Below are 52052 nucleotides of genomic sequence, written 5' to 3'. Positions count from 1 at the left end.
TTAATTTTTAAACAGGATCTTAAATCAAAACAAAAAAGCAAAAAAAGTCTTCGAAGACAAAACACCTGGCTACCGAAAAGAATATATCACTTGGATTACTGAAGCCAAAACAGAAGCAACACGCGATAAAAGAATTGCGCAAGCGGTAGAATGGATAGAAGAAGGTAAGACCCGAAATTGGAAGTATGAGCGGAAGTAGATCAATTCTTATGAAAAAAACTTTACTTTTAAAATCACTTCTCTTTTTCACAATCCTTAATGCTTTGACAATTTCTTGCGGCAAACCCAAATACCATTGGGAAGCGGGTATATCGGCACCTAAATATTATCCTGTTGCTGGGGTCAAGGTAGATTTTGGCAATGCAGGTAATGGCTGCATTACAAATTTTGATAACGGATGGGGAGATACTTACGGTGCTGTTGTGTCTGCTAATATTTTCAAAAAAATACCTGATTCTGTTTATATTGAATATTATAGTGCAGTAGAGGTGCTACAGTTTAATGGCAAAATTCCTTTACCTCAAGAACAATTAAAATCCTTGTTTAAGAAATATAATAAAAATAAAGACTCGTCTAGTGACTTGGTTGTTGGGATGGCTCCAGGAGGATGGGTTCGGGTTTGGTTTCAATCCTATGATAAAGAAGCAGATGACTATATAAATGTCGAAGTTGCAAAAAATCGGTTAAAAGGAATTAATGACGAAACGGTTAGTGAGGGTTTTAGAGACAAAAAATCTGACTTTTGGAAAAATTATAAAACGTATTGGCAACTTCATGGAGTGCCCTACGAAGCTTGGGCAGAAAATGAGAAAGAATATGATATTATGTTTGATTTTGAAAGACTCAATCCTCAAAACAAAATTATTGATGAAGCATATACTTCTTTGGACGGAACATTCTATTATGGAACAGCTTTTGGACATCTTATGAAAAGAAAAATTCCTGCAGATCTTATCTCAGTATGGAAATCGAAAAATGGTGACGGTTATTATCGTACCCACGTAACTTTCCCAAAAAATTTCTCCAAAATTATCGAAGAGCGATATCCTAAAAAATTAGTAATAACATTAGAGATCGAAGACGATGATCAACATGGTATCATTTATATTACCACCGATGGAAAACAAGAAAAGCTATTGAGATTTAAGAATTATCCAACAACGGATTCGACAGTATTTACAAAAGAAATAGAGTACTTTATTCCATAAAAAAAGAGGAAAAAATTTCCTCCTTTATATTTCGTCAACTAAAATTTTAGTTTTGCCTCCACTCTACTACTGCGCGGATAAATGCTTCCGCATTTTCAACAGGAATATTAGGCAAAATTCCGTGTCCTAGATTAGCAATATATCGATCTTTCCCAAAACGATTTATCATCTCATGGACCATCTTTCTAATCGTCTCCGGCGTCGAATGAAGTCGAGCGGGATCAAAATTTCCCTGTAACGTTACATTATGATTGGTTAACGTTCTAGCGAATTCTGGTGTAATGGTCCAATCTACTCCCAAAGCAGAAACGGGACTCATTGTCATTTCTTCCAACGCAAACCAACATCCCTTTCCAAAAACAACAACATGGGTTACTTTTGAAAGTTCATCAACAATTTGTTTAATATATTTCCATGAGAACTCGTTATAATCTTCTGGCGAAAGCATTCCGCCCCATGAATCAAAAATCTGAACGGCAGAAACTCCTTTCTCTACTTTTCTCTTAAGGTAAGCAATGGTAGTATCAGTAATTTTTTGCAATAGAAGATGCGCTGCTTCCGGCTGTTGGAAACAGAATCCTTTAGCGATATCGAATGATTTAGAACCTTTCCCTTCTACACAATAACACAAAAGTGTCCATGGAGAACCTGCGAAACCTATCAATGGAATCTCATTATCCAATTTCAGCAAAGTTAATTCGATGGCATCAAAGACATAACCCAAAGTATCATTAACATCAGGAACCACAATCTCGTTAACTTGTTCTGCTGTTCTAATAGGATTATCCAACCAAGGACCAACACTTTCCTTCATTTTGAAATCAATTCCCATAGCTTGTGGAACCACCAAAATATCGGAAAACAAAATTGCTGCATCAAGTGGAAATCTTCTGATGGGTTGTACTGTGATTTCAGCAGCTAATTCTGGCGTTTGACAACGAGTGAAGAAATCGTATTGGTCTCTAAGAGCAATGAACTCAGGCAAATATCTTCCCGCCTGTCTCATCATCCAAACCGGAGGTCTTTCAACAGTCTCACCTCGCAAAGCCTTTAGGTATAAGTCGTTCTTTATCATGCAGTAATTTACAGTTTCTTATTAATTAATTCTATCAAGTCTTCCAAATTGCTTTCTTCGGAAGTATAAATTTTCTGATTGGTGAGTTTTTTCAAAGCTTTGGTTGTTGTATTTCCGATTGAGAAAATCTTCTTTCCTTCCAAGCTGTTATGTTTTGTAAAACTCTTGGTTCCACTAGGACTGAAAAACACAACCGCATCATACTGATGCGAATATTGAGGATAAACCAAAAGTGTCTCGTAGACTTCCACCTTCTTGTAATCGACATCTTGCAAAGGAAGTTGGGTATCCAATACATCTAATGTTAGATTTCCACAAAAATGAATAAATCGTTCATCGGCAGCTTTATCAACAATAAAATCAGCTAAATCTTGAGCGTGCTTCTTCATTTTGAAAGTCCCAAAACCGTAACTTCTGATTTTCTTTTTGGTTTTTTTTCCAACACAATACACCTTATTAAAGTGCTTTCCGAGAAAATCTTCATTAGGCTGGAAACCATTGGAGAAAAACCCATCTACCGCATTAACACTCGTGAAAATTAAAGATTTCCCCTTCAAATCAAAAGGTTTTACTTCTTTAAATTTATAGTTTAAAACCTCAACGAAATCATAATCTAATTTCTTATTGAGTTTCTCTGAAATGAGTTTTTTTTCTAAATTTTTCTTGGTAAAAAGTATCTTCATTGGAATCCTACTACAATTGACCTTTTATCACTTCCATCATTTCCTTTCCCCCTTGATTCAGTACATTGTGAGCAATCATTTCTCCGAAATTATCATTTGGGTTCCATTGGAAAACCTCTTCCACCTCAATCATTTCTTTTCCATCCAATGAACACAGACGCCCTTTGAATCTAACTTCTCCATTAATCAACTCCGCAAAAGCACCTATTGGAGCCGTACAACCACCTTCCAAAGTCTTTAGGAAGTTACGTTCAACATCAATACATATCTGCGTACGATGATCGTTCATGGTTTCAACGACCTTTTTAGTTTTAGCATCATCAATTCGAGAAGCTACTGCAATAACCCCTTGTGATGGAGCAGGAAGCATCATCGGAAGATATTCATAATCGATATGCATATCCATTCTTTTGATTCCCGCCAAAGAAAAAATAGTTGCATCCGCTAAACCTTCTTCTAACTTAGCTAATCTAGTTTGCACATTCCCTCGAATATCACAAAATTCAGCTTGAGGAAACTCTCTTTTCCAAAAAGCTCGTCTTCTCAAACTACTGGTAGCAATCTTTAACTCGTGTAACTCTTTTCCAACAGCTTTAGAATTCCTTACTAAAACATCTTGCGGAAAATCTCGCTCTAACACTGCGGAAATTTCAATATTATTAGGAAGTTGAGTCGGAACATCCTTCAAAGAATGTACAGCAATATCAATTTCATCATTCAACAAGGCGACATCTAAATCTTTAGTGAAAACACCAGTAATACCCAATGAATAAAGGGGTTGATTAAGATTCTTATCCCCAGAAGAAACAATGGGAATAATATCTGTTGTATAATTTTGATTTTGTAGATTTCTGGCAACTTCACGAGCTTGCCAAAGCGCAAGAGGAGAATTACGAGTTCCTATTCTAATTGCTTTCATCATTTTTGGGATTGAGTTGTTCCACCATTATTTCATTCATCAACTTACTGACCTCATCAGCTTTGTGCGGATTCTCGATTATATATTTTGCAAACCTTCCAATAATTTTATCAATTACTCTGTCGGAGAGTTCCATATCTTCTATGGAAGCGTAACGATATTTCTTATGAATACTATGTAATTCATTATTTTCGATATTTTTAAGCACAGCCTTGAAATGGTGAATCTTCGGAGCCATCTTTCTCTTCTTTTCCCATTCCAAAAATTCTTTCAGCATTTCTTTAATAATATTTTCTGCTTTCGGAACTTCTTTTCTCCTTTGTTCAATCGTTTCGCGAACACTTAATGACAATCCGTCAACATCTATCAAACTTACATTTTGGTTCTCTGTGATGTCTTTCTCCACGTTGTTTGGAATCGAAAGGTCTATTACCAAAGTCTCTTTCCCATTCGGGAAGTGAGATTTATTAATAATTGGATGCTGCGCTCCCGTTGCTACAATAAGGATATCCGTATTCTTAAGCTCTTCGTTGAAGTCCTTAAAGTCAATATGCGGAATATTATATTTTTCAGCAATTTTTTCAGCTTTCTCAGCGGTTCTGTTGGCAATCTTGATTTTGGGTTGACGAATATGCTTCACCAAGTTCTCCACGGTATTTTGTCCAATCTCACCGGTTCCCAATAACAGTATGTTTTTTTGCGAAACAGATTGCTTTTGACTAAGAATATAGTGTACTGCTGCATAAGAAACCGAAGCGGCACCATTAGAAATACCGGTTTCATTTTTGATTTTCTTAGAAATCTGAATGGCAGAATTAATCGCTCGCTCCAAATAAGGATTGGAGTTAGCCCTTTCTTTTTTGAAACGATTGTAGGCATTTTTGATCTGTCCAATCACTTCAAAATCGCCAAGAATTTGACTTTCTAGACCTGCAGAAACTCTAAATAGATGTTGTAGTGCCTCTTCCCTATTGTAAATTTTTGCATACTGCATAAACTCCGAAAGGGGTACATCAATGGTCTGACAATAGCGCTCTGCAATAAGCAAATAGTTAGCAGTTGTGGTATATATTTCCGTCCTGTTACAAGTCGAAACCACAAAAGCATCTCCTAATTGCTCCTCATGAATTCCGTTGACAAATTCCTTAATGTGATCATCAAAAAAAGCAAATTTTCCTCTAACCGAGGCGTCAGCTTTTTCATAGCTGATGCTTAGTACAGAGAAATTGGCAGTACGATGAAAGGCGGAAATGGAATTCATAAAACAGCTGCAAATTTACTGAATTAAAAATAAATTAAAAGAAATCTCAAAGATTTCAGAAGCTACATTTCAATAAAATCCAAATTTTCTGACCAACACATCAAAAAGGCGACCTCAAATTCACTTAGTAAAAATTAATCTTTCGAAAATCACTCAATTTAAAACATAAAGTTCAGCATGTCTCTAAAACAATATTGTATTTTTTTGATTTACAGCACAATAAATATAAAAATTTAAAGTTATAAATAATATGCATTTTAATAAAATTTTAACCAAATATTTTCAAAAGCCATTATAATAATGCGTATAAAATTTATATCTTTGTGGACTAAAATTTAGAAGAAAGAAATGGGATTATTTGACATGTTTACGCAAGAGATTGCGATAGACTTAGGAACAGCTAATACACTTATCATACACAATAATAAAATCGTTATTGACCAGCCTTCTATTGTTGCAATAGAACGTTCAACTGGGAAACCAATTGCAGTTGGAGAAGAGGCAAAACACATGCAAGGAAAAACTCACGAAGATATCAAGACTATCCGCCCACTTAAAGATGGAGTTATTGCGGATTTCCACGCTTCTGAACATATGATTAAGGAATTCATCAAAAAAATTCCGAACATCAAAGGAAAATTAATTCAACCCGCTTTAAGAATCGTTATCTGTATTCCTTCTGGAATTACTGAGGTAGAAAAGCGTGCTGTAAGAGACTCTGCGCAAAAAGTGAATGCGAAAGAAGTTAGATTGATTTATGAACCAATGGCTGCGGCAATAGGAGTTGGAATCGATGTACAGAAACCAGAAGGTAACATGATTATTGACATAGGTGGTGGTACCACTGAAATCGCTGTAGTTGCTTTAGGAGGTATTGTTTGTGACAAATCTGTAAAAATCGCTGGTGACGTGTTTACCAATGATATCGCTTATTACTTAAGAACACACCATAATTTATATATTGGAGAAAGAACCGCTGAAAGAGTAAAAATTGAGGTTGGTTCTGCAGTTGAAGAACTAGATGTTGACATCGAAGACATCCCTGTGCAAGGACGTGACCTTATTACAGGAAAACCAAAAGAAATTATGGTTGGTTACAAAGAAATTGCAAAAGCATTAGACAAATCTATCATCCGAATCGAAGATGCAGTAATGGAAACCCTTTCCCTTACTCCACCAGAATTGGCAGCAGATATTTATAAAACAGGAATTTACCTTGCAGGGGGAGGAGCTCTTTTAAGAGGTCTTTCTGATCGTATTCACAAGAAAACAGGACTACCTGTTTTTGTAGCAGAAGATCCTTTGAGAGCAGTAGTTAGAGGAACTGGTATTGCCTTGAAAAATATGGACAAATTCAAATTCTTGATTAAATAAAAAATAAATTTCGTTACTTTTTGGGATGGGTTTTTTGCTGAGATTATTTTCGAAGAACGGATTACTCCTGCTCTTTTTGTTGTTGCAAGTGATTGCAATAGGTTTGATTTTTAGCAGAAACTCTATGCAGCAATCTTGGATCGCGGCACAATCAGCAGCACTTAATTCGAGAGTCTCCGGATATATTGACGAAACCACATCTTACTTACAGCTTAAGGAAACCAACGAACAGTTGGTTGCTCAAAACAAACGGCTGATGACTCAGCTTTACGGAAAAGAAGCTGCAAAAAGTCCGTCTTTCAGAAAAGTTCATGACACTATTGGAGGTGGACAAATCTATACTTTTGTTGATGGCGAAATTGTTTTTAACAGTATTAACAGAAAAGACAACTACTTTACCATCAATCGAGGAAACAGAGACGGAGTTTATCCAAAGATGGGAGTTATCGCACCAAACGGAATTGCTGGAATCGTTATCAATACCACCAAAAATTACGCCTTGGTTCAATCTGTATTGAGTGTTAATAAAATCAAAATCAATGCTGCATTGAAAAATTCAGGATATTTTGGTACACTAACATGGAATGGGGAAAACTCAAGAATAATGCACCTTGCAGATATTCCAAAATATGTTCCTATCAAAGTTGGTGACACGATAGAGACTGATGGTAAATCCTCAATTTTCCCGAAGGGAATTATGATTGGAAAGATCTCTGGATATGAAGTCGATCCCAAAACAGGATATTTTGACATATCCGTAGAACTAAGCGAAAAGATGGGAAAACTGAGCAAAATTTACGTTATCAAAAATCTTAAAAAAGCTGAAGTACAAAAAATTCAGGATACATTACAAGCGACTATAGATAGAGAAGATGATTAGCAGAACCATTTTTACCGATATTTTGTTAATTGCTTTGCTCATCGCATTGCAAGTATTTGTACTTAACCGAATCAACCTTTTCGGTGAGTATACTCCTGTTATCTATCCTGTATTTGTGATGTTCTACCCCTTCTTCAGAAACAAATATCAGTTTCTTATTTTGAGCTTTTTACTAGGTTTAGGAGTGGACTCTTTCATGGGAACTTGGGGAATCAATGCATTTGCAACAGTTACAATCGCATATTTCAGAACTATCATTTTCCGAACCTCAACAGAAACTTCAACGGATTTCTTTTCGTTCAGTTCGTTACAGTGGGGACAATTTTTGCTATTTATATTTTCTAGTATATTTTTTCACCAGTTAATGGTTCAGTATATTGAATTCTTTAAGCTGTCACGATTTTTTGATATTTTCTTGAACGTATTGATTTCGAGCATAATTTCATTTATATTTATCATCGTTTACGCCATGATATTTAAAATCAAGCAAAGAATTTGAAACCACAATATTTAAAAATCACCGCTACTCTTTCCATCATTGCTATTATCTTCATAGCAAGGCTGGCGTGTTTGCAACTTTTCACAGATCGATACGCACTCAACGCGGCCAATACCTCTATCAAGAAGGAATATGACATCCCACAAAGAGGAATTATCTTCGACAGAAATGGAAAAATCTTGGTTGGAAACCAACCTTCTTATGAGATTCTCTTTACACCAATTCTTTTAAAAAAAGATTTCGACAGTCTAGAAATTTGTCATCTATTTAAGATTAGTCCACAAGAATACCATTCTAGAATGAATCAAATCCGAAAAGGATTGAAAGAAAAAAAATTCTTTAAGCTTAATGCTATCCCTTTTATGAAGGAATTGACCAGAGAAGATGTTGCAAGAATCCAAGAAGTTATTTTCAAATATCCAGCTTTCAGTATCGTTTCTCGACCAGTGAGGAGATATGAAGTTGCTACATCGGGAAATCTTTTGGGTTACACTAATGAGATCAACACTGCCGAAATCAAAAAAGATTCTACATATTACATCCCAGGTGATATGATCGGAAAAAACGGTGTTGAAAAAGCATATGAAAAAGTTCTTCGTGGAGAAAAGGGAATAAAATATATCCAGAAAGATATTAAACTTCGTGATGTTGGCCCTTACAAAAACGGAACTCTTGATATCGAGAAAGTAACTGGGAAAGATGTTACCCTCACCATCGATTACGACCTGCAAAGAATGGCTGAGGAAATGCTAGTCAACAAGCATGGGGCTATTGTAGCACTTGATCCAAGTAACGGAGAAATTTTGGTCATGGCAACTGGACCAGATGTAGATCCTAATCTATTTACTAGTGCTGATAAATCAAAAAATCTTTCGAGATTGGTTAATGACACTATCTACGAAAACAAGCCAATGTTTGATCGTTCTATCCAGGCGGCTTATCCACCAGGATCGACATTTAAACTTTTAACAGCTCTTTCCGCCATGCAAATGGGAGTTATGAACGAGAAAACAGTTTTCCCTTGTGGAGGAGGATTCTATTATCGAGGCCTTAGAATTAAAGGTCACGGAGGTGCAGATCCACTTGTGCCTGCAATACAAGTTTCTAGTAACTGCTACTTTTCTCACGCATATCTATCCATAGTTAACAAATACCCTAACAATCCTTCTAAAGGTGTTGATGAATGGAGAGCTATCATGAAGAGCTTCGGACTTGGAGATTACATGAATAATGATTTGGCTGTGGGAGCTCCTGGAAAAATTCCTTCTGGTGCATATTATGAAAAAGTCCAAGCAAGAATAAACAAAGCTTCTGGTTCCACCAAAGACGGAAAAAATTGGGATCCTTTACCTACTGGTGCTGTCTTCAATGGAATGGGACAAGGAGATATTATGCTTACACCTCTGCAAATGGCCAACTTTACAGCTGCAATTGCCAATAAAGGTTGGTACTACACTCCTCATATCGTAAAATCTATTGATGGAAAACCTAATCCTGACCCACGTTTTAAGGTTAAACATAAAACTTTGGTAGACGAAAAGTATTTTGAACCCGTACTCAAAGGAATGGAAGCCGTAGTACTTAGAGGAACAGCCGCTAGACTAAAAACCAAAGACTTTACTCAACTTGCAAAAACAGGTACCGCTCAGGTTCCACAAGGGAAAGATAATTCAATTTTTGTTTTGATTGCCCCTGCAGATAATCCAAAAATCGTGGTGGCTGCAGTAATGGAACACGCAGGCTTTGGGGCAACTTATGCGGGTCCAGCATGTACGTTGATAGCTGAAAAATTTTTGACAGGCGAAGTTAAAAGAACAGGAATGCTCAACAACTTAGTGCGAGCTAATTTTATGCCTGAATACAAACGACAATGGATAAAACATCTTAAGAAAATAGGAAAATACGTACCACCTAATCAAGATTCAATTCGATTGTTAAAGATCGAAGACAGCTTGAAAAATGTAACCAACGCAGCACTCAAAGCTGAACTTCTTTTGAAAAAAGATTCTATTTCTAAAAAATTGCAAAAAACGAAATAATGAGGTGGTGGGAAGGAATAGATAGACTTGGACTAGGGCTTTACTTATTGCTCTGTATCTTTGCAGTGCTCAACATCTACAGTGTGGATGTAGATTTAGGAAAGAAACAACTTATTTTTCTCTGCATCTCCATTGTTGTTGGATTGGTGATTTTTGCTTTAAGAGCAAAATTCTTTGAAAACATGGCAGGTATCTTCTATATAGGAGGTGTTCTTCTATTGGTCGGACTGCACTTTTTCGGGACCGAAATTCTTGGTCAGAAAAACTGGTACAAGTTCGGCTCTTTTACAATGCAACCCGTTGAATTTGCCAAAATAGGAACCGCCTTAATGTTGGCCAACTATGTGTCAGGACCAGACTTTAATCCTAATTACAGAAAATCTATTTGGACCGCACTGGCTATCATTGGTGTTCCCGCTTTTGTGGTGTTGACAATCCCCGATGTAGGTTCCCTTCTTGTTTTTGGTGCTTTTGCTATTGCTTTGTATAGAGAAGGACTAAGTGGATGGTTATTTGGTGTTGTAGGTATTCTAGGACTCGTTTTCTGTCTCTCATTAGCTATCAATCCTATATATATATTTGCAGGAATCACCCTCATCTATGTAGGTTACATCTTCTTCAACTACTATAAAATGTCATGGAATATAATTTCCATAGCCTCGATTGTTGGAACTTATTTGCTACTTGTTGGCTTGGCTTTTGGCTCCAAATTTATTTTAGAAAAAATGCCAACGCACCAAAGAGAGCGTATTGCAGTATTGTATGAGGGAGAAAAAAAATTCCGTGATACTTCTGGTTATAATCTTTTATATTCCAAAACAGCAATTGGTTCTGGAGGTTTCTTTGGAAAGGGATACAAACAAGGTTCTGTAACAAGGGGTAAATTCGTCCCAGAACAAGAAACCGACTATATTTTTTGTACAGTTGGTGAAGAATGGGGCTTCTTTGGAAGTTCACTATTGGTATTGTTGTATGCTGTCTATATCGGTAGAATTTATTACCTATCCGAACAACAAAAATCAATATTTAACAGAGTTTTTGGATATAGCTTTGCATCGATATTACTCATGCACTTTTCGATTAATTTAGGAATGGTTATGGGGCTCTTTCCAACTGTCGGAATCCCACTTCCCTACTTTAGTTATGGAGGAAGTTCGCTTTTGGCGTTTTCAATCATGACCTTTATTTTCTTTAAACTCAATTACAACGACAAAAATTCTTTGGTTTAAATATCCAATCTTACTTCGAATTTAATTGAAGGAGATTTCGTTTTTCTATTCTTAAATACAGCTAAAATTTGAGTAATAAAAGATTATTACGCTTTTAATATCCGCTAATGTCAACATTGGAAAATTCTACAACACTGTAGAATTTTAAATAATCTTAGTTACACTCAATAAGACTCTTTTGATTCGAGATACTAATAAGCCTAAAAGGTGTAGTGCTTTATGAAAAGAGCCAGACTTCAAGCGTTGTAAATAAATGAGACTAAATTCTCCATTCAAGTTGACTGAAATATGACTCAACTATAGTCAATTCTATTTAAAATGTCATGCTGACGAAGGAAGCATCTATATAGATTCTTCGACTCCACTTCAGAACTTCGTTCGCAGACCTTCAGTCTGTGCTCAGAATGACAAACAAATATATCATGACAAATTATTAAGATTTAACTATATCTTAAAAAAATGGAGATTAAAACTCTATTTATGATAGAAAATATTCCATAAGCCTTAATCCAATAAAAGTGTCTTTATCAAAAAAGCCTTCCAAAAATGGAAGGCTTTCATATTTATATTAGTAAAAACTAAGTTCTAATTATTTGCTAAATTAGATGGAGCTGTCATATTTTCTCCGATTACCCTTTTAGCAAATCTAAATCTCGGTCCCCAATAACTATCATTTAGCGACGAAATCATCACTCCACTTGAAGTTGCTGCATGGATAAATTTAATTTCTCCTTCTTCAGTAACATCTTCCACGATTCCAACATGAGCAATACCTCTACCATGTGAGAAAAATAACAAATCTCCTTTCTCAATTTGATCTCTCTCCACTTTTTCTCCTTCTTGTGCTTGAGACTTAGCTACTCTAGGAAGTTGCATATTTGCCGCTGCTCCAAAAACTGCTAAGACAAATGCCGAACAATCAATCCCGTTTCTTGTTGTCCCACCATAACGATAAGGAGTCCCAAGATAAGTCTGAGCTTCTACTAAAATATTATCAATTAAAGTAGCATGCTTAATTGCATTAGTAATATTGTTATTCTTGATGGAATTGTTAGCGTTCTCGATTCTTGCCACCTTATCAGAAGCAAAACTATTAACTAAGATTTTTTTGTTGTGCTCTAATCTTTTAGCATCTAATTCAGAAATTTTGGCATCTGATTTGTAATCCTTGTTGTAGATTGCTGGCTCAGCAACAACGTAGTTGGTAACACAAGACTGAAGAGAAAATACAGAAATAATTAATGTTAAGTAAAAAAAGATTCTTTTTGTCATATTAATCTGTTTCTTTCGATTAGATTTTTTATTTAAAGCTGAGCAAAAGTAAATATTACTTAAAAGATAGAACTCCTTTGAAAATTCAAAAGAGTTCTTTTTAACATAATTTAACAAATACGCCCTGATATTCCCCAAATTTTAACCTCCTTTATAACTTTTAGGGTGTTTTTCCTGTAGTTTTTTTAAGATTTATTAACACGAAAAATAGCATCTATTTTTTCTTAAAAAAACCAAAAAATGAGACAAAAAAAATCCTGCAAAATGCAGGACTTTTTTACTATCTAGTGAACAATAATTCACGGTATTTGGTCATTGGCCAAAGCTCATCATCAACCATCATTTCTAGGTTATCACTTGCCTCTCTGATACCATCAAACAAAGGCTTCACTTTGTTACAATAAGCTTCTGCTTGCTTTTGACCTCCAGATACATTTTTAGCTTTATCTTTCTCAATCAAAAGGTTATCAACACCTACCTTGATTGCTGAAACATTTTCAGAAATTTGGGTAATTAGACTCAATTGCTCTTTTGCCAAACCTTTGAATTCTTTTTCGCCAAAAATTTCTTTCAATCCTTTAACATTATCAATCAATCTATTTTGATAATTAAGTGCTGCAGGAATAATGTGGTTTCTTGCAATATCAGCTAAAACTCTCGCTTCGATATCGATTACTGTAGAATATTTTTCTAACTTGATTTCGTTTCTTGCTTCATACTCACGGTGAGAATAGATTCCCAACTCTTCGTATAATTCAACGAATTTCTTGTCCATTTCTTGTTTCAAAGCTTCTGGGGTAGTCTTCAAGTTATTAAGACCTCTCTTTTTAGCTTCTTTAGCCCAATCGTCAGAATATCCATCACCTTCGAACATGATATTCTTAGACTTCTTGATATACTCTCTTAAAACGTTAAAAATTGCCTCGTCTTTCTTCAATCCTTTTTTCTCGATTAAAGCATCCACTTCAGCTTTGAAAGTCTTCAATTGTTTCGCAACAATAACATTCATTACAGTCATTGGTTCTGCACAGTTTGCAGAAGAACCTACTGCTCTAATTTCGAACTTGTTACCCGTGAACGCAAATGGAGAAGTCCTGTTTCTGTCAGTGTTATCTAAAAGAATTTCTGGAATTTTACCAACAACATTTAATTTCAATTCGGTTTTTTCTTCTGGAGAAAGTTTTCCGTCAGTTACTTTTTCAAGTTCAGACAAAACGCTGAAAAGTTGAGTTCCGATAAATGCAGAAATAATCGCAGGAGGAGCTTCGTTAGCACCTAATCTGTGGTCATTACTTGCAGAAGCAATACTTGCTCTTAACAAATCTGCATAATCATGTACCGCCTTCAAAGTATTCACAAAGAAAGTCAAGAACTGAAGGTTCTTTTTAGGATTTTTTCCAGGACTTAAAAGGTTTTCACCTGTATCTGTACTCAAAGACCAGTTATTGTGCTTTCCACTTCCGTTAACACCAGCAAATGGCTTTTCGTGGAACAAAATATGGAAATGATGTTTGTGAGCTACTCTCGCCATCACATCCATCAATAATGAATTATGGTCTACAGCAACGTTAGCTTCTTCAAACATTGGAGCCAACTCAAACTGATTAGGAGCTACCTCGTTGTGTCTTGTCGTTACAGGAATTCCCAATTTCATACATTCGATTTCCAATTCCTTCATGAAGTTCATGACTCTTGTTGGAATAGAACCGAAATAATGGTCATCCAATTGTTGTCCTTTTGCCGGAGAATGTCCTAATAAAGTTTTACCTGTTAATACTAAGTCTGGTCTTGAGGTGTACAAAGCAGAATCAACCAAGAAATACTCTTGCTCCCAACCCAAAGTCGGAACTACCTTTGTTACGTTCTTATCAAAATAAGCTTTACAAACGTCAGTTGCTGCTTCATCAACAGCGTGAAGAGCTCTTAACAAAGGTGTTTTGTAATCTAAAGTCTCTCCTGTATATGAAATAAATATTGATGGAATACATAAAGTGGTCCCCATAATGAAAGCTGGCGAAGTTGGATCCCAAGCGGTATAACCTCTTGCTTCAAAAGTATTACGGATTCCTCCATTAGGAAAAGATGAAGCATCTGGCTCCTGTTGGATTAACATACCACCATTGAATCTTTCGATTGCTCTTCCTCCTTCAATCGGAGTAAAGAATGAATCGTGCTTTTCAGCTGTAGCACCCGTCAAAGGCTGAAACCAGTGCGTGTAATGCGTAGCTCCTTTCGACAAAGCCCAATCTTTCATCGCTACTGCAACCTGATCTGCAATATGTCGCTGTATTTTAGTACCTTTCTTAATAGCATCCATGATTGAACCGAATGCTTCTTTGGTCAAATACTCTCTCATTGTCTGCTCCGAAAATACATTTTCACAAAATAACTCGGACAGTTTTTTAGGAACTTCAACGAAATTATCCTTTCTAAAGTTCTTAAAAGGCAACTCAGCAAGTGCTTTAAATCTCAATGTTGACATTTTATATATTTTTTGATGGGCAAATTTACGAAAAATATTAAAATGAAAATATTTAACCCCAAATTTTAAAGACCATTTTTAAAAATTTAAATAAATTTTAACACACACCCCTACATTTTCTTATCGAATACTTGAATTTTGCCAACGAATAAAAAAACGTTGTTTCAAAAACCGTCATAACTTTTAAATATATTTAGCTTTGCAAATAAAAACACTTCAATGATTAATAAATTCTTGACTCTAACAGCTTTCTTGTGCTTCCATGTCTTGTTTTCGCAAAAATCAGAACCTATCTATTTTGATAAAGACTGGAAGGTTACCACCAAAGACAATGCTTCGTTTTATAGATTAACTCCGATTAAGGAATTGGGAGAACTACAACTTCTTCAGGACTATTACCTCAACGGAACACAGCAATTTGAAGGATATACCAAAAAGAACAACGAAGAAAAATATGTGGGTGACATTGTTTGGTATGACGAAAACGGTAACGATGACACTTTTAGACAATATCGTAATGATACCAAAAATTCAGTATTGACTTATTATCATTCTAACGGAAAAATCAGAAAAAAAGTTTGGTACAAAGATGGGGTAAAAGATGGAGAAACTATTATTTACGCAAAGGACGGAAGCACCTTAATGAAGGGAATCTATTCCAAAGGAAAACCTGTAAGCGGAGATTTTGAAAATGTAAGAAATAGTGAGGATTATGATAATTATGTAGAGCCCGTTGAAATCAATGAAGTAGCACCTTCAACATTTTATCCACCACCGCCACCACCTGCACCTGCAAAATCAATAACCGTCGAAGTAAAACCTCCAACGGAACCCTCTGATACAGCTGAAAATCCAAAACCGGAAAAAAAAGTTAAAGCTGAAAAAAGAAAAACAATCACAGAAAAAATTTTTTGGGCAGATTCAAAACAATTGGCGCAAGAAACCATATACGAACTGGGATTTTACAGATCCCAACCTATTCAACAAAAAAATTATGACCAATCAGGAAAGCTCGTTCAATCCTTAAATGAGGAAAATTTTTCAGAATACGGATATGATATAAAGAATGGAAACCTATACACCTATTACCTTCACAACAATTTTGCAACAGGAATCCGATCCATTACCAAATATGTAGAAGAAAATAAATCGGGAAAATCGACATCTTACTTTCCCAACGGAAAAATCGCCGCTGAAACCAATTTTGTTAAAGACTATAAAGAAGGAGAAGAAATTATATTCTCGGAAAATGGAACTGTTAAAAGCAAGAGGATTTACAAAGAAAACGAGCCGGTAGAAGGTAATTTCGACGAACGCAAAGGCGAATTCACCATTAATGTCAATTATGTTAAAGCTAAAAAGGAAGGAGAAGCCATTGCAAAAAATGAAGAAGGAGAAATTATAGCTCGCGGAATTTACAAAGATGGAAAACCTTTCAACGGTACTTTTATCGAGGACAGTCAAGAAGACTCCAACGATTATGAATTCAACAATATCGAAAACTTCAAAAAGGTTGGATTGCAGAAAATTTTCAGTTATCGTTTGGACTATCTTGAAAAAACCTACACTGTTAAAGATGAAAAACTCAATGGCCCTGTAACTTTCTACGAAAACGAAAAGCCAACTGCAACAATTGACTATAAAAATGACGAACCCTACAATGGGACATTGATAGACGGAGATAAGTCCGCTACTTACAAAAATGGAAAAATTGCTGTAGAAACATTTTACAAAGACGACTACGGAGACAAAAACGAAGACAACATCAAGAAACAAGAGTTCTTTGACAATGGAGTTATATCTAAAGTGAGTAATCGTTCTTTCTTCATCACAGATGATCCCAAAAAGTCATACGAAGGCATTTACAAAAACGGAAAGCCTTTTTCTGGGTACTTTGTAACCGACTACAGCCATGAATTCGAGCAAGTTGATTTTTACGAAAATGGCGAAAAGAAATTTCAGTACTCCAATAATTATCTTCAAAATATGGATAATTACAGATTTCAGGAATACAATATTAAGGCGACCTACAAAAATGGAAAAATCTATGATGGTCCCGAATACACTTTACAAGATAGACAGTTCATTACCAAAAATTATAAAAATGGCGTGCTACAAAGCTTTGACTGGGACTTATTCGCCATGCATTACTTCAACAGAATCCATTTTGAATTGAAAGGAAACACGATTGAAATCAGCGATATGAATTCCCAAAAAACAGCTTCCATGAAAATCGAACCTAATTCAAAGGAACTTAATATCGACGGAAAAACCTTTTTCTCTTCCAAATCTACTCCTCCAACTACAGAAAATCAGGGTACAAGACTAGTGCTTTATTATCTTGAAAACGGAAAAGTAACCTCCAAAACCATTGATTCTAATGAGGAACAAATCCAAAACGAAGAATACAACCATGGAATGGACATGTTATACAAAATATTTTACGCCATCAGATCAGGCACAAAAAATGCTCAACAAGTTTTCAATGAACTTGGAGAGGATATAGGAACAGAAAATTGGTTGAAAAGTCTTGAAAACGATGACATTCTTACAGGAATTAGGTACAACGACTCTGGCAAACCATATGAGGGAGTCTTAGTAGAACCCAACAAAGACAATACTTACTCCATCAAACTGTACCTTGAAGGACAACTGAAAAAACAAAAAGAAAAAGTTAGTATCCAAAACCTTCCTCAAGAAATCGAGAAACTATCCAAATTGGATTAATAATCTTCTGATTAAAGAAAATAGGGTGAAATGAATTGAAATCAAAATAATTTCACCCTACAAAATCAGGTGTTTTACCTTTTGGTGAGTCTTAGACCTCATCTAATTTTGAAAAAAATTAAAACTAAGACTATGAACATCATGATTGCAACCCCAAAAAGGTACAGAATTACTCGCTCAATCAAAAGAAGAGAAAGTGAAGCAGACCTTTTCAATACCCCAAGATTATACATTTCAAGAAAAGCTATCGAAAAGCAATATCGAATGCTTCAAAAGTACCTTCCCAACTGCAAACATCATTTTGCAGTAAAATCTTGTCCCTTACCAGAAGTCATAAGCGTACTTCGAGACATCAATGCGAATTTCGAAATTGCTTCAACTGGTGAAATCGATTTGCTAAAAAAGCAAGGTGTTAATATTTCGGATTGCATCCACACCCATCCTATCAAATCTTCCCACGAAATTGAAAAATCCATCAAAGCAGGTATCCGAACTTTTGTCGTTGACAATGAATCCGAATTAGAAAAATTCGAAAACTATAAAAATCAAGTTCAGTTATTGGTGAGAATCGCCTTCTCTAACACCGAAGCAATAATCGATTTGTCTTCCAAATTTGGACTTTTACCAGAATTGGCGGTTGATTTTATCCAACGAGCAACATCGAAAAATTACAAAATCGAAGGATTAAGTTTTCATGTGGGAAGCCAAATGCTCAATAATAAAATCTATGTAAGCGCCATCGAAATCTGCAAAATAATTTTCGATGAGTTAGAAAAATGCCAAATTATTTTAAAAACCATTGACATCGGCGGCGGATTTCCTTACACCAACAATATGTCAGAAATCGAAATCAAAAATTATTTCACACCTATATATAAGAGTCTTAAAAAACATTTTCCTAAAAAAAATTGCATCTCAGAACCCGGCCGTTTTATCAGCACCCCCATTGCTAATCTCCACACCAAAATTATCGGAAAATCCGAGAGAAATGGTCAAACTTTCTATTACATCAACGATGGCGTTTATGGTACTTTAAGCTGTTTGAAATATGACTTTTATGATTTATCACAAATTCAGTTTCCTAAAAACGAGAATCAAAAGGAACTTTGTATTATTTTTGGTCCAACTTGTGACAGTATTGACAAAATCGAAAACATCATGCTTCCCAACTTGGAGATTGGCGACGAAATTATTTTCCCAAAAATAGGAGCTTACAGCAATACCTCCTCTTCTAACTTCAACAGTCTCCCGAAAGCAAAAGTTTTCTTAACCAACTAATTCTCCAACAATGAAAGGACATCTATTTCTCATAGCAACCGTAATTGCAGAATCTCTTGCAATTATCTTCATGAAATACTCTAACCAAACTCAGCAGAAAATCTATCTGGGAGCTGGGATTTTGTTTTACATCTCAAGCTTCTTCTTACTCAACAATGCGGTTAAATATCTACCCATCGGTTACACCAACGCCATTTGGGCCGGGTCCAGTACAATTCTCGTTTGCATTGCTGGATATTTTTTATTTAATGAGAATATCAAACCCATTCATTTGGTCTTTTTGGCCTTCATCATCATAGGATTAGTTGGATTAAATTACACTGGAGCAGGAAAGTAACAGAATTTTTTCGTACCTTTGCCAACTTTTCTAAATTCAAAATATATGATAAATTCCAGAGCAAGAGAGACGACAGAAGCGATTGAGAGACTATATGTTTCTATGAGACATTTATTTTATAGAGGATTTTTCAAACCAGCAGGTGTTTCCGGGGAAACTTTAAGAAAACTTTTAAAGACCATTGCACCAGAAATTTACGGTTCTATGGGAATTCCCAACAAAATTGAATTAGATGGATTGCTTTACGTTTTGGACAGGCTTCCAGAAGGAATAGAAGAAACCCCTTTTGTACATTTGACTTCAGATGAGGGTTTCAGCAAAGGAAGCTTTGAAGTAATTGTTCCGAAAAAACGTAGAAGAAATTGCTACAGAATCGACGAATACCAAATGAACATCGAAGTTCTACTTGGTCGCTCCGAAATCTATGATATCCTAACTCACCTTACCTTCTTATATATTGAAGCTGACAAAATTAGAGAATTGGGTTACATTTCAGAAAAAGATTATGCACCAACACGAGCTTGGACTACCATCGAAGAAGTAGCTACCAAATCCAAAACTTTGACAGACAAAGACAAAGAAGTAGCGCTCATTCAGTTATCTTCTTTATTGGGTAGAACTTTTGCAGAAACTTTGGAAGCATACAAAAACTTTGGAGACAAAAAGAATCCAGATAGATTGTTCCAGATTGTTTATCACCTTGGTAAAGCCAGCTTAGAAGATTTAAGAGGCGGTAGAGAAAGAGAAATCTTCTTCAGTGCCATTTTGAGAGAAAGAGTTGGTCACCACTTTTTTGGTGAAAAATGGGCAAATAATGTGAAAGAAGTTTTATTCACTAATAATCTTCACAAGAGACCTTTGCACATTATTTCCGCTAACATGCACTCTGTGAAAAACATGTTATTCGCACACCAAGCTCTTAACAAAAAAGACACCAAAGGAACTTATTCCCTTTACGAAGAAATCAGCAACGAAAAAGACTTACAAGACAAAATTCTGAAGTACGCTTCAGAAAAAGGAATGATATACATCGATGACAACAGTGGAAGTAATATTGATGTTCAGATTATTGACCTTAGCAAAATAGACTTAAAAAACACTCCTTTCGAAAAATTAAATTATTCGGGAGACGATGTAATTTTGGTTTTCGATTATGCATTTGGAGAACAAGCTTATGAAATCATGGATGAGCTTCTTAGACCTTATGAATATCAAAATGAACAGCACAAAATGATGGTAAAATCAATTTCCATCATGGGTAAAGCTGGAATCTTAACAGGAGGAAAAGGAGACATTATGATTCCTACTTCCCATATTTTTGAAGGAACTGCGGACAACTATCCTTTTGAAAACGCTTTGAGTATGGATGATTTCCAAGATGATGAAATCAAATCCTTTGAAGGGTCGATGATTACTGTTTTGGGAACTTCGTTACAGAACAAGGATATCCTTTCTTATTTTATGAATACTTCTTGGAAGGCCATTGGCCTCGAAATGGAAGGAGCTCATTATCAAAAAGCGATACAAGTTGCTTCCAAAATTAGACATCACATCTCAGAAGATATGTTCCTTTGCTACGCTTATTACGCATCGGATAATCCATTAGAAACAGGAAGTACCCTTTCTTCTGGAGGATTAGGACTAACAGGAGTAAAACCAACATATATGATTACTTTAAGAATCTTGGAGAAAATTCTTAAATCAAAATAATTTCAAAAAAAATTATTCGGCGATACAACTTTTGTAGATTATTTGAATCAAAGAACGAAAACAGGTGAAAATGACGCAAGTTATTTTTACCTGTTTAAATTTGAACCCTTACGAAAAGCTGTTTTAAAATTTTTACGTCATTAGCATAATTTTTGATAGCTGATTGCGTTTTCCAATTGAACAAATGAAAATGAAAGATAAAAAAACACAGTACCTACTTTTCCTCGTCTTGTTTTTCTCTACCTTTTGCTTGGCACAAAATGAAAAAGTAAAAAAAATTGATGATATCGTCATCAAGAAAGGAAAGCCTGAGTTCAAAAACAAAAAGGAAAACCCTGCATATGCTATTATGAAGGAGGTATGGAAAAGCAAGCGCAACAATGGTTTGGACAAATTTAAAACTTATAAGTTCAAGGAATACGAAAAAATTGAATTCGACGCTGCTAATCTAGATAGTACTTTCACCAAGAAAAAGATTTTCAAAAAGCTAGATTTTATCTTTGATTATGCGGATTCTACAAGGACTGGACAGTTGGTTTTACCCGTCTATCTCAATGAAGCAGTTTATCAAAACTACGGTCAAAACGAACCCACCAAAAAATCAAAACGCCTGATGACCGCCGAAAAATCTTCGGGATTCGAGGACAATCAGATTGTTTCTCTTACGGCAAAAAACCTCTATCGAGACATTAATATTTACGACAATACACTTAATTATTTTGATATCGGCTTCACAAGTCCCGTTTCAAGAGAAGGATTTAGTGTGTATTATTACGAGCTTACCGATACCATCTCTATCAACGGACAAGAAACCTTTCAGATTCGTTACGAACCGAAGAGAAAAGACGTACTTGCATTTCAAGGATATTTATTTATCTCAACTGACCATTACGCTGTAGTGAAAGCCACTTTGCGCTCTACAAAAAAGATGAATGTTAACTTCGTTAACGGAATTTTCACAGAATTAGAGTATGACAATCCCGACGAAAACACCTTTTTACCAAAGAGATTTCAGACTTCTATCGAGTTGTCACCCCTTTCGAAAAGCAAAAAAGCAAAAAGCCTTGTTGCAACTCGAACGGTGAGTTACTCCGACTACGAATTTGACCCCGTTCTCACAGAACACGATTTCCAAAGAAGAGAGTCCGAGCTGACCGCAGAATTTGTTAAAAAAAACGATCTCTATTGGGAAACAGCAAGAACCGACTCTTTGAGCAAAACCGAAAAAGGGATCTACGAAATGTTGGATAGATTGGAAGAAACACCAAAATTCAACCGCATTGTAAAGACCTATGAAACGGTTGCTTCTGGCTATTACAATGTAGGGAAATCGGTCGATTTAGGAAGCATCTATTCCATCTATGGTTATAACGAAGTCGAGGGACATCGTATTCGTCTTGGAGCTAGAACCTATTTCACCCGAAACGACGATTGGAGATTACAAGGATACGCAGCTTATGGTTTCAGAGACCAAAAAGTAAAATATGGCGCCGAATTCAAGTATATGTTCAATAAAATCAACAGATTCACGATGGGTGTTGGCTCCCGAATTGACGTACTCCAATTAGGAGTTCAGTTGACCAATGACGACGGAATTATGTCACGAACTTTTGCGTCTTCTGCTCTTATCGGACGTGGTGAAAATGCTTCGTTAAGTCACGTTAATCAAAATAATATTTTTGCTTCTATAGAACCCTTTAAGAACGTACAATTTCGTCTTGATGGAACTTTACAAAGCATCAGATCTGCAAATCAAGACCTCTTCAACCTGGATTATTATAGAAATGGTGAGTTAAGAAGAACCGTTAATGATTCGCATGTTACCTTTAGTGTTATTGCGAGACCGGGCGCGAGATTTTCAACCAATGGAGTGGATCGATATGAACACTTTTCTTTAGCTCCAACGATTGTCTTCAAATATTCTAGAGGAATTGACGGACTATTTAATGCCGATTTTAATTATAACAAAGTTCAGTTCTTGTTTTATAAACCAGTCCTGATTGGAAATTGGGGTAAAGAAATGATTATCTTCGAAGCAGGAAAAAACTTTGATGTCGTTCCTTTGGCTTTGCAAAATGTAATTCCAGGAAACCAGTCTTATGGATTAGCAACCAACACTTTTGCGCAGCTTAACTATTATGAATTTGTGGCAGATACTTACGCCACACTACACTTGGAACACCACTTCAATGGAAAAATACTATCTTATATTCCACTAATCAAAAAATTAAAACTTCGTGAAGTTGCTTTTATTAGAGGAGCTTACGGAACGTTAAGCGACGAATCAAAAGCCATTAACGTCGAAGGTTACAAATACAGCGCACCAAGCGAAAAAATCTACTACGAGTACGGTTTTGGTATCGAGAACATCGGTTTAGGAAACTTAAGAATCTTCCGAGTTGATTTAACCTGGAGAGGTAATTACCTAGACAGACCTGATGTTTCGAGATTCGGTATCAAAGCAGGATTCCAGTTTGATTTTTAATAAAATCAATCCTAAATGTATATTTAGGATTGATTTTATTAGTAATTTGTTTAGAAAATGTATGGGCCAGCCCAGTCGCTACTAGAGCCATCAGAACAATTAGATTTCACATAAAAACATTTCCAAAGACAATACATACCACTTAATGCAATACTTGTGTTTGACGTGGTAAAAGTATTTCCCGAGTTATTAGGATTACCATTAATATCTTGCAAAATACAAATTGTATAGCTTACAGGAGATCCATAAGAACTCCATGAAAAGCCTCTCGTCGCACCAAGTCCCACATTACAACTGCCCGAAATAACATAGCTATTAAGATTAAATGGTTTTGGACATGAAGGAGTTGCGGTATAGGTAACTTTTTTAAAGGCATTAGGATCTCCATCATCACAAAAAGTTCGATAATAGACATCATAGGTCTGACCTGTTTGTAAACCACTTAAAGTTAAAGATGATGACGTAGAATTTCCATTAATTCTTGTTCCGGCACCCAGAGTAAAACCAACAGAACCATATTCTATTTGATGATAGCTAAAACTACTGCCACTATATGTAAAGAAAATATCAGCTGAAGTAGGATCATACTGGTAAAACTGTATCGAAGTTGTCCCAGTACATTGGCTCTGTGCCGTAGTAACGCTACTCAATTTATAGGGAGCGCTATATTCTGTACTACTACAAATTCCAGTGATGTAAATATCATAAGTTGTTGAAGACTGTAGATCTGAAATCTCTACATAATGACTTGAGGTAACAAAGGATTTCCCTGTTCCTTGCGTAAAACCTGTGAGACCATACTCAATCTTGAAAGAATTTGCATTATTGCCAGATAAATAGTTCAATTGTATTGAAGAAGGATAAGCTTGAAAACTGACATAACTTACTTTTCCGCAATTGTTATTTGAGTTATCGTTATCGTTACCACTGTCTCTAGAACAGCCAGCAATAAGGAAAATAAATAATAAAAAGTAAAATAAATTGATAGTTTTTAATTTCATTGGGATGTTTTTTTAATCCCCAAATATATAATAAAAAAAACAATTATATATTTTTACGATGCCTTTTGATTCGATAAATTTTGATTCGTCTAATAACTTTCTTATTGATTAAATCGTGTAAATCTTTGTCTTTAACTGTTTTTGCATTAAACAACAGCAACGGAAATATGATTCCGAAAGCCAAAGCCAACACGATAAAACCAGCCTTCATGCCATAATTAAAGACGGTTAGAAAATAATCGAAATCCACTTTGCTCTCTTTTCCAAAAGAGACAATCTTGATGATTCCGATTATAAACTCGTATCCATATTTCCCAGGAACCATATTAATAACTGCCGGAATGGTAAAAACAATCGGTGGAGTATGAACTCTATGCGCAAAATAACCTCCCAATAAACCAACTGCAGTTGCTCCAAAAAGGGATGCAAAAATCACTTGTTCCGGAATGAAATAATGAAGCAAAATGGTCTTGATTCCAAATCCTACTGCTCCTAATAATCCAACCACCCAAAGCGCTCGCCTTGGTGTATTAAAAAGAGCTGCAAATCCAATCGATACAACTATCGACCACAATATTTTTTCTATGATCTCAAAGGGTAAATCCATAGCCAAATAAAAATAATGATAAATAAAATCCAACGCCAATCATAAACACCAACATAAAGCCCATGGCGACTTTTGCCCAACCAGAAACAATATGCCCTCTCAAAATATCCAAAAATCCATTTATTAAAGGAACTCCCGGAATGAGCCAAAGTACACATGCTGTCAATGCTCCATGGAAATCTTCTAATCCAAACTTGCGACAGACGTTAACAACTGTAGTGCTAATGAATGAAGCGACTAACCAACCAATGTAAACATTATATCCTCGATGTAATAATAGCTTGCGGCCATAGATTCCGATAAGCGCAGCAAGAAATGCTACTCCAAATTCTATGTATGTTCCGTCAAAAATTTTGGCTAAAGCAGCGGTCGCAAATCCAATTAAAATAAACTTAAGCCATTCTGGATAAGAGTCCATTTGTTGGATGTCATCCAGTTCTGCTTCGATTTGATTAAAGGGTACTTTGTGCGACGCAATCTCCCAACTCAAGATGCTAATTTCTGAAACAATAGAAAAATTAACATGATAGTGCGGAATGGTCTTCACAATGGTCTTCTTCTGCTGCGACTCGAGCTCCTCAACGGTTAAAGCGATTGCGGAATGTGAGAAAAATTGTTCTACTTTATAATTGAAAGCTTTAGCAATACGATTAAGATTACGAACAGTCCTTGTGGTATTGGCTCCGTTAGAAATGAGCATAACACCAACTTCTGTTAACAAATCGGTCATCTTATCCAAACTAATATCTTCTAGATGTGCCATATCTTGTTTTTGGGTGCAAATTTACATTTTCTCGAGGTTTGATAACCCTGCCATTTGTCATGTCTTGCATAGTGATAAACGTGCATTCGAAATATTTTAAACGTGTTAAATTTTTCATTTTAAACTAATTAGCATGAAATGAACATCACTTTGCATTGTCAATTTTCAACACTCAATTTTTTACGGTCATTCCCGCGTGAGGGATGGTAGGGGTGCGATCGAAGAGAGCAGTCATTGTGTTTTTTGAAAAAAAACCAATGACCGAAACGAAGTGGAGCCCCGAACAGCCCGACCTGTTTGTTATGGCCTAGAAATTGGAAAACAGGTCACGCCCAAAACCAAAAAAAAATCTCAACCGTAATGATTGAGATTTCTTATGTTGTATACGCTGTTTTCTTATGCGTTAGGTTCTACAGATACGAAAGATCTGTTATTGGCTTTCTTTCTGAAAACTACTTTACCATCAACTAATGCGAACAAAGTGTGGTCTTTACCAATCCCAACATTGTCACCTGGGTGATGTTGAGTACCTCTTTGTCTTACAATAATGTTTCCAGCAATAGCTTCTTGTCCTCCGAAAATCTTAACACCTAATCTTTTAGAGTGAGATTCTCTACCGTTTTTGGAACTACCAACTCCTTTTTTGTGTGCCATCTTATTCTAAGGTTTTTATTTATTAAGGGCTTTAAATTGCTCAATATTCTTCTCAATAAGCGCGTCTACTTCTTCGTGAGTAAGAACTGCTTTTCCTAATTCGTCTTTCAAAGCTTGTCCTAGTGTTGTAAGAGTTGCTCTGTTGTCTTTAGTTTGAGAAAGACTGTTTTTCTTCAAGTGATAGTTCAACTCGTGATCTTCGCTGAAGTTAACTGTTTCTCTATCTGAAAGCTCTGCTGCAGGTGCTTCTACTTTAGCTGCTGCTTTTGGAGCTTCTTTTTTCGCTGACTTCTTAGCTCCATCGAATCCTGTAATACCAGTAATCTGAATCTGAGTCAATGATTGTCTGTGACCGTTTTTAACAGCGTAACCTTTTCTTCTTTTCTTTTTGAAAACGATTACTTTATCCGCTTTTACATGGTCTAAAATTTCGGCATCTACAGTGATACCTTCTACAGCTGGGGCGCCGATTGTTGTTGCTCCGTTAACAGTAAGAAGAACTTTGTCGAAAGATACTTTCGCTCCTTTTTCTCCTTGTAGACGGTTAACAAACAATTTTTGGTCTTGCTCAACTTTGTATTGAAGCCCTGCTATCTCTACGATTGCAAACATTGTTTATATATTTTTTAGTTATTTCGGACTGCAAAAGTAAGAAATTTTTCTGAATGACAAACAATTATGTGTTAATATTTTTTCTTGTAAACCACACTTATTAGCTATGATATATTTCATTAATTAAATTTTATTATTACTGTAAAATATTAGGAACTTTGTTGAAATTTTCAACCATTTTAATAGAAAAAACATGAGGAATTCATTGTTTAACCCTAGAAAATCATTAATTATATTATTAATGATGGTTTTTCAGTTTAGTTTTCTTTACTCCCAAAGTAATTCTGGCACTGTAACTGAAAATGCAAATGCTGCGACCGCAGTAGTGAATGATAGCAAAACACAAGTTGATGCTAAAGCAAGTGATGCTACACAAACCGTAAAAGCATCAGACGCAAAAGAAGTTAAGAAAGACGTAAGTGCTGAAAAAAATAAAAAAGAAGAAAAAATGGGTGAAAAACCCAAAGATCCAAATGCTTCAGTCATATTTTTTCTTCAATTAGTACTTTTATTGGTAATTATTTTCTTCGGAATTAAGTACGGAGGCGTTGCTCTTGGTATGCTTGGAGGATTAGGAGTAACCTTATTGGTATTTGTTTTCGGGGCAATCCCTGCAAAACCACCAATTGAAGTAATGCTTATAATTTTGGCTGTTTCTACTACTTCAGCCACGCTAGAGGCAACTGGAGCTTTAGGTTTAATAGTAAAATTTGCCGAAAAAATTCTTAGAAACAATCCATCTCGTATCGTTTATCTCGCACCACTGAGTACTTTTCTATTAACCATGTTGGTTGGTACAGGCCATGCGGTTTATCCGTTATTACCAGTAATTTATGATGTGGCTATCAAAAAAGGAATTCGTCCAGAAAGAGCAATGGCCACTGCATCAATGGCAAGTCAGTTGGGAATTACGGCTAGTCCAATTTCTGCTGCCGCTGCTGCTCTTATAGGAATTTTTTCTGCGGCTGGTTTTGACATCACTCTTATTGATATTCTCAAAATTACTATCCCATCTTGCTTTGTTGGGATGATGTTGGCTGCAACTTGGAGTTTAAAAAGAGGAAAAGATTTAGCGGATGACCCTAAATTTCAAGCAAAAATTGCCGATCCTGAACAAAGAAAATACATTTATGGTGAAATGCAGTCCGAGGGGATGGAAACGGGAGCTAAATCCAGCAGAGCGTTACTTTTCTTTTTATTAGGAATTCTTGCAATTGTTATTTTAGCTATTTTCCCAGATCAACTACTTCCGACGGATGACGAGGGAAAACCGCTCAAAATGAGTGTAGTGTTGCAATTCGTAATGTTTGCAGTGGGTGCTATTATCATTTTCATAACGAATATTCCTGCTAAGAAAATATCAGATACTAAAGTATTTAACGCAGGTATGGTTGCGGTAATTATGATCTTTGGTATTGCTTGGATGAGCGAAACAGTGATTGAAAATAACAAACCTTATATCTTATATTTGATAAGTGATACAGTAAGGGAATACCCTTGGACTTTTGCGATAGCCATGTTTGTTGTATCAGCTTTCTTAAAGAGCCAAGCTGCGGTACTTTTGGTAATGATGCCACTTGGTATTTCTTTAGGAATCCCTGTTAATACACTTATAGCCTGCATCCCTGCTTCTTACGCCTATTTCTTCTTCTGCTTCTATCCTAGCGATTTGGCTGCAATCAATTTTGACCGATCTGGCACCACCAATGCTGGTACTTGGCTACTCAACCATAGTATAATGATACCAGGTCTAATTGCCGTTTGGACTGCAGTTGCTGTAGGATTTTTGCTTGTGAAATTTTTATAAAAGCTGAATAAATAATCCCCATGGCAAGACCACGAGGTATTCTTTTCAGAGAATCTTAATTTTAGACCTTAATAAGACTCTCCTAATTTGTGGAGAGTCTTATTTTTGTATATATTTAACACAATATTCTTCAAAAACCGTAATGAAACGAGATCTATATATTGATTATGCCAAAGGATTGGCAACGCTTTCCGTTATCTTTATCCATACCGTTTATTGGTCAGGTCAAATCTACACCACCCCAGAAATCAGGGTTTTCTCATTGCTTTTTGATGTGGTACTTTTTTATGCCCTGAGCGGACTGACCTCTGGATCCAACTTAGAGAAAACATTTTACAGATTATTGAAGTTACAAATCACTTATATGCTATTTGTAACCTTGCTATTCTTCACCGATTATTTTTTCAAAGTTTTTGGAATGTCAATTCTGGGAAAGGATACTTTGATGCAGTTCTACGAAACCTTTGGTGGCAAATATGTCCCAAAACATATTTCCATGGATCCGCAATGGCAAAATCTTGGAAACTGGTATCTTCACCAATACTCTAATTGTGATACTTTTCCAGTTGTCATGGGTAGTTTTTGGTATCTCAAAGTCTACTTTATCCTAGCTTTCTTCGCAGCATTAATCCTTAAATTTTTTCCAAAACATATAAGATGGTTTGTTGGACTATGTTTTGGCTTAACTTTAATTTTCAATCTTCTTCCTCAATATTACCCAAGTGGACAGGTGGCTTATGTTGCATTTTATCTTGGCGTTTTTCTACTTGGTCATCTACTCAAAGGAAAAAAAATCTCAACTCGAACCATCCCTATTCTCTATGGTGCTGTTGCCATGGCATTAGGAATAATGTTTTGGAATTCGGGATATGAATTATTCTTAGAAATAGGAAGAAGCAAAATGAAATTCCCTCCAAAACTTCCATATATCGTTTGGATTTCTTTTTCAGTGGTCACTCTTTTTGTTTTGTACAATAGACTGAAAATTTCGAAAGAAAGTATCTTTAGTTACATCGGACGCAATGCCATATTTTTCTATTTTGGACAAGGCATTAGTTCTAGTTTACTATATTTCGTAGTTGTCCCTTTTCATGACAAAATGAATTGGATAATTTTCATGATTCTCATGTTCGTCCTCAACGTGATTTTAGCAATTGGATTTGCAGAACTCCTCAAAAAATGGGATGCGCTTGGGTGGAAATACTTAGAAAAACTCCGAAAAATAACTGCTGCTAAAATCTAAATAATTTCTAGATTTCGATTTTAGTCGTACTTTTACAAAAAACTTTTCATAAGATGTTTAAACTTAAACTTCCTACCGACCCAAGATGGGCAAACATTGCCGAAGGAAATATTGAAGAAATCCTAACTGACCACGCTTGGTGCGAGCAAAAAGCAGCAACCAATGCCATTGGACTTATTACGATGATTCCGGAACATACAGAAATTGTTACCGAACTTTTAGCAATCGCTCAAGAAGAGTTAGACCACTTTAATCAAGTTCATGAAATCATCAAAAAAAGAGGATATGAATTTGGAAGAACTAGAAAAGACGACTATGTTAATCAGCTTGTAAATTTTATCCAAAAAGGAGGAAACAGAGATGATTTAATTATAGACAAAATGCTTTTTGCTGCGATGATTGAGGCAAGAAGCTGCGAAAGATTCAAAGTGTTAACAGATAATATCAAAGATGAAGAGCTAAAAGCATTCTACCTCGAACTGATGATTTCTGAAGCTAATCATTACACCACTTTTATTGGATTTGCAAGAAAGTTAGGTGATCCCGAAAAAGTGAACAAGCGTTGGGAAGAATGGCTGGAGTATGAGGCTAAAATTATCCAATCCTATGGAGTAAAAGAAACCATCCACGGATAATAAAATTAAGTGAAAACACAAATAGTATAAAGCGTGTCAACAGTTATTAAGAACATCGACGGGATGAGCACAGAACAGCTTAACCGTGAAATCCAAAAAGGAGGAAAATTTGTAGTTTTCCAATACTGCATTTCAATCATTATTATGACTTTCAGACGAGGAAGCGATATCTACTTCGTGAAAGCTGATGAATCTGCATTTAAGTATAGTATTGGACACAGCTTACTTTCATTTTTTTTCGGTTGGTGGGGAATTCCATGGGGGCCAATCTATACCATCGGTTCGTTGTACACTAATTTATCTGGAGGCAAAGACGTAACTCAACTCGTGATTAACTCAATTAATAACCACACCCAGCTAGAAGATCCAGCAGCTTAAAAAATCATAAAAATAAATACAATAGACTACCACTAACTACATGGAACCCGATAAGTACCTCAACAACAAATCTTTGAATTTTTTGATTAAAGCCTTTTTCAAAGGATTAATCATTGTTGTACCTATAGGAGCTACTTTGTATGTCGTTTTTTTGGTTTTCAGCACTTTGGATAATATTATTCCTTATGATTATATCCTCCCTGAAAAGTGGAATCGTCACGGAATAGGTTTTATTTCTTTGATTGTTTTTATCACTGCGGTCGGGTACTTCTTCGACAAATTTGTTTTTGGAAAAATCATTTTCAAAAGTCTGGATCAAGCGTTGGAGCGAACTCCAGGTCTAAAACATATCTATACACCAACCAAAGACGTAATGGCTTCTTTTATGGGTGATGCCAAAAAATTCGACAAGCCAGTCTGGGTTAGAGTGAACGAAACTCCTGAAGTTTGGAGAATCGGCTTTCTTACACAAAAAGAAATGGGAGACGTAGATAAAGATACTTATGTTGCGGTGTATCTTCCGCATTCCTATGCCATTTCGGGCTGGGTTATTATCACAAAAGAAGACAACGTAAAACCCGTTATCGGAATGACCCCTGCTGCAGCAATGAAATTTGCAGTAAGTGGTGGTGTCGCTGGTTTTCACTCCGATGATAATATCTTTAAGGCACCAGAATAAGACAAGGTTAAGACAAAGATTTAGATTTAGATTTAGAAAATTAAAACTAAATCCACAATTTATTAATACACCTTAACTTTAATTTATTCAATATTATGAAATTACCATACGCTGAGCCATTTAGAATCAAAATGATCGAAGAAATTCGTCAATCTACAAAAGAAGAAAGAGAGCAATGGCTCAAAGACGCTAACTATAATTTATTTAATTTAAAATCTGACCAGGTTTTCATCGACTTATTGACAGACTCAGGAACTGGAGCTATGAGTGACCAACAATGGTCCGCCCTAATGACTGGTGATGAAAGTTATGCGGGATCTCGATCGTTTCAGCAACTTCACGACACAGTAAAAAACATTACGGGATTTCCTTACCTACTTCCAACACATCAAGGAAGAGCGGCAGAAAATGTTCTGTTTTCAGTTTTAGTGAAAGAAGGAGATGTGGTTCCTGGAAACTCACATTTTGACACCACCAAAGGACATATCGAATTCCGTAAAGCTCACGCCATCGATTGTACGATCGACGAAGCTTTTGATGTAGAAAACCTTCATCCTTTCAAAGGAAATGTCGACCTTCAAAAATTAGAAGAAGTTTATCAAAAATACCCAAAAGAAAATATTCCTTTCTGCTTGGTGACCATTACTTGTAATACTTCTGGTGGTCAACCTGTTTCTTTAGAAAACATCAAAGCGGTTAAAGCACTTTCTGACCAATATGGTATTCCTGTATATTTTGACTCTGCTCGATTTGCTGAGAACGCTTATTTCATCAAAAAGAGAGAAGCTGGTCAACAAGACAGAACCATCAAAGAAATTTGTAAAGAAATTTTCTCTTACGGAGCTGGAATGACCATGAGTTCTAAAAAAGATGGATTGGTCAACATTGGAGGTTTCATCGCACTTAAGGACGAAGAAGTTTTCCAAAAAGCGTCTAACTTCACGATTATTTATGAAGGATTCATCACTTACGGAGGAATGGCAGGAAGAGATATGGCTGCTTTAGCGGTTGGATTAAATGAAGCTACAGAATTCCCATATTTGGAAAGCAGAATTTCACAAGTAGAACTTCTCGGAAATCTATTGATGGAATATGGTGTTCCGGTTCAGAAACCCATTGGTGGACATGCCGTTTTCATTGATGCATTAAGATTTTTACCCAATGTAAGAAGAGAAGAATATCCTGCTCAAACGTTAGGTCTCGAAATATATAAAGAAGCGGGAATCCGTACTGTTGAAATAGGAACTTTATTGGCGGATAGAGATCCTGTAACGAGAGAAAACCGTTATCCAAAATTAGAGTTGGTGCGTCTTGCTTTACCACGAAGAACTTATACGGACAATCACATCAGATATATTGCTGCTGGAATCAAAAATGTATTTGACCGCAGAAACGAAATTACTAAAGGTTATGATATTGTTTGGGAACCTCAAATCCTAAGACACTTTACCGTAAAATTGAAACAAGCTGAATAATTTTTCAATTTGATAAAAACAAAAAAATCCAGAAATATTTCTGGATTTTTTTTATTCTAGTTTTTAGAGATATTACTTTGACAAGTCAAAAGAAACACCAAGTGCAAAGTTGAATTGATTGTTCAACAATTCATACTGCGATGCATCTGTGTTGTATCTCTTGATAGGAAATTGGATTTCAGTGAAAGCTCCAAATCCTTTTCCAAAGAAGTAACGAGCTCCAATATGCCCTCCGAAATTTTTCAATCCCAAATCTAATCCAGGATAGATATCGATGTTCTCAGGCAAACTCATTACATCACCAAGATGTGCATTAGCTCTTACTTTAAGATCAAAACGGTCGCTAGCATCCGGTTTCCCCAACAAGAAAACCTCTTGATATCCCAAAAGATATCCCATCTGCGCACCAATAGAAAAACTTGGTCCCAAACCATAATCTAAAGACGCCTGAATCCCAGTACCACCGTCTTGAAAATTAGCACCAATGTTTACCTTCAAATCTTCTTTTCCCTTAAACGCATCAGTTTGCGCATTAGCCAGACCAAAGAAAGCGATAGTCCCAGCTAAAAATAGTTTTTTCATAACATTATATTTTACGGTGCAAATGTAAAATAAATTTATAAAATGAATTTTTGACCTATAAATCTTCAAAACAAGAACTCTAAAATCCAAATTATAGTTCACATTATCAGTGATTTAATAATAATTCAAAATTTTTTTTTCAAAAAACAATGCTCGAATAAAATTTTATTCTACATTTGTAGAACACGTTTTAATATTGTAGAATCATGAAACTTAAAAATATCCTTTTCCTCGTACTTATTACCTCCTTAATCACCTCGTGTGCTGCACATTTCAAGAAAGGAGGATATTTCTTATCCAAAAATGGACAGAGTTATTACGCCAATGACCAAGCCCAACTATATATTAACTTTTCGGACAAATACTATTACACTAAGGTAGGATTTAATACTAATTATCTCAGCTCGGACGATGTTTCATTGTTGGAAGAGTTTGGTGAAAAACCTCAGCATCTACTTTTTTCCTATCATTCGGGTTCAGGGAGACAGGTCATTACATTTTTATTAAATGACAACCAAATAGACCTTGCCAAATATCAAAAATCAAGTTCGGAAGAATCAACGTTCTATTACAAATTATGGGAAAAGCAACATTACGCCTATCGAATCAATGTATATCCTTACGAGAAGAAATGGATCAAAGTCATTGAGAAAGCACCAATCTACACTGATAAAAACGGTCAAAGAATCGTTGACAACAAGACTAGAATATTTCCAAAAATTTCTAACAAAATCGAAAAATAAATATGAAAGAAACTAAACTAACCGACGCCGAAAAAGACCTTATGGAAATTCTTTGGAGCAAAGAAAAAGCCTTCATGAAGGACATTATCGAAGCTTATCCCGAGCCAAAGCCTGCCGCAACAACCATTGCAACTCTCCTCAAAAGAATGCAAAATAAAGATTTGGTAGGATACAAAACATTCGGAAATTCTCGTCAATATTTTCCTCTCATCGAAAAGGGAAAATATTTCAACAACGAACTGAAAGGAATTATCGGAACGTTTTTTAATAATTCTGTTTCCCAATTTGCTTCGTATTTTACCGCTAATGCAAAACTCTCTGAAACCGAATTGCAAGAACTGAAAAATATTATTGATGACCAACTCGAAAAACACAAAAAATAATGGAAACCTATCTTCTCAAAATGGCAATATGCTCCTCCATTTTTTTGGGGCTATATTACCTCTTCCTTGAAAAAGAAAAAGCACACCGTTTCAAGAGATTTTATCTTTTGTTCGGAATTCTTTTTTCCATAGTCGTTCCGTTGATTACAATTACATACGGAACCGAAAGAATCGCTCCTCCTCCACCAATATTGGAGAGTAATTACACGCCTATCGCCTATACGCAGGTTGAAGAACCTTCCATTTTTACGAAAGAAAATGCATTCTATTTGGCTTACGGATTGGTTTTTTCTGTTCTGTTGCTTCGTTTTGTTAGAAATCTTTGGTCTTTGAGAAACCGCATCAAAGCAGGAACTTCTATTATAGAATCTACTTATACGCTCGTCTTGCATGACCAAAAAGAAGCTCCGCACAGTTTCTGGAAATACATTTTCCTTAACAAGTCATTGTATCTTCAGGACAAAATCAACCAAAAAATTATCAATCACGAGAAAGCACATCTCTCCCAAAAACATAGTATAGATATCATTTTTGTTGAATTAATTCTTTTGTTTTTTTGGTTCAATCCGGTCTTTTATTTTTACAAAAAAGCCATCTTAACCAACCACGAGTTTTTAGCTGACGAAAGTGTCCTCCAACAAAACACAGAAATAACCGAATATCAAAAACTTCTTATAGAAGAGTTGGTTACGGAAAAAATATTGTTCACCAATCAATTTAATTTACATAACACCAAAAAAAGAATCAAAATGATGACCCAGAAAAAAAACAAATTTACCAATTGGAAAATAGGACTATCCCTTCCAATCGTTGCTCTTTTATTTTTCTCATTTGTAGAAAAAACACCTTTGAAAATTTCTAACTCGCAATCCGAAAAAACCTCCAAAAGCAACATTTCCAAAACCGATGGAGATCCGATGGAAGAATTCAATAAAATATTGGACAAATACTCTACTTTGCTGGATGCAGGAAATTACCACGAGTTCACTCAAAAAGTCTCCGAATCAGACAAAGAAAAACTTTATGAGTACTATCAAAAAATGACTTCAGAACAAAAGGAGTCTTTAACACTTGTTATTTTTAATGATTCTTCTATAAAAAAAGAAAACATCATCATCGCAATTAAAGGCAGGCCAGCAACTCCTCAAGAAATTAAGGAAATAGAAAACGGAACAGTTGTGAAAGACACAATTAGACCACAAAAAGAAACGCAAACAAGAGAGATAAAGACAATTGATCCAGCAGGACCTCCTTCAGTAACTGCAAAAACAGAAATAAAGGAAGATAATGTTGGTACTCCAGCAGAATTTCCAGGTGGAATGAACGCATTAAGAAGTCAACTTGCCATTAACTTCGATACTTCTTCCTTTAATGGAGACGAAGGAAAGCTAACCTCAGTTGCATATTTAACAATTGATGAAAATGGAAACGTTACCAAAGTCAAAGCAGAGGGAAGTAATGCAAAATTCAATACAGAAGTCGAAAAAACTGTAAAAAAAATCTCTGAAATTAAATGGACTCCGGCAAAAGATGCCAATAATCAAAATGTAAAAAGCTATTATAGCGTACCATTTACTATATTAGTTGAGTTTGCTAATCCTGCACCAAAAAAATAAGTTATCCAAGAGAATCAGGCGAAACCGCCTGATTTTTTTTCTTTTTTTTTTCGAAAATGCTTCCAACCTTTTCACTCTAAAAATAAAGCGTCAGTACAAGTAAGATTTTGCAAAAAATCTATATCATAAACTAAAAGAGTACTTCTCGATACATTTCGCTTTGCTTCATTACCCGAAGTGACACAGCGTCAGTTCGAGTTTTTTCGAAATAAAATGGAGAAAAATATATCGAGAACTTTTGATTCATCCTCTCTCAATACACTCTGCTTCTCTACAATACTCGAATTGATACCGCGTCAGTTCGAGTGTTTTTCGAAATGAAATGGAGAAAAATGTATCGAGAACTTTTGATTCATCCTCTCTCAAAACACTCTGCTTCTCTACAATACTCGAAGTGGCACCACGTCGGTTCGAGTTTTTTTCGAAATGAAATGGAGAAAAAAGTATCGAGAACATTTGCCTCATTCTCAACTTCTCGATACGCTTCGCTACTCAAAGTTACGCCATCTTCAATTTCAACTACAATTTCGATAAAACGACTTTACGGTCTCCAATCCTAATTTTCAACATATTTCAGAAGTTGAAAATCTATTTGTTTTGACTGATTTTAAATATCAATAATTACTATCGGTTAATTTTAATAAAAATTCAATTTATCGTAAATTTGAAACACCAAAAAAATCAAACAATGGAATTTCATTATCAGGAACCTTATCCTATTCTTAAGGACGACACTCAATACAAAAAACTAACTTCGGAATACGTAAAAGTAGAGACCCTCGGAAATAGAGAAATCCTTTCCGTTGACCCAAAAGGTTTAGAACTTTTAGCTGAACAAGCTTTAGCTGATGTTTCGTTCTTGTTACGTTCGACTCATTTGCAAAAATTAAAAAATATTCTGGACGATCCAGAAGCTACGGACAACGACCGTTTTGTTGCTTATAATCTTTTGGAAAACGCTGCTGTCGCTGTACAGGGAGCTTTGCCTTCATGTCAGGATACGGGAACCGCCATTTGCGTTGCCAAAAAAGGTGAAAATGTGTACACTGGTGTTAACGATGCTGAGTGGATTTCCAAAGGAATCTACAATACTTATCAAAAGAAGAATTTAAGATATTCTCAAATCGTTCCTCTAACGATGTTTGATGAAAAGAATTCTAGTTCTAACCTTCCTGCTCAGATTGACATCTATTCGGAAGAGGGTAATGCTTACAAATTTCTGTTTCTTGCCAAAGGTGGAGGTTCTGCCAACAAAACCTTCCTTTATCAAAAGACAAAATCTTTGCTCAACGAAAAAAGTTTAGACGAATTTGTACACGAAAAAATCATGGATTTGGGAACTTCTGCTTGTCCACCATATCATTTAGCTTTGGTTATTGGAGGAACTTCTGCAGAAGCCAATCTTGCTGCGGTTAAAAAAGCAAGTGCTGGTTATTATGACCATCTACCAACAGAAGGTAACGAAGGAGGACAAGCCTTCCGTGATCTCGAGTGGGAAGCAAGAGTACAAAAAATCTGTCACGAGAGTGCAATTGGAGCGCAGTTTGGAGGAAAATATTTGACTCATGATGTGCGAGTAATTCGTTTGCCAAGACATGCTGCAAGCTGTCCAGTTGGAATGGGCGTTTCTTGTTCTGCGGACAGAAACATCAAAGGTAAAATTACCAAAGACGGAATCTTCCTTGAGCAATTAGAAGAAAATCCACAACAATTTCTTCCTGCTACTCCTCCACATCTTGAAAAAGCAGTGGAAATTGACCTTAATCGTCCAATGCCAGAAATCTTAGCCGAACTTTCCAAGTATCCAATCAAGACAAGATTAAAATTGAATGGAACTTTAATCGTTGCAAGAGATATCGCTCACGCAAAAATCAAAGAACTTTTGGACAGCGGAAAACCAATGCCAGAATACTTCAAGAATCATCCAATCTATTACGCAGGGCCTGCAAAAACACCAGAAGGTATGCCTTCAGGAAGTTTTGGACCCACAACAGCAGGAAGAATGGACCCTTATGTTGACGTGTTCCAAGCCAACGGTGGAAGTATGATTATGTTGGCAAAAGGCAACAGAACAAAACAAGTTACTGATGCCTGTGCAAAATACGGCGGATTCTATCTTGGTTCTATTGGCGGACCCGCTGCGATCTTAGCGAAGGAAAATATCAAATCCGTTGAAGTGGTTGATTTCCCAGAATTAGGAATGGAAGCCGTAAGAAAAATTGAAGTAATCAATTTCCCTGCCTTCATCATTACAGATGACAAAGGCAATGACTTTTTTGCTTCAATAACACACTAAAGATTTTAAAATAATTAACGCTTTCAGAGTTTGAAACTTTGAAGGCGTTGTTCTATTTTTCACAACAATAAGCAAGTTATGAAGTTTAAATTGATTTTAAATTACAAAAATCATTTCACAAAACTTTTTTAAACCAATAAAATAAATTATTTTTGCTAAAATTTTCTAAAAATGCTAGTTATTCTATCTGACTTTTGGCCATTTTACCAATTCCTTTGGACTGTATATTTTCTTATCATGTTCCTAGTAGGTTTCTGGTGTATCTTTATGTTCTTTGGTGTAGTAATTCCAATGTGGCTTACTTCAGGACTTTGGGAATATTTTGGAAAATCTGCACCCTTCGACCCAGAAGATGTTAGAAGAAAAACTCTTAGAGAACAAGAAGGTGTAGAACTTATCTACGATCAACCGAAAGGAAACGGTCCTTTCGTTCATCACGGACATCACTAATTGGGATGTATTGCTTTCTCACCTTAATTCTGGGAAAGTAATGTCAAAGCAAAATAATATATATCGGCTGCTTCTTTGGAAGCGGCTTTTTTTTGTTAAGTTTTGTTAAGTTTTGTTAACATTAACCTTCTGGACGCCAGCTATTTCGTAAATTTGAAACAAAACCATCGAAATGGATTTCTTTGTATTCGTCATTGGCTTGCTCATCATTCTGGCGGCCGTTGACCTCATCGTAGGTGTAAGTAATGATGCGGTTAATTTTCTCAACTCTGCAATCGGTTCTAAGGTTGCTTCTTACAAAACAATTATTATCATTGCGATTCTTGGAATGATTGTAGGCTCGGTCTTCTCGAGCGGAATCATGGAAATCGCTCGAAAGGGAATCTTCTATCCGCAGTATTTTACATTTGACATTATTTTGATTGTATTTCTTGCGGTAATGTTGACTGATATCATTTTATTGGACATCTTCAACAGTCTAGGTCTCCCAACTTCGACAACCGTCTCCATTGTCTTCGAACTTTTAGGCTCATCCTTGATGGCAGGAATCCTGTTTACGATGTCCAAAAACGAAAACATTAATTCAATTTGGAAATACATCAATTTCGAGAGCACGAATAATATAGTCAGTGGAATATTTCTCTCTGTTTTGATTGCCTTCAGCGCTGGAGTCATTATTCAATATCTTTGTAGATTACTTTTCACATTCCAATATGAAAGTAAACTCGAGAAGTTTGGAGCTGTATTCTCTGGAATAGGGATAACTTCCATCATCTACTTCTTATTAATTAAAGGACTAAAGGGAACAACGATCCTTAACGAAGGGCTAAAAAACTTTATTCATGATCAAACCTATCTGATTATAGGAGTACTCTTCGTAGTTTCCTCAGGAATACTCTACGTTCTACAAAAGTTTGTAAAAATTAATCCTCTAAAAGTAGTCGTCATATCTGGAACTTTTTCATTAGCAATGGCCTTTGCAGGAAATGATCTTGTCAATTTTATAGGAGTGCCTATCACTGGACTTCTCTCCTACCAAAACTGGCTATCATCTGGTGTTCCCGCCAACGAATACTATATGGATTATCTTGCTGGAAACGATGTTATTGTCCCAAATTACATGTTACTCATCGCGGGTATCATAATGGCTTTGACTGTTTGGCTAAGCGCAAAGGCAAAGAAGGTAACCGAGACTGAAGTTAGCCTAGGAAGACAGGAAGAAGGAGAAGAAAAATTTAAGCCAAATGCAATCTCTCGTAGAATTGTAAATTCCTCATTGATCCTAACAAAGTTCTTTGGAATCATCATTCCATCATCAGTTTCCGCTCGATATAACACCAGCTTTAAAGAAAGAAAACTGGAAGAAGCCATTAATACTCAAGACATTCCCGCTTTTGATCTGGTAAGAGCAGCGACCAATTTGGTTGTCGCATCGATAATTATTGCTTGGGCAACTTCACAAAAACTACCACTTTCTACAACCTATGTTTCATTTATGGTAGCGATGGGGTCTTCCCTTGCAGATAAAGCTTGGGGAAGAGATAGTGCGGTCTATAGAGTTGCTGGTGTACTCTCGGTAGTGGGAGGCTGGTTTATTACGGCAGCCATTGCATTTTTTATCTCTGCTATTTTTGCTTTAATTCTTTATAAAGGAGGAAAACCAGGCACGTATATTCTTGTTACTTTGGTCTTTGCATTTATAATCGCATCTCAAATAAGATTTAGCAAAAACGAAAAAAAATCGAAATTAAGTAATATCAAGTTCGATATCCTACAACAAGAAGACCTTAATATCATTGAAAAATACAAATCACTCGTCAGTACCAATATCTCTGAAATCGCAACCTCTTATAATCTTATTCTACAAGGTTTGATACAGGGTGATACCGTGCAATTGGTTAATGCCAGCGAAATTCTTCAGGACTTGGATGATCACTCTAGAAAATTAAAAAAACAAAGTATCAAAAGACTTAAATCACTAAAAACCTCCGACTTACAGGCGGCCGAAGTCATGATACTGAGTAGCGATTTCATTGAAGATCTTGTACAATCAACCAAATTATTAAGCGACGAAAGTTTGTTTTATATCAAAAATCTTCATGAAATATCAGATCAAAAATTTCTTGACGATCTTGGTACGCTAAATACAAAAATGTACGACTACTTTAATCTTATTTTGGTTTCTTTAGAACAGCCTGAGAACGAAAGCCTAGCGGAAGTAAGACACATGAGAGATCTACTGAGAGCCTATATTAATGAGAAATTAGAACTCCAAATAAGGACAATTAACACCGAGAAACCAAGCACCAAAGAAGGAGTACTTCAGACCAGTGTTTTTCTTCAAAGTCGAGACATACAAGCCGTTTTAACAAGGATTTCTAAACTGTATCTAAAGTTATACGAAGAAAAAATTCATCCAAAAATTCTTCATTAAAACTGACCTTTGTTTTCGAATATTGAAGACAAGGAATTAATTGAAAATCCACTATTACAATTTTACGTAATGACACTTATTATGTGCACTTTGCGCTTTAGTGTCATTTCGTTATCTTTGCACCCATAAAATTTCAACATGTCAAAATCCCTAATTCCAAAATTAGAAGCCATAAAGCAACGTTACAACGAAGTTGCAGACCTCATCATACAGCCAGACGTTATCTCTGATCAAAAGCGCTATTCTCAACTTAACAAGGAATACAGTGATCTTGGAAAAATTGTAAGAGTGTTTGATGAATACAAATCTGCTTTAAATAGCATTGCAGAATCTGATGAAATTATTGCAGATGGCTCTGACAAAGATTTGGTTGAGTTGGCTAAAATGGAAAAAATGGAAGCTCAAGAGAAAATTCCAGGATTGGAAGAAGACCTCAAATTCCTTTTGATTCCTAAAGACCCAGCCGATGACAAGAATATTATCCTAGAATTAAGAGCGGGAACAGGTGGAGACGAAGCTGCTATCTTTGTTGAAGATATGTACAGAATGTACACCATGTATTTCAAAACCAAAGGTTGGAAGCACGAAGTAACTGACTCTTCTGAATCTTCGAAAGGCTACAAGGAATTGGTGATGAAAGTGGAAGGCGAAAGCGTGTATGGAATTATGAAATTCGAGTCTGGTGTACATCGTGTTCAGAGGGTTCCAGAAACCGAATCTCAAGGTAGAGTACATACTTCAGCAATTACGATTGCAGTTCTTCCAGAAGCAGAAGAAGTAGATGTAGAAATCAATCCAGCAGATATCGAGATGCAGACTTCTCGTTCTGGTGGTGCAGGTGGACAGAACGTTAACAAAGTGGAGACCAAAGTACAGCTTACTCACAAACCTTCAGGAATTGTCGTGGTCTGTCAACAAGCCCGTTCCCAGTTGGCTAACAGGGAATTAGCTATGGAAATGTTGAGAGCTAAATTATACGATATCAAATTACAAGAGGTTGTTGGTGATATTGCCGCTCAAAGAAAAACAATGGTATCTACAGGAGATCGTTCCGCAAAAATCAAAACTTACAATTACCCTCAAGGAAGGGTAACCGACCATAGAATTAACAAATCTATTTATAATCTTGATGCTTACATGAATGGGGACATCCAAGAAATGATGGACGCAGTTATTATGGCAGAAAATGCTGAAAAACTGAAAGGAGAAGACGATTAAACGATTCCTTTTTTTTGAATCAAAATATATAAAAAATCCTGAGAAAGATTTTTCTCAGGATTAATTTCTGACTGTACTTTAATCAAATCTTTCCATCCCTATAGGTATAGTTAAATCTTAATAGTTTACATAGATGCTTCCTTCGTCAGCATGACATTTTAAATAGATTTGACTATAAAAAAGAATAAAAAGACTCAATGGAATTCAGTAAGCCTTAAAGGCCATTAATCCTCATGAAATTTTAAAATAAATTGTCGCAGTTCGGAAAATTTGTCGCAACAAGAATTTAAAATTTTATAAAATTCGGAAATTTTGACTTATTTTTTTAATGAAAATTGAATTAGAATGCTTTTTGAGGCATGAATATCAAAATAAATATCATATGAACTTAAATCAATATACAGTAAAATCTCAGGAGGCCATTCAAAAAGCGCAACAAGTTGCGATGGAATTTGGCAACCAAAGCATAGAGCCACAACATTTGTTGGAAGGTATCTTCCAAACAGATGAAAGTATATCAACTTTTTTATTAAAGAAATCCGAAGCTGATGCTAACTTGGTGAGAGAAAGAAACCGCGAAAGCATTGAAGCTTTACCTAAAGTGGAAGGTGGCAATATTTACCTTTCGCAGTCTGCAAATAAAGTACTTTTAGACGCACCTAATATTGCCAAAAAAATGGGCGACGAATATGTTACCATTGAGCATTTGTGGTTGTCTCTAATCGAAGTAAGTTCACCAGTTTCCAAAATGTTAAAAGATATGGGTGTAACCAAATCTCTTTTGGAAGGCGGAATTAAAGAATTAAGAAAAGGGAGCAAAGCGACTTCTGCAAGCTCAGAAGAAACTTATCAAAGTTTAGCCAAATATGCTAAAAACTTCAACGAACTCGCTGCAGAAGGAAAACTAGATCCAGTTATTGGAAGAGATGAAGAGATTAGAAGGGTACTTCAAATCTTGTCCAGAAGAACTAAAAATAACCCAATTCTTATCGGAGAACCTGGTGTTGGTAAAACCGCCATTGCAGAAGGAATTGCACATCGTATTATTTCTGGAGACGTTCCAGAAAATCTAATGGACAAAACCTTGTATTCTTTGGATATGGGTGCCTTAATTGCAGGGGCAAAATACAAAGGGGAATTTGAAGAAAGATTAAAAGCAGTGATTAATGAAGTCACAAAATCCGACGGACAAATTATTTTGTTTATCGATGAAATCCATACTTTAGTTGGAGCTGGTGGCGGTGAAGGAGCAATGGATGCTGCCAATATTCTAAAACCTGCATTAGCAAGAGGAGAATTACGGGCAATTGGTGCAACCACTTTGAATGAATATCAAAAATATTTTGAAAAAGATAAAGCGTTAGAAAGGCGTTTCCAAAAAGTAATGGTAGAAGAGCCCGACACAGAATCTGCCATCTCAATCTTAAGAGGAATCAAAGACAAATACGAAGCCCATCATAAAATTAGAATAAAAGACGAGGCCATTATTGCTGCGGTAGAAATGTCTCAAAGATATATTACCGATCGTTTTTTACCTGATAAAGCCATTGATTTAATAGACGAAGCATCGGCAAAACTAAGGATGGAGATTAATTCCAAGCCCGAAGAATTGGATGTTTTGGATCGTAAACTTATGCAAATGGAGATCGAATTGGCGGCCATTTCCAGAGAAGGCAACCAAACCAAAATGGATCATTTAAAGGAGGATATTGCCAAAGTGCAAGAAGAACGTAATGAACTGAATGCAAAATGGCTGCAAGAAAAACAAAAATCCGAGGATTTAACCCTCCTTAAAAAAGAAATTGAATCTCTAAAACTTGAGGCAGAACGTGCTTCCAGAATAGGAGATTATGCAAAAGTAGCCGAAATACAATACGGAAAACTTCGAGAAAAAGAAGACGAGTTACAAAAAATGGAACTCGCCATGCAAAATCACGAAAACGAACTCATTAAAGAAGAAGTAACTGCAGAAAACATCTCGGAAGTCATTTCCAAATGGACAGGAATTCCTGTAACCAAATTACAACAAAGCGAAAGAGATAAACTCTTTCATCTAGAAGATGAACTCCATAAAAGAGTGGTTGGACAAGAAGAAGCGATACAAGCGGTTTCGGATGCGATTAGAAGAAACAGAGCAGGACTTAATGACGAAAAAAAACCTATCGGTTCTTTCTTATTCTTGGGAACCACAGGGGTTGGAAAAACCGAACTGGCAAAAGCCCTTGCAGAATATCTTTTTGATGACGAAAATAATATGACCAGAATCGATATGAGTGAATACCAAGAAAGACATTCGGTTTCACGATTGGTGGGAGCGCCTCCTGGATACGTGGGTTATGATGAAGGTGGACAATTAACCGAAGCGGTAAGAAGAAGACCGTATTCTGTAGTGCTTTTAGATGAAATCGAAAAAGCGCATCCGGATGTTTTCAATACTTTGCTTCAGGTTTTGGATGATGGAAGATTGACTGATAATAAAGGTAGAGTGGTGAATTTTAAAAATTCAATTATCATTATGACCTCTAATTTAGGTTCGCATATCATTCAGGAGAGATTTGATGAAGCTAAACGAGATAAAGATGATAATATTGATTTTGAAACTTTAGACCAGACGAAAGAAGAAGTATTCACACTTTTAAAACAAACGCTTCGTCCAGAGTTTTTGAATAGAATTGATGAAGTGGTACTCTTCCAACCATTGAACAAAAAAGAAATCGGAAAAATTGTTGAATTCCAATTGAGAGGGTTCAATAAAATGTTAGAGAAAAACGGAATTATTTTAACATCTACTGAAGACGCTGTAAAATATTTAACCAACAAAGGTTATGATCCAGCTTTCGGAGCAAGACCTCTAAAAAGAGTGCTTCAACAAGAAGTTTTAAATAAATTATCGAAAGATATATTGGCCGGAAAAGTGAATCATGGGGAAAGAATTACGATGGATTTCTTCGAAGAAACTGGAATAGTATTCAGACCTACAGAGAGTTAAAAAAAATATTATAATATTCATGTAAATTTAACATAATAATTCAAAAATTTTTACGTTTATTTGCAGCGAAAATTTTTTTCATCATTTGTGTTTTTGCCTTGGCTTGTTAGGTTTGTCCGCAGGTCAAGGTTTTTTTATAATCTAATTTCAACCAAAATCGGAAAATGGTCAGACGGATACAAGAGGTTTTCTCGCCTATCATTGATGGTTCTATTGGATACTGATTTCAAACCTTTTACAAAAATATAATCTATCCTATTTTTTGCAGGTGTAGTCACGTCAAATGCCTGAAATGTTCCCTTCGGTCCGTAATGTGGTTTTTCGGATTTATAAAAGGTATCATCCATAGCTGCAGAAAGGATTTTAACAGGTTCTTCAGTTTCTGTCAGGTTAAAATCACCCATTACAATGACAGGAAAATTCTTAGTGTTAAACTCCTTTACTTTCTCCAGAATTAACTTCGCTGAGTTTTTCCGTGCGTCCACTCCAATGTGGTCAAAATGGGTGTTAAAAACCCAAATCTTTTTCCCTCCTTTAATGGACTTTAGCAAAGCATAAGTACAAATCCTATTAAGTGCAGCATCCCAACCTTTAGAAGGCTTCTCAGGTGTCTCTGAAAGCCAAAAAGTCCCCGATGTAATCAGTTTGAATTTATTCTTATCAAAAAAAATAGCAGAATACTCTCCTTTGTTAGCTCCATCATCTCTTCCCTCTCCCACAGAACTATAATCTTTCAGGTAATTATTCATCTCAGTCATTTGCTGGGGAACTGCTTCTTGAACACCCATGACGTCAGGATGATAATAGTTCATTAATGCCATAGTTTCAGCCTTTCGGTTATCCCATGAATTCTCTTTATCCGATTCGAGAGAAAGCCTAATATTATAAGACATTACTTTAATCGTATTTTGGGAAAAAACTAAAATTGAAACTCCAACTAACAACAATGTGAGAATTTTTTTCATGATAATAGAGAATTATTTTCTTCCCAAAGTTAGCTTAAATTGTCTCAAATTCATAAAGTTAAACTTACAATAATAGATTATAAGGATTTTATAATTTACATCATATTAGCCCAAAGCAAAGATTACTAATAAAATACAGGCTAATAAAATGAACAATGAATAACGTTTTTTAAAATTTTATAAAAAAAAATACATTGCCAAATAAAATCTAATTTGTACATTCGTTTTCGCTAACAAAAAAATTATAGAACTATGAAAAAATTTATTTTTGGAGCCATTGCACTAATCGCAATCTCAGCATGTAATAGCAACGAAGAAACCACGGTAACTCAGCAAGAAGACGAACTTATTGAAAATACAGTTGCTAGTCGAGGTTCTTGCCCTTCAGAGACGATAAGACAAGAGGCTCTAAAAAACAATCCGACACTGATGCAAAAGTATCTCAACATAGAAAAACAAACCGATATTTATGCGGAAGACCTCAAATTAGGAAGAGTCCTAGCCGATGGTTCGATTGAGATCCCGGTAGTTGTTAATGTACTGTATAACACGGCTGCAGAAAATATTTCGGATTCTCAAATTGCTAGTCAAATTGCAACCCTCAATAATGACTTTGGTGCAACTAATTCAGATATTAATAGAATCCCTGCGGAATTTCAATCCGTTGCAGCTGGAAACACAGGTGTAAAATTCCGATTGGTTAACACTGTTAGAAAAAGTACTGCAACAAGAAGATGGAGAACTAATGACGCTATGAAGAGTGCTTCGAAAGGTATTGCTGCGACAGATCCTGCACACTATCTTAACATTTGGGTTGTTGGTGATATGGGTGGAATCCTTGGATATGCTACTTTCCCAGAATCTGCAGGTCTATGGAACGATGGTGTTGTCATCGCCGCCAAATATTTTGGAAATACTTCTTATGCGCCTTACAACCTTGGAAGAACAACCACTCATGAAGTGGGACACTACCTTAACCTAAGACACATCTGGGGAGACACCAACTGCGGAAACGATATGGTTGCTGATACTCCGACTCAAACAACAGCTAACTATGGAAAACCAACATATCCAGTCTACAACACTTGTACAGGAGTATCTAGGTCAATCATGTTCATGAATTATATGGATTATGTTGATGATGCTGCTATGTATATGTTTTCAGCTGGTCAGAAAACTAGAATACAATCTGTTATTGCTTCCTCTGGTTCTAGAAGCGGATTAAGGCTATACTAGTTTTTTAATATTTTACAAAAAAACCTGATTCAGTTGAATCAGGTTTTTTTTTGGATTAACATCCTAAACTTCTAAACAAAAAAAGCGCCTCAAAATTGAGGCGCTCTATATTTCAAAATTGAAAATTATTTCAATTCAACTTCAGCACCAGCTTCTTCAAGTTGCTTCTTAAGAGCTTCTGCTTCGTCTTTTGGAACTCCTTCTTTGATTGGAGCAGGAGCACCATCTACCATATCTTTAGCTTCTTTAAGACCAGCACCAGTTAAATCTTTAACTAATTTAACAACAGCTAATTTAGAAGCACCAGCAGACTTAAGAATTACATCGAATTCTGTTTTTTCTTCAACAGCATCAGCAGCAGGACCACCAGTCATTACAACTGCAGCAGCAGCAGGCTCGATTCCGTACTCATCCTTAAGGATAGCAGCTAATTCGTTAACGTCTTTTACAGTAAGGTTTACTAGCGTTTCCGCTAAATTTTTTAAATCTGACATTTTAATAATGTTTTTAATTGTTGATTATGATTTGTTTTTGAGTGTAATTATTCTGCAGAAGGAGCTTCTGTTTCTTCAGCACTAGCTTCCGGAGTTTCGGTAGCTGGAGCTTCAGCAACAACTTCTTCTGTCTTAGTTTCTTCTGCTGGAGCAGCTTCTTCAGCTTGAGCTTCACCAGATTCTGACTTGTTTTGTAAAGCAGAAACCAATCTCTGAATAGGTGATTGAAGTAATCCGATGATTTCTCCAAGCATTTCTTCTTTAGACTTGATGTTAGCTAATGCCTCAAGATTCTCGTCACCAACGTAGAAAGTTTCTTGTACATAAGCTGACTTAAGTGCAGGCTTCTCATCCTTCTTTCTGAAGTCTTTGATCAATTTTGCAGGTGCATTAGCTGTTTCAGCAATCATTAATGCAGAGTTTCCTTTGAAAGAAACAAACATTTCTGAATAGTCAACATCCATTTGCTCCATTGCTTTTTGCAAAAGGGTATTTTTTACCACTTTTACTTTAATATCAGTCTTAAATGCTTGTCTTCTAAAATCTGAAGTCTTAGCAGCATTCAATCCCTCTAAATCCGCTACATAAACAACTTTAGCGTCTTGCAACAAATCTTTAATATCCTGTATAACAGTTACTTTGTCTTCTTTTCTCATTGTCTCAGATTTTAGTTAACAGATTTAGTATCAATTGCAATACCTGGACTCATTGTAGAAGAAAGATAGATACTCTTTACATAAGTTCCCTTAGCAGCAGTTGGTTTCAACTTGATTAGAGTTTGGATTAGTTCGTGAGCGTTATCTTTGATTTTATCAGCATCGAAAGACACTTTACCAATAGCTGCATGAATAATACCATACTTATCTACTTTGAAATCGATTTTACCAGCTTTAACTTCAGCAACAGCTTTACCAACTTCCATAGTTACAGTACCAGACTTTGGATTAGGCATCAAACCTCTTGGTCCAAGAACTCTTCCCAATGGTCCTAATTTACCCATTACAGCTGGCATAGTAACGATAACGTCAACGTCTGTCCAACCATTTTTGATTTTATCCAAATATTCGTCTAGTCCAACATAATCAGCACCAGCTTCTTTAGCTTCTGCTTCTTTATCTGGAGTAACCAATGCCAAAACTTTAACATCTTTACCAGTTCCGTGAGGAAGAGAAACAACTCCTCTTACCATTTGATTTGCTTTTCTTGGATCAACACCCAATCTCACTGCAAGATCCACAGACGCATCGAACTTGGCCGTATTCACTTCTTTTACCAATGCAGAAGCTTCGTTAAGGCTATAGAATTTTCCTTTTTCTAATTTACCTTGCGCTTCCTTTTGTTTCTTAGTTAATTTTCCCATTTCGATTTGATATTAAGCGTTAGTAGGTTTTGTCCCTGTTACTTTCAATCCCATAGAACGTGCTGTTCCTGCAACCATACTCATTGCTGAGTCCATTGTAAAACAGTTAAGGTCAGTCATTTTATCTGTAGCAATCTGCTTGATTTGCTCCCAAGATACTGATCCTACTTTGTTACGGTTAGGTTCCCCTGAACCACTTTTCAATTTAGCAGCAGCTAATAACTGGATTGCAGCTGGTGGAGTTTTGATAACGAAGTCAAAAGATTTGTCTTCGTAAACTGTAATTACTACAGGTAAAACTTGCCCCGGCTTGTCTTGCGTTCTTCCGTTAAACTGCTTACAAAATTCCATGATATTTACCCCTGCAGAACCCAAAGCTGGACCTACTGGTGGAGAAGGGTTCGCTGCCCCTCCTTTCACCTGGAGCTTTACCATTTTAAAGACTTTTTTAGCCATTTTTTTTGTTTAAAAAATTAATAAATAATGAATGTGGAAGCATTAATTATTAGAAGTGAATTAGATACTCACAATACTTAATCCACTTTTTCGGACTGCAAAATTATGAAATATTTTTGAATTAACAAGCGGAATGTTTTGATTTTTAAGAAGAACACTCAAAAAAGATATCGATTGTAAAAAACAAAATTATTATAAAAATAGTTTAACTTTAATAAAAAAATTACAATGAAAAAAATTAACATATTATTGTTGGTTCTTAGCATGTTCTTATGCCAGTCTTGTTGGTGGTTGAGAACGGAGCCGCCTGAAATGATTGCATCCATATACGAACCCATTGTGGTCACAAGGGCGGATATGGAAAACATCAGCCTTCAAACTCCGGTGTCTACCACAAAAAATGCAAAAATCTATATCAAAGACGCCAACATTTTTGTCAATGACGAACGTAAAGGCTTCCATATTATTGACAACTCAAATCCTGCCCAGCCACAAAAAATTTATTTTTTGCGTGCTTTGGGTTCTACAGATGTTGCGATTAGAAATAATGTCTACTATATCAACCAAGCGCGCGATCTGGTGGCTTTACAAATTAATACTTCTACCCAACAAGTGGAAATACTGAAAAGGATTAAAGATGTTTTCCCTCCTTTGATGGCTCCAGACGGAAGCATTGGAAATATTGCAAATGATCAAGTCGTTATCGGTTGGAAAATTAAAAACTAAAATGATGAAAAAGTATATTATTTTGTTAGTCGTCACCCTATTCTGGGGATGCAGTGACAACAATGAAATCAGTAACACCAATGCTCAAAATGCTGATGGTAAAGGAGGCTCATTGGCCACATTTATTCTCAAAAACAACTATTTATATTCTGTGGATCAATCGAACCTAAAAGTCTTTAATATTTCTGATCAGACCAATCCAGTAATGGTAAATAATGTTAACATAGGCTTCAATATCGAAACGCTATTTTCCATGGGAAATTACCTCTTCATTGGATCTACAAATGCCATGTATATATACAGTATTGAACAAAATGCAGAAGTTCCTCAATATGTTTCGCAGGCAAATCATTTTACGGGTTGTGATCCTGTTGTAGCCAACTCAACCCATGCATTTGTAACCATACATGCAAACACAACTTGTAATACTAATGCGCAAAACCAACTCTTGGTATATAATATAACCGATATAAAAAACCCAATTATGGTCTCTTCAAGAAGCCTTGTCGAACCAAAAGGAATTGCCCTTTACAATGACTATCTTTTCCTTTGTGATAAAAGTGATATTTTGGTCTTTGGCGTAACCAATCCACAAAACATTTCACTAATCAAGACAATTGCAGGGATCCCTGCGATTGATATCGTCATCGATGGCGACCATATGTTCTCCTTTACTTCTACTGCTGTATATCAGTTTGAAATTGACCCAGCCAATATTCAGAATATTACGCAAACAAGTCTTTATGGACTGAATTAAATTTCTAAGCTAAATCAATACAAACTAATATTACT

At 35.8% G+C, this 52052-nt stretch carries 46 protein-coding genes; 29 read left to right on the top strand and 17 right to left on the bottom strand.

Annotated elements, in window-relative coordinates:
* Nucleotides 1–16 precede the first annotated feature (16 nt).
* Entirely contained in the window at nucleotides 17–199 is a 183-nt protein-coding gene (locus AC4AGG_RS03530) for a YdeI/OmpD-associated family protein (protein ID WP_489770604.1), read from the top strand.
* Between the two features lie 10 nt (nucleotides 200–209).
* Nucleotides 210–1208 carry a DUF2931 family protein gene (locus tag AC4AGG_RS03525; protein WP_489770602.1) on the top strand — a complete coding sequence of 333 codons (999 nt, stop codon included), beginning with the start codon at nucleotides 210–212 and terminating at the stop codon, nucleotides 1206–1208.
* A 46-nt stretch (nucleotides 1209–1254) separates the two neighbouring features.
* On the opposite strand, the gene hemE is transcribed toward AC4AGG_RS03525, so the two are convergent.
* From hemE to hemA, 4 genes are read right to left on the bottom strand one after another with little or no spacing between them, the layout of a single operon-like run.
* Nucleotides 1255–2283, bottom strand: coding sequence for a uroporphyrinogen decarboxylase (gene hemE / locus AC4AGG_RS03520; RefSeq protein WP_489770601.1), 1029 nt, complete (start codon nucleotides 2281–2283; stop codon nucleotides 1255–1257).
* 8 nt (nucleotides 2284–2291) lie between these two features.
* Nucleotides 2292–2966 carry a uroporphyrinogen-III synthase gene (locus AC4AGG_RS03515; RefSeq protein WP_489770600.1) on the bottom strand — a complete coding sequence of 225 codons (675 nt, stop codon included), beginning with the start codon at nucleotides 2964–2966 and terminating at the stop codon, nucleotides 2292–2294.
* 10 nt (nucleotides 2967–2976) lie between these two features.
* Nucleotides 2977–3885 (bottom strand): hydroxymethylbilane synthase, encoded by a 909-nt coding sequence (hemC, locus tag AC4AGG_RS03510; RefSeq protein WP_489770603.1) that lies wholly within the window; start codon nucleotides 3883–3885, stop codon nucleotides 2977–2979.
* Nucleotides 3872–5146 carry a glutamyl-tRNA reductase gene (gene hemA / locus AC4AGG_RS03505; protein WP_489770599.1) on the bottom strand — a complete coding sequence of 425 codons (1275 nt, stop codon included), beginning with the start codon at nucleotides 5144–5146 and terminating at the stop codon, nucleotides 3872–3874. The genes hemC and hemA overlap by 14 nt, the downstream gene beginning before the upstream one ends.
* A gap of 348 nt (nucleotides 5147–5494) precedes the next feature.
* On the opposite strand from hemA, the gene AC4AGG_RS03500 reads away from it, so the two are divergent.
* The 5 genes from AC4AGG_RS03500 to rodA are packed head-to-tail and all read left to right on the top strand — an operon-like array spanning nucleotide 5495 to nucleotide 11167.
* Nucleotides 5495–6520, top strand: a complete 1026-nt coding sequence (locus tag AC4AGG_RS03500) for a rod shape-determining protein (protein WP_489770598.1) — start codon at nucleotides 5495–5497, stop codon at nucleotides 6518–6520.
* Between the two features lie 25 nt (nucleotides 6521–6545).
* Complete coding sequence (mreC, locus tag AC4AGG_RS03495; protein WP_489770597.1) at nucleotides 6546–7400, top strand: rod shape-determining protein MreC; 855 nt, start codon at nucleotides 6546–6548, stop codon at nucleotides 7398–7400.
* A complete protein-coding gene (locus AC4AGG_RS03490; protein WP_489770596.1) occupies nucleotides 7393–7899 on the top strand; it encodes a rod shape-determining protein MreD in 507 nt (168 codons plus the stop codon). Before mreC ends, AC4AGG_RS03490 begins: the two co-directional genes overlap by 8 nt.
* Nucleotides 7896–9938, top strand: a complete 2043-nt coding sequence (locus AC4AGG_RS03485; RefSeq protein WP_489770595.1) for a peptidoglycan D,D-transpeptidase FtsI family protein — start codon at nucleotides 7896–7898, stop codon at nucleotides 9936–9938. Before AC4AGG_RS03490 ends, AC4AGG_RS03485 begins: the two co-directional genes overlap by 4 nt.
* Nucleotides 9938–11167, top strand: coding sequence for a rod shape-determining protein RodA (rodA, locus tag AC4AGG_RS03480; RefSeq protein ID WP_489770594.1), 1230 nt, complete (start codon nucleotides 9938–9940; stop codon nucleotides 11165–11167). Before AC4AGG_RS03485 ends, rodA begins: the two co-directional genes overlap by 1 nt.
* A gap of 585 nt (nucleotides 11168–11752) precedes the next feature.
* Here rodA and AC4AGG_RS03475 read toward each other — a convergent pair.
* Together AC4AGG_RS03475 and AC4AGG_RS03470 are read right to left on the bottom strand one after the other, a co-directional pair.
* Nucleotides 11753–12439, bottom strand: a complete 687-nt coding sequence (locus tag AC4AGG_RS03475) for a C40 family peptidase (RefSeq protein ID WP_489770593.1) — start codon at nucleotides 12437–12439, stop codon at nucleotides 11753–11755.
* Between the two features lie 280 nt (nucleotides 12440–12719).
* Entirely contained in the window at nucleotides 12720–14921 is a 2202-nt protein-coding gene (locus AC4AGG_RS03470) for a glutamine synthetase III family protein (protein ID WP_489770592.1), read from the bottom strand.
* A 219-nt stretch (nucleotides 14922–15140) separates the two neighbouring features.
* Here AC4AGG_RS03470 and AC4AGG_RS03465 point away from each other — a divergent pair, with 219 nt between their 5' ends.
* The 5 genes from AC4AGG_RS03465 (at nucleotide 15141) to AC4AGG_RS03445 (ending at nucleotide 23458) form a co-directional block, all read left to right on the top strand.
* Entirely contained in the window at nucleotides 15141–17648 is a 2508-nt protein-coding gene (locus AC4AGG_RS03465) for a toxin-antitoxin system YwqK family antitoxin (protein ID WP_489770591.1), read from the top strand.
* A 132-nt stretch (nucleotides 17649–17780) separates the two neighbouring features.
* A complete protein-coding gene (locus AC4AGG_RS03460; protein WP_489770590.1) occupies nucleotides 17781–18926 on the top strand; it encodes a type III PLP-dependent enzyme domain-containing protein in 1146 nt (381 codons plus the stop codon).
* Between the two features lie 10 nt (nucleotides 18927–18936).
* On the top strand, nucleotides 18937–19263 hold the full coding sequence (locus tag AC4AGG_RS03455) for a DMT family transporter (RefSeq protein ID WP_489770589.1): 327 nt from the start codon (nucleotides 18937–18939) through the stop codon (nucleotides 19261–19263).
* 45 nt (nucleotides 19264–19308) lie between these two features.
* The gene (locus AC4AGG_RS03450) at nucleotides 19309–20973 is read left to right on the top strand and encodes a DUF6909 family protein (protein ID WP_489770588.1); all 1665 of its coding nucleotides are present in this window, start codon (nucleotides 19309–19311) and stop codon (nucleotides 20971–20973) included.
* A 190-nt stretch (nucleotides 20974–21163) separates the two neighbouring features.
* The gene (locus tag AC4AGG_RS03445; protein WP_489770587.1) at nucleotides 21164–23458 is read left to right on the top strand and encodes a DUF5686 family protein; all 2295 of its coding nucleotides are present in this window, start codon (nucleotides 21164–21166) and stop codon (nucleotides 23456–23458) included.
* 50 nt (nucleotides 23459–23508) lie between these two features.
* On the opposite strand, the gene AC4AGG_RS03440 is transcribed toward AC4AGG_RS03445, so the two are convergent.
* The 5 genes from AC4AGG_RS03440 to rplU all read right to left on the bottom strand — a co-directional run bounded on the left by AC4AGG_RS03440 (nucleotide 23509) and on the right by rplU (nucleotide 27095).
* Nucleotides 23509–24459 (bottom strand): hypothetical protein, encoded by a 951-nt coding sequence (locus tag AC4AGG_RS03440; protein WP_489770586.1) that lies wholly within the window; start codon nucleotides 24457–24459, stop codon nucleotides 23509–23511.
* A 43-nt stretch (nucleotides 24460–24502) separates the two neighbouring features.
* Nucleotides 24503–25066, bottom strand: coding sequence for a threonine/serine exporter family protein (locus tag AC4AGG_RS03435; protein WP_489770585.1), 564 nt, complete (start codon nucleotides 25064–25066; stop codon nucleotides 24503–24505).
* Nucleotides 25050–25829 carry a threonine/serine exporter family protein gene (locus AC4AGG_RS03430; protein ID WP_489770584.1) on the bottom strand — a complete coding sequence of 260 codons (780 nt, stop codon included), beginning with the start codon at nucleotides 25827–25829 and terminating at the stop codon, nucleotides 25050–25052. The genes AC4AGG_RS03435 and AC4AGG_RS03430 overlap by 17 nt, the downstream gene beginning before the upstream one ends.
* Nucleotides 25830–26225: 396 nt before the next feature.
* A complete protein-coding gene (gene rpmA / locus AC4AGG_RS03425; protein WP_002984034.1) occupies nucleotides 26226–26483 on the bottom strand; it encodes a 50S ribosomal protein L27 in 258 nt (85 codons plus the stop codon).
* Nucleotides 26484–26498: 15 nt separating this feature from the next.
* Nucleotides 26499–27095 carry a 50S ribosomal protein L21 gene (gene rplU, locus AC4AGG_RS03420; protein ID WP_489770583.1) on the bottom strand — a complete coding sequence of 199 codons (597 nt, stop codon included), beginning with the start codon at nucleotides 27093–27095 and terminating at the stop codon, nucleotides 26499–26501.
* Between the two features lie 193 nt (nucleotides 27096–27288).
* On the opposite strand from rplU, the gene AC4AGG_RS03415 reads away from it, so the two are divergent.
* The 6 genes from AC4AGG_RS03415 (at nucleotide 27289) to tnaA (ending at nucleotide 33312) form a co-directional block, all read left to right on the top strand.
* Nucleotides 27289–28902 carry an anaerobic C4-dicarboxylate transporter gene (locus AC4AGG_RS03415; RefSeq protein ID WP_489770582.1) on the top strand — a complete coding sequence of 538 codons (1614 nt, stop codon included), beginning with the start codon at nucleotides 27289–27291 and terminating at the stop codon, nucleotides 28900–28902.
* A 142-nt stretch (nucleotides 28903–29044) separates the two neighbouring features.
* A complete protein-coding gene (locus AC4AGG_RS03410) occupies nucleotides 29045–30145 on the top strand; it encodes an acyltransferase family protein (protein WP_489770581.1) in 1101 nt (366 codons plus the stop codon).
* A gap of 53 nt (nucleotides 30146–30198) precedes the next feature.
* Nucleotides 30199–30780 carry a MiaE family protein gene (locus tag AC4AGG_RS03405; RefSeq protein WP_489770580.1) on the top strand — a complete coding sequence of 194 codons (582 nt, stop codon included), beginning with the start codon at nucleotides 30199–30201 and terminating at the stop codon, nucleotides 30778–30780.
* Between the two features lie 33 nt (nucleotides 30781–30813).
* Nucleotides 30814–31158, top strand: a complete 345-nt coding sequence (locus AC4AGG_RS03400; RefSeq protein WP_489770579.1) for a hypothetical protein — start codon at nucleotides 30814–30816, stop codon at nucleotides 31156–31158.
* Between the two features lie 40 nt (nucleotides 31159–31198).
* Nucleotides 31199–31837, top strand: a complete 639-nt coding sequence (locus AC4AGG_RS03395; RefSeq protein ID WP_489770578.1) for a DUF502 domain-containing protein — start codon at nucleotides 31199–31201, stop codon at nucleotides 31835–31837.
* A gap of 95 nt (nucleotides 31838–31932) precedes the next feature.
* On the top strand, nucleotides 31933–33312 hold the full coding sequence (tnaA, locus tag AC4AGG_RS03390; RefSeq protein WP_489770577.1) for a tryptophanase TnaA: 1380 nt from the start codon (nucleotides 31933–31935) through the stop codon (nucleotides 33310–33312).
* Nucleotides 33313–33384: 72 nt separating this feature from the next.
* Here the strand turns inward: tnaA and AC4AGG_RS03385 are convergent, their stop codons facing one another.
* On the bottom strand, nucleotides 33385–33894 hold the full coding sequence (locus AC4AGG_RS03385; protein ID WP_489770576.1) for a DUF6646 family protein: 510 nt from the start codon (nucleotides 33892–33894) through the stop codon (nucleotides 33385–33387).
* A 206-nt stretch (nucleotides 33895–34100) separates the two neighbouring features.
* Here AC4AGG_RS03385 and AC4AGG_RS03380 point away from each other — a divergent pair, with 206 nt between their 5' ends.
* The 8 genes from AC4AGG_RS03380 to clpB all read left to right on the top strand — a co-directional run bounded on the left by AC4AGG_RS03380 (nucleotide 34101) and on the right by clpB (nucleotide 46023).
* The gene (locus tag AC4AGG_RS03380) at nucleotides 34101–34637 is read left to right on the top strand and encodes a hypothetical protein (RefSeq protein ID WP_489770575.1); all 537 of its coding nucleotides are present in this window, start codon (nucleotides 34101–34103) and stop codon (nucleotides 34635–34637) included.
* Nucleotides 34638–34639: 2 nt separating this feature from the next.
* A complete protein-coding gene (locus tag AC4AGG_RS03375) occupies nucleotides 34640–35020 on the top strand; it encodes a BlaI/MecI/CopY family transcriptional regulator (RefSeq protein WP_489770574.1) in 381 nt (126 codons plus the stop codon).
* Nucleotides 35020–36636, top strand: coding sequence for a M56 family metallopeptidase (locus tag AC4AGG_RS03370; RefSeq protein ID WP_489770573.1), 1617 nt, complete (start codon nucleotides 35020–35022; stop codon nucleotides 36634–36636). The genes AC4AGG_RS03375 and AC4AGG_RS03370 overlap by 1 nt, the downstream gene beginning before the upstream one ends.
* Nucleotides 36637–37324: 688 nt before the next feature.
* A complete protein-coding gene (locus tag AC4AGG_RS03365) occupies nucleotides 37325–38932 on the top strand; it encodes a fumarate hydratase (protein WP_489770572.1) in 1608 nt (535 codons plus the stop codon).
* Nucleotides 38933–39103: 171 nt separating this feature from the next.
* Nucleotides 39104–39382: a hypothetical protein gene (locus tag AC4AGG_RS03360; protein WP_489770571.1), complete on the top strand. Its 279-nt coding sequence runs from the start codon at nucleotides 39104–39106 to the stop codon at nucleotides 39380–39382.
* Nucleotides 39383–39554: 172 nt separating this feature from the next.
* Nucleotides 39555–41816 carry an inorganic phosphate transporter gene (locus AC4AGG_RS03355; RefSeq protein WP_489770570.1) on the top strand — a complete coding sequence of 754 codons (2262 nt, stop codon included), beginning with the start codon at nucleotides 39555–39557 and terminating at the stop codon, nucleotides 41814–41816.
* Between the two features lie 138 nt (nucleotides 41817–41954).
* On the top strand, nucleotides 41955–43034 hold the full coding sequence (gene prfA / locus AC4AGG_RS03350; protein WP_489770569.1) for a peptide chain release factor 1: 1080 nt from the start codon (nucleotides 41955–41957) through the stop codon (nucleotides 43032–43034).
* A gap of 382 nt (nucleotides 43035–43416) precedes the next feature.
* Nucleotides 43417–46023 (top strand): ATP-dependent chaperone ClpB, encoded by a 2607-nt coding sequence (clpB, locus tag AC4AGG_RS03345; RefSeq protein ID WP_489770568.1) that lies wholly within the window; start codon nucleotides 43417–43419, stop codon nucleotides 46021–46023.
* Nucleotides 46024–46157: 134 nt separating this feature from the next.
* Here the strand turns inward: clpB and AC4AGG_RS03340 are convergent, their stop codons facing one another.
* Nucleotides 46158–46988 carry an endonuclease/exonuclease/phosphatase family protein gene (locus AC4AGG_RS03340; protein ID WP_489770567.1) on the bottom strand — a complete coding sequence of 277 codons (831 nt, stop codon included), beginning with the start codon at nucleotides 46986–46988 and terminating at the stop codon, nucleotides 46158–46160.
* Nucleotides 46989–47240: 252 nt separating this feature from the next.
* On the opposite strand from AC4AGG_RS03340, the gene AC4AGG_RS03335 reads away from it, so the two are divergent.
* Nucleotides 47241–48224, top strand: coding sequence for a zinc metalloprotease (locus AC4AGG_RS03335; RefSeq protein WP_489770566.1), 984 nt, complete (start codon nucleotides 47241–47243; stop codon nucleotides 48222–48224).
* Nucleotides 48225–48349: 125 nt separating this feature from the next.
* On the opposite strand, the gene rplL is transcribed toward AC4AGG_RS03335, so the two are convergent.
* The 4 genes from rplL to rplK are packed head-to-tail and all read right to left on the bottom strand — an operon-like array spanning nucleotide 48350 to nucleotide 50534.
* On the bottom strand, nucleotides 48350–48718 hold the full coding sequence (rplL, locus tag AC4AGG_RS03330; RefSeq protein ID WP_489770565.1) for a 50S ribosomal protein L7/L12: 369 nt from the start codon (nucleotides 48716–48718) through the stop codon (nucleotides 48350–48352).
* A 47-nt stretch (nucleotides 48719–48765) separates the two neighbouring features.
* A complete protein-coding gene (gene rplJ / locus AC4AGG_RS03325; protein WP_489770564.1) occupies nucleotides 48766–49374 on the bottom strand; it encodes a 50S ribosomal protein L10 in 609 nt (202 codons plus the stop codon).
* Nucleotides 49375–49385: 11 nt separating this feature from the next.
* Entirely contained in the window at nucleotides 49386–50078 is a 693-nt protein-coding gene (gene rplA, locus AC4AGG_RS03320) for a 50S ribosomal protein L1 (protein WP_489770563.1), read from the bottom strand.
* A 12-nt stretch (nucleotides 50079–50090) separates the two neighbouring features.
* Entirely contained in the window at nucleotides 50091–50534 is a 444-nt protein-coding gene (rplK, locus tag AC4AGG_RS03315; RefSeq protein ID WP_489770562.1) for a 50S ribosomal protein L11, read from the bottom strand.
* A 228-nt stretch (nucleotides 50535–50762) separates the two neighbouring features.
* On the opposite strand from rplK, the gene AC4AGG_RS03310 reads away from it, so the two are divergent.
* Entirely contained in the window at nucleotides 50763–51260 is a 498-nt protein-coding gene (locus tag AC4AGG_RS03310; RefSeq protein WP_489770561.1) for a hypothetical protein, read from the top strand.
* A 4-nt stretch (nucleotides 51261–51264) separates the two neighbouring features.
* Nucleotides 51265–52017, top strand: a complete 753-nt coding sequence (locus tag AC4AGG_RS03305; protein WP_489770560.1) for an LVIVD repeat-containing protein — start codon at nucleotides 51265–51267, stop codon at nucleotides 52015–52017.
* Nucleotides 52018–52052: the final 35 nt, after the last annotated feature.

Source organism: Chryseobacterium sp. CG10_8, from assembly GCF_058117085.1.
The sequence above is the reverse complement of the archived record's forward strand: the minus strand, read 5'-3'. Positions and strand labels throughout refer to the sequence as shown.

Coding starts and splice junctions, on each gene's coding strand:
- tnaA (WP_489770577.1), top strand. CDS start 31,933: ATGAAATTACCATACGCTGAGCCATTTAGAATCAAAATGATCGAAGAA.
- AC4AGG_RS03340 (WP_489770567.1), bottom strand. CDS start 46,988: ATGAAAAAAATTCTCACATTGTTGTTAGTTGGAGTTTCAATTTTAGTT.
- AC4AGG_RS03445 (WP_489770587.1), top strand. CDS start 21,164: ATGAAAGATAAAAAAACACAGTACCTACTTTTCCTCGTCTTGTTTTTC.
- AC4AGG_RS03355 (WP_489770570.1), top strand. CDS start 39,555: ATGGATTTCTTTGTATTCGTCATTGGCTTGCTCATCATTCTGGCGGCC.
- rodA (WP_489770594.1), top strand. CDS start 9,938: ATGAGGTGGTGGGAAGGAATAGATAGACTTGGACTAGGGCTTTACTTA.
- rplU (WP_489770583.1), bottom strand. CDS start 27,095: ATGTTTGCAATCGTAGAGATAGCAGGGCTTCAATACAAAGTTGAGCAA.
- hemE (WP_489770601.1), bottom strand. CDS start 2,283: ATGATAAAGAACGACTTATACCTAAAGGCTTTGCGAGGTGAGACTGTT.
- AC4AGG_RS03515 (WP_489770600.1), bottom strand. CDS start 2,966: ATGAAGATACTTTTTACCAAGAAAAATTTAGAAAAAAAACTCATTTCA.
- rplA (WP_489770563.1), bottom strand. CDS start 50,078: ATGGGAAAATTAACTAAGAAACAAAAGGAAGCGCAAGGTAAATTAGAA.
- prfA (WP_489770569.1), top strand. CDS start 41,955: ATGTCAAAATCCCTAATTCCAAAATTAGAAGCCATAAAGCAACGTTAC.
- AC4AGG_RS03440 (WP_489770586.1), bottom strand. CDS start 24,459: ATGAAATTAAAAACTATCAATTTATTTTACTTTTTATTATTTATTTTC.
- AC4AGG_RS03415 (WP_489770582.1), top strand. CDS start 27,289: ATGAGGAATTCATTGTTTAACCCTAGAAAATCATTAATTATATTATTA.
- AC4AGG_RS03360 (WP_489770571.1), top strand. CDS start 39,104: ATGCTAGTTATTCTATCTGACTTTTGGCCATTTTACCAATTCCTTTGG.
- AC4AGG_RS03380 (WP_489770575.1), top strand. CDS start 34,101: ATGAAACTTAAAAATATCCTTTTCCTCGTACTTATTACCTCCTTAATC.
- rpmA (WP_002984034.1), bottom strand. CDS start 26,483: ATGGCACACAAAAAAGGAGTTGGTAGTTCCAAAAACGGTAGAGAATCT.
- AC4AGG_RS03430 (WP_489770584.1), bottom strand. CDS start 25,829: ATGGCACATCTAGAAGATATTAGTTTGGATAAGATGACCGATTTGTTA.
- AC4AGG_RS03455 (WP_489770589.1), top strand. CDS start 18,937: ATGAAAGGACATCTATTTCTCATAGCAACCGTAATTGCAGAATCTCTT.
- rplL (WP_489770565.1), bottom strand. CDS start 48,718: ATGTCAGATTTAAAAAATTTAGCGGAAACGCTAGTAAACCTTACTGTA.
- AC4AGG_RS03525 (WP_489770602.1), top strand. CDS start 210: ATGAAAAAAACTTTACTTTTAAAATCACTTCTCTTTTTCACAATCCTT.
- AC4AGG_RS03385 (WP_489770576.1), bottom strand. CDS start 33,894: ATGAAAAAACTATTTTTAGCTGGGACTATCGCTTTCTTTGGTCTGGCT.
- hemA (WP_489770599.1), bottom strand. CDS start 5,146: ATGAATTCCATTTCCGCCTTTCATCGTACTGCCAATTTCTCTGTACTA.
- AC4AGG_RS03435 (WP_489770585.1), bottom strand. CDS start 25,066: ATGGATTTACCCTTTGAGATCATAGAAAAAATATTGTGGTCGATAGTT.
- AC4AGG_RS03405 (WP_489770580.1), top strand. CDS start 30,199: ATGTTTAAACTTAAACTTCCTACCGACCCAAGATGGGCAAACATTGCC.
- clpB (WP_489770568.1), top strand. CDS start 43,417: ATGAACTTAAATCAATATACAGTAAAATCTCAGGAGGCCATTCAAAAA.
- mreC (WP_489770597.1), top strand. CDS start 6,546: ATGGGTTTTTTGCTGAGATTATTTTCGAAGAACGGATTACTCCTGCTC.
- AC4AGG_RS03395 (WP_489770578.1), top strand. CDS start 31,199: ATGGAACCCGATAAGTACCTCAACAACAAATCTTTGAATTTTTTGATT.
- AC4AGG_RS03470 (WP_489770592.1), bottom strand. CDS start 14,921: ATGTCAACATTGAGATTTAAAGCACTTGCTGAGTTGCCTTTTAAGAAC.
- AC4AGG_RS03490 (WP_489770596.1), top strand. CDS start 7,393: ATGATTAGCAGAACCATTTTTACCGATATTTTGTTAATTGCTTTGCTC.
- rplJ (WP_489770564.1), bottom strand. CDS start 49,374: ATGAGAAAAGAAGACAAAGTAACTGTTATACAGGATATTAAAGATTTG.
- AC4AGG_RS03500 (WP_489770598.1), top strand. CDS start 5,495: ATGGGATTATTTGACATGTTTACGCAAGAGATTGCGATAGACTTAGGA.
- hemC (WP_489770603.1), bottom strand. CDS start 3,885: ATGAAAGCAATTAGAATAGGAACTCGTAATTCTCCTCTTGCGCTTTGG.
- AC4AGG_RS03375 (WP_489770574.1), top strand. CDS start 34,640: ATGAAAGAAACTAAACTAACCGACGCCGAAAAAGACCTTATGGAAATT.
- AC4AGG_RS03365 (WP_489770572.1), top strand. CDS start 37,325: ATGGAATTTCATTATCAGGAACCTTATCCTATTCTTAAGGACGACACT.
- rplK (WP_489770562.1), bottom strand. CDS start 50,534: ATGGCTAAAAAAGTCTTTAAAATGGTAAAGCTCCAGGTGAAAGGAGGG.
- AC4AGG_RS03370 (WP_489770573.1), top strand. CDS start 35,020: ATGGAAACCTATCTTCTCAAAATGGCAATATGCTCCTCCATTTTTTTG.
- AC4AGG_RS03335 (WP_489770566.1), top strand. CDS start 47,241: ATGAAAAAATTTATTTTTGGAGCCATTGCACTAATCGCAATCTCAGCA.
- AC4AGG_RS03305 (WP_489770560.1), top strand. CDS start 51,265: ATGAAAAAGTATATTATTTTGTTAGTCGTCACCCTATTCTGGGGATGC.
- AC4AGG_RS03410 (WP_489770581.1), top strand. CDS start 29,045: ATGAAACGAGATCTATATATTGATTATGCCAAAGGATTGGCAACGCTT.
- AC4AGG_RS03450 (WP_489770588.1), top strand. CDS start 19,309: ATGATAAATTCCAGAGCAAGAGAGACGACAGAAGCGATTGAGAGACTA.
- AC4AGG_RS03465 (WP_489770591.1), top strand. CDS start 15,141: ATGATTAATAAATTCTTGACTCTAACAGCTTTCTTGTGCTTCCATGTC.
- AC4AGG_RS03310 (WP_489770561.1), top strand. CDS start 50,763: ATGAAAAAAATTAACATATTATTGTTGGTTCTTAGCATGTTCTTATGC.
- AC4AGG_RS03475 (WP_489770593.1), bottom strand. CDS start 12,439: ATGACAAAAAGAATCTTTTTTTACTTAACATTAATTATTTCTGTATTT.
- AC4AGG_RS03460 (WP_489770590.1), top strand. CDS start 17,781: ATGAACATCATGATTGCAACCCCAAAAAGGTACAGAATTACTCGCTCA.